At 65.2% G+C, this 56,874-nt stretch carries 52 protein-coding genes, 2 tRNA genes and 1 pseudogene (2 of these 55 only partly in view); 33 read left to right on the top strand and 22 right to left on the bottom strand.

Annotation, left to right across the window (positions count from 1 at the left end):
- Positions 1–52: the 3' portion of an SseB family protein gene (locus RID11_RS18780; protein WP_350141803.1), read on the top strand. It extends 734 nt beyond the left edge of the window; only the last 52 of its 786 coding nucleotides appear in the window; the start codon falls outside the window, past its left edge; it ends in the stop codon at positions 50–52.
- Positions 53–64: 12 nt separating this feature from the next.
- Here the strand turns inward: RID11_RS18780 and RID11_RS18775 are convergent, their stop codons facing one another.
- The 10 genes from RID11_RS18775 to RID11_RS18730 all read right to left on the bottom strand — a co-directional run bounded on the left by RID11_RS18775 (position 65) and on the right by RID11_RS18730 (position 10,062).
- Positions 65–997, bottom strand: coding sequence for a 2-hydroxyacid dehydrogenase (locus RID11_RS18775; RefSeq protein WP_350141802.1), 933 nt, complete (start codon positions 995–997; stop codon positions 65–67).
- Between the two features lie 3 nt (positions 998–1,000).
- Positions 1,001–2,140, bottom strand: a complete 1,140-nt coding sequence (gene rodA, locus RID11_RS18770) for a rod shape-determining protein RodA (protein WP_350141800.1) — start codon at positions 2,138–2,140, stop codon at positions 1,001–1,003.
- Positions 2,137–4,080 carry a penicillin-binding protein 2 gene (mrdA, locus tag RID11_RS18765; RefSeq protein WP_350141799.1) on the bottom strand — a complete coding sequence of 648 codons (1,944 nt, stop codon included), beginning with the start codon at positions 4,078–4,080 and terminating at the stop codon, positions 2,137–2,139. Before mrdA ends, rodA begins: the two co-directional genes overlap by 4 nt.
- Positions 4,077–4,616 (bottom strand): rod shape-determining protein MreD, encoded by a 540-nt coding sequence (locus tag RID11_RS18760; RefSeq protein WP_350141798.1) that lies wholly within the window; start codon positions 4,614–4,616, stop codon positions 4,077–4,079. Before RID11_RS18760 ends, mrdA begins: the two co-directional genes overlap by 4 nt.
- On the bottom strand, positions 4,609–5,526 hold the full coding sequence (mreC, locus tag RID11_RS18755; RefSeq protein ID WP_350141797.1) for a rod shape-determining protein MreC: 918 nt from the start codon (positions 5,524–5,526) through the stop codon (positions 4,609–4,611). The genes RID11_RS18760 and mreC overlap by 8 nt, the downstream gene beginning before the upstream one ends.
- Before the next feature lie 33 nt (positions 5,527–5,559).
- Positions 5,560–6,606 carry a rod shape-determining protein gene (locus RID11_RS18750; RefSeq protein ID WP_050663361.1) on the bottom strand — a complete coding sequence of 349 codons (1,047 nt, stop codon included), beginning with the start codon at positions 6,604–6,606 and terminating at the stop codon, positions 5,560–5,562.
- A 141-nt stretch (positions 6,607–6,747) separates the two neighbouring features.
- Positions 6,748–8,049, bottom strand: coding sequence for a histidinol dehydrogenase (gene hisD / locus RID11_RS18745; RefSeq protein ID WP_350141796.1), 1,302 nt, complete (start codon positions 8,047–8,049; stop codon positions 6,748–6,750).
- 104 nt (positions 8,050–8,153) lie between these two features.
- Entirely contained in the window at positions 8,154–8,624 is a 471-nt protein-coding gene (locus RID11_RS18740; protein WP_350141795.1) for a DUF2948 family protein, read from the bottom strand.
- Positions 8,621–9,889 (bottom strand): UDP-N-acetylglucosamine 1-carboxyvinyltransferase, encoded by a 1,269-nt coding sequence (murA, locus tag RID11_RS18735; protein WP_350141794.1) that lies wholly within the window; start codon positions 9,887–9,889, stop codon positions 8,621–8,623. The genes RID11_RS18740 and murA overlap by 4 nt, the downstream gene beginning before the upstream one ends.
- 5 nt (positions 9,890–9,894) lie before the next feature.
- Positions 9,895–10,062, bottom strand: a complete 168-nt coding sequence (locus RID11_RS18730; protein WP_350141793.1) for a hypothetical protein — start codon at positions 10,060–10,062, stop codon at positions 9,895–9,897.
- A gap of 84 nt (positions 10,063–10,146) precedes the next feature.
- Between RID11_RS18730 and RID11_RS18725 the strand changes: the two genes are divergently transcribed.
- Positions 10,147–10,221 (top strand) — tRNA-Thr (locus RID11_RS18725).
- Between the two features lie 74 nt (positions 10,222–10,295).
- Complete coding sequence (locus RID11_RS18720) at positions 10,296–11,492, top strand: hydantoinase/carbamoylase family amidase (protein WP_350141792.1); 1,197 nt, start codon at positions 10,296–10,298, stop codon at positions 11,490–11,492.
- An 85-nt stretch (positions 11,493–11,577) separates the two neighbouring features.
- On the opposite strand, the gene RID11_RS18715 is transcribed toward RID11_RS18720, so the two are convergent.
- Both RID11_RS18715 and RID11_RS18710 read right to left on the bottom strand, forming a co-directional pair.
- Positions 11,578–12,294, bottom strand: coding sequence for a response regulator transcription factor (locus RID11_RS18715; protein WP_350141790.1), 717 nt, complete (start codon positions 12,292–12,294; stop codon positions 11,578–11,580).
- Positions 12,291–14,198, bottom strand: a complete 1,908-nt coding sequence (locus tag RID11_RS18710; RefSeq protein WP_350141789.1) for a hybrid sensor histidine kinase/response regulator — start codon at positions 14,196–14,198, stop codon at positions 12,291–12,293. Before RID11_RS18710 ends, RID11_RS18715 begins: the two co-directional genes overlap by 4 nt.
- A gap of 230 nt (positions 14,199–14,428) precedes the next feature.
- Between RID11_RS18710 and RID11_RS18705 the strand changes: the two genes are divergently transcribed.
- The 8 genes from RID11_RS18705 (at position 14,429) to RID11_RS18670 (ending at position 23,164) form a co-directional block, all read left to right on the top strand.
- Positions 14,429–16,372 (top strand): AMP-binding protein, encoded by a 1,944-nt coding sequence (locus tag RID11_RS18705; protein ID WP_350141864.1) that lies wholly within the window; start codon positions 14,429–14,431, stop codon positions 16,370–16,372.
- Positions 16,369–17,190, top strand: a complete 822-nt coding sequence (locus RID11_RS18700) for an ABC transporter ATP-binding protein (protein ID WP_350141788.1) — start codon at positions 16,369–16,371, stop codon at positions 17,188–17,190. The genes RID11_RS18705 and RID11_RS18700 overlap by 4 nt, the downstream gene beginning before the upstream one ends.
- 83 nt (positions 17,191–17,273) lie before the next feature.
- Complete coding sequence (locus RID11_RS18695; protein WP_350141787.1) at positions 17,274–18,263, top strand: branched-chain amino acid ABC transporter permease; 990 nt, start codon at positions 17,274–17,276, stop codon at positions 18,261–18,263.
- Between the two features lie 5 nt (positions 18,264–18,268).
- On the top strand, positions 18,269–18,523 hold the full coding sequence (locus RID11_RS18690) for a hypothetical protein (RefSeq protein WP_350141786.1): 255 nt from the start codon (positions 18,269–18,271) through the stop codon (positions 18,521–18,523).
- A gap of 1 nt (position 18,524) precedes the next feature.
- A complete protein-coding gene (locus tag RID11_RS18685) occupies positions 18,525–19,601 on the top strand; it encodes a branched-chain amino acid ABC transporter permease (protein WP_350141784.1) in 1,077 nt (358 codons plus the stop codon).
- A 78-nt stretch (positions 19,602–19,679) separates the two neighbouring features.
- Positions 19,680–20,966 carry an ABC transporter substrate-binding protein gene (locus RID11_RS18680; protein WP_350141783.1) on the top strand — a complete coding sequence of 429 codons (1,287 nt, stop codon included), beginning with the start codon at positions 19,680–19,682 and terminating at the stop codon, positions 20,964–20,966.
- A 110-nt stretch (positions 20,967–21,076) separates the two neighbouring features.
- On the top strand, positions 21,077–21,901 hold the full coding sequence (locus RID11_RS18675; protein WP_350141782.1) for an ABC transporter ATP-binding protein: 825 nt from the start codon (positions 21,077–21,079) through the stop codon (positions 21,899–21,901).
- A 42-nt stretch (positions 21,902–21,943) separates the two neighbouring features.
- A complete protein-coding gene (locus RID11_RS18670; RefSeq protein ID WP_350141781.1) occupies positions 21,944–23,164 on the top strand; it encodes a phenylacetate--CoA ligase family protein in 1,221 nt (406 codons plus the stop codon).
- A gap of 59 nt (positions 23,165–23,223) precedes the next feature.
- Here RID11_RS18670 and RID11_RS18665 read toward each other — a convergent pair whose 3' ends face one another.
- The 3 genes from RID11_RS18665 to RID11_RS18655 form a co-directional block, all read right to left on the bottom strand.
- Positions 23,224–24,468: an NAD(P)/FAD-dependent oxidoreductase gene (locus RID11_RS18665; RefSeq protein WP_350141780.1), complete on the bottom strand. Its 1,245-nt coding sequence runs from the start codon at positions 24,466–24,468 to the stop codon at positions 23,224–23,226.
- 159 nt (positions 24,469–24,627) lie between these two features.
- Positions 24,628–24,753, bottom strand: coding sequence for a type B 50S ribosomal protein L36 (gene ykgO / locus RID11_RS18660; protein WP_050663377.1), 126 nt, complete (start codon positions 24,751–24,753; stop codon positions 24,628–24,630).
- 78 nt (positions 24,754–24,831) lie between these two features.
- Positions 24,832–24,906 (bottom strand) — tRNA-Val (locus tag RID11_RS18655).
- A gap of 146 nt (positions 24,907–25,052) precedes the next feature.
- Here RID11_RS18655 and RID11_RS18650 point away from each other — a divergent pair.
- Entirely contained in the window at positions 25,053–25,916 is an 864-nt protein-coding gene (locus tag RID11_RS18650; protein WP_350141778.1) for an N-formylglutamate amidohydrolase, read from the top strand.
- Between the two features lie 248 nt (positions 25,917–26,164).
- On the opposite strand, the gene RID11_RS18645 is transcribed toward RID11_RS18650, so the two are convergent.
- Positions 26,165–27,418 (bottom strand): DNA polymerase IV, encoded by a 1,254-nt coding sequence (locus RID11_RS18645; protein ID WP_350141776.1) that lies wholly within the window; start codon positions 27,416–27,418, stop codon positions 26,165–26,167.
- Between the two features lie 105 nt (positions 27,419–27,523).
- Between RID11_RS18645 and ybgC the strand changes: the two genes are divergently transcribed.
- The 13 genes from ybgC to folD all read left to right on the top strand — a co-directional run bounded on the left by ybgC (position 27,524) and on the right by folD (position 40,592).
- A complete protein-coding gene (gene ybgC / locus RID11_RS18640) occupies positions 27,524–27,913 on the top strand; it encodes a tol-pal system-associated acyl-CoA thioesterase (RefSeq protein ID WP_350141775.1) in 390 nt (129 codons plus the stop codon).
- Between the two features lie 113 nt (positions 27,914–28,026).
- A complete protein-coding gene (gene tolQ / locus RID11_RS18635) occupies positions 28,027–28,722 on the top strand; it encodes a protein TolQ (RefSeq protein ID WP_350141774.1) in 696 nt (231 codons plus the stop codon).
- A 3-nt stretch (positions 28,723–28,725) separates the two neighbouring features.
- Positions 28,726–29,199 (top strand): protein TolR, encoded by a 474-nt coding sequence (tolR, locus tag RID11_RS18630; protein WP_350141772.1) that lies wholly within the window; start codon positions 28,726–28,728, stop codon positions 29,197–29,199.
- Positions 29,200–29,212: 13 nt separating this feature from the next.
- Positions 29,213–30,343, top strand: coding sequence for a cell envelope integrity protein TolA (gene tolA, locus RID11_RS18625; RefSeq protein WP_350141770.1), 1,131 nt, complete (start codon positions 29,213–29,215; stop codon positions 30,341–30,343).
- Positions 30,340–31,665 carry a Tol-Pal system beta propeller repeat protein TolB gene (tolB, locus tag RID11_RS18620; RefSeq protein WP_350141768.1) on the top strand — a complete coding sequence of 442 codons (1,326 nt, stop codon included), beginning with the start codon at positions 30,340–30,342 and terminating at the stop codon, positions 31,663–31,665. Before tolA ends, tolB begins: the two co-directional genes overlap by 4 nt.
- 79 nt (positions 31,666–31,744) lie before the next feature.
- Complete coding sequence (gene pal, locus RID11_RS18615) at positions 31,745–32,251, top strand: peptidoglycan-associated lipoprotein Pal (protein ID WP_350141766.1); 507 nt, start codon at positions 31,745–31,747, stop codon at positions 32,249–32,251.
- A 20-nt stretch (positions 32,252–32,271) separates the two neighbouring features.
- Positions 32,272–33,111, top strand: a complete 840-nt coding sequence (gene ybgF, locus RID11_RS18610) for a tol-pal system protein YbgF (protein ID WP_350141764.1) — start codon at positions 32,272–32,274, stop codon at positions 33,109–33,111.
- The gene (gene tilS / locus RID11_RS18605; RefSeq protein ID WP_350141762.1) at positions 33,108–34,361 is read left to right on the top strand and encodes a tRNA lysidine(34) synthetase TilS; all 1,254 of its coding nucleotides are present in this window, start codon (positions 33,108–33,110) and stop codon (positions 34,359–34,361) included. Before ybgF ends, tilS begins: the two co-directional genes overlap by 4 nt.
- Positions 34,362–34,438: 77 nt before the next feature.
- On the top strand, positions 34,439–36,361 hold the full coding sequence (gene ftsH, locus RID11_RS18600; protein ID WP_350141863.1) for an ATP-dependent zinc metalloprotease FtsH: 1,923 nt from the start codon (positions 34,439–34,441) through the stop codon (positions 36,359–36,361).
- 62 nt (positions 36,362–36,423) lie between these two features.
- Complete coding sequence (locus tag RID11_RS18595; RefSeq protein ID WP_502949366.1) at positions 36,424–37,143, top strand: methyltransferase domain-containing protein; 720 nt, start codon at positions 36,424–36,426, stop codon at positions 37,141–37,143.
- Positions 37,144–37,196: 53 nt separating this feature from the next.
- Positions 37,197–37,802 (top strand): MOSC domain-containing protein, encoded by a 606-nt coding sequence (locus RID11_RS18590; RefSeq protein ID WP_350141759.1) that lies wholly within the window; start codon positions 37,197–37,199, stop codon positions 37,800–37,802.
- Positions 37,803–37,956: 154 nt separating this feature from the next.
- On the top strand, positions 37,957–39,633 hold the full coding sequence (locus RID11_RS18585; protein ID WP_350141757.1) for a formate--tetrahydrofolate ligase: 1,677 nt from the start codon (positions 37,957–37,959) through the stop codon (positions 39,631–39,633).
- Between the two features lie 68 nt (positions 39,634–39,701).
- The gene (gene folD, locus RID11_RS18580) at positions 39,702–40,592 is read left to right on the top strand and encodes a bifunctional methylenetetrahydrofolate dehydrogenase/methenyltetrahydrofolate cyclohydrolase FolD (protein ID WP_350141755.1); all 891 of its coding nucleotides are present in this window, start codon (positions 39,702–39,704) and stop codon (positions 40,590–40,592) included.
- 367 nt (positions 40,593–40,959) lie between these two features.
- On the opposite strand, the gene RID11_RS18575 is transcribed toward folD, so the two are convergent.
- Both RID11_RS18575 and RID11_RS18570 read right to left on the bottom strand, forming a co-directional pair.
- Positions 40,960–43,725, bottom strand: coding sequence for a [protein-PII] uridylyltransferase (locus RID11_RS18575; protein WP_350141753.1), 2,766 nt, complete (start codon positions 43,723–43,725; stop codon positions 40,960–40,962).
- Positions 43,726–43,746: 21 nt separating this feature from the next.
- The gene (locus RID11_RS18570) at positions 43,747–44,922 is read right to left on the bottom strand and encodes a penicillin-binding protein activator (RefSeq protein ID WP_350141751.1); all 1,176 of its coding nucleotides are present in this window, start codon (positions 44,920–44,922) and stop codon (positions 43,747–43,749) included.
- Positions 44,923–45,008: 86 nt separating this feature from the next.
- Here RID11_RS18570 and rsmI point away from each other — a divergent pair, with 86 nt between their 5' ends.
- From rsmI to RID11_RS18550, 4 genes are read left to right on the top strand one after another with little or no spacing between them, the layout of a single operon-like run.
- On the top strand, positions 45,009–45,884 hold the full coding sequence (gene rsmI / locus RID11_RS18565; protein ID WP_350141749.1) for a 16S rRNA (cytidine(1402)-2'-O)-methyltransferase: 876 nt from the start codon (positions 45,009–45,011) through the stop codon (positions 45,882–45,884).
- Positions 45,881–46,294, top strand: coding sequence for a YraN family protein (locus RID11_RS18560; RefSeq protein WP_350141748.1), 414 nt, complete (start codon positions 45,881–45,883; stop codon positions 46,292–46,294). The genes rsmI and RID11_RS18560 overlap by 4 nt, the downstream gene beginning before the upstream one ends.
- A gap of 58 nt (positions 46,295–46,352) precedes the next feature.
- Entirely contained in the window at positions 46,353–47,288 is a 936-nt protein-coding gene (gene gshB, locus RID11_RS18555) for a glutathione synthase (RefSeq protein WP_350141746.1), read from the top strand.
- On the top strand, positions 47,285–48,163 hold the full coding sequence (locus RID11_RS18550) for an alpha/beta hydrolase fold domain-containing protein (protein ID WP_350141744.1): 879 nt from the start codon (positions 47,285–47,287) through the stop codon (positions 48,161–48,163). Before gshB ends, RID11_RS18550 begins: the two co-directional genes overlap by 4 nt.
- Here the strand turns inward: RID11_RS18550 and RID11_RS18545 are convergent.
- From RID11_RS18545 to fsa, 4 genes and pseudogenes are all read right to left on the bottom strand, one after another.
- Positions 48,150–49,665, bottom strand: a pseudogene (locus RID11_RS18545) (YifB family Mg chelatase-like AAA ATPase). The gene RID11_RS18550 and the pseudogene RID11_RS18545 sit on opposite strands and share 14 nt — an antisense overlap.
- 167 nt (positions 49,666–49,832) lie before the next feature.
- Positions 49,833–50,753 (bottom strand): tyrosine recombinase XerC, encoded by a 921-nt coding sequence (locus tag RID11_RS18540; RefSeq protein ID WP_350141743.1) that lies wholly within the window; start codon positions 50,751–50,753, stop codon positions 49,833–49,835.
- Positions 50,750–51,457, bottom strand: coding sequence for a DUF484 family protein (locus RID11_RS18535; RefSeq protein ID WP_350141742.1), 708 nt, complete (start codon positions 51,455–51,457; stop codon positions 50,750–50,752). The genes RID11_RS18540 and RID11_RS18535 overlap by 4 nt, the downstream gene beginning before the upstream one ends.
- A gap of 39 nt (positions 51,458–51,496) precedes the next feature.
- Entirely contained in the window at positions 51,497–52,150 is a 654-nt protein-coding gene (fsa, locus tag RID11_RS18530) for a fructose-6-phosphate aldolase (protein WP_350141741.1), read from the bottom strand.
- Positions 52,151–52,252: 102 nt separating this feature from the next.
- On the opposite strand from fsa, the gene RID11_RS18525 reads away from it, so the two are divergent.
- The 4 genes from RID11_RS18525 to RID11_RS18510 all read left to right on the top strand — a co-directional run.
- Positions 52,253–54,454 (top strand): primosomal protein N', encoded by a 2,202-nt coding sequence (locus RID11_RS18525; RefSeq protein WP_350141740.1) that lies wholly within the window; start codon positions 52,253–52,255, stop codon positions 54,452–54,454.
- A 112-nt stretch (positions 54,455–54,566) separates the two neighbouring features.
- A complete protein-coding gene (locus RID11_RS18520; RefSeq protein WP_350141739.1) occupies positions 54,567–54,761 on the top strand; it encodes a hypothetical protein in 195 nt (64 codons plus the stop codon).
- Between the two features lie 306 nt (positions 54,762–55,067).
- Entirely contained in the window at positions 55,068–55,562 is a 495-nt protein-coding gene (locus RID11_RS18515) for a bacterioferritin (RefSeq protein ID WP_350141738.1), read from the top strand.
- Between the two features lie 112 nt (positions 55,563–55,674).
- A protein-coding gene (locus tag RID11_RS18510; RefSeq protein ID WP_350141737.1) for an MFS transporter crosses the window boundary here: on the top strand, positions 55,675–56,874 show its 5' portion. The gene runs 33 nt beyond the window's last position; the window shows 1,200 of its 1,233 coding nt (coding positions 1–1,200); it begins with the start codon at positions 55,675–55,677; its stop codon lies beyond the right edge, outside the window.

The raw sequence follows: 56,874 nt of genomic DNA, 5'->3' as shown, positions 1-56,874 counted from the left end.
ACCGCGGGTCGCCCCCGGCTCGGATCCAGATAAACCGCCGATTCTGAGGTAGTTGGTGTGCGCCTCAGTAGCCGCTTTCGCGGTCCACGAGATGCAGGAACGGCTCGCCGCTCTCGCCCCGGCGGACATTCTCGGCGATCACCTGCGCTGCGGTTTCGGGGCGGGTTTCCGAGGCGATATGCGGGGTGACGGTGACCTTGGGATGCGCCCAGAACGGGTGATCGGCGGGCAGCGGCTCCACCCGGAAGACATCGAGCGTGGCATGGGCGACATGGCCCCGGTCCAGCGCGGCAAGCAGCGCGTCATCGTCGATCAGCGGACCGCGCCCGGGGTTCACGATCACCGCGCCCTCGGGCAGGCGCGCGAGGGTGTCGGCGTTCAGCAGGTTTTCGGTCTCATCGGTCAGCGGCAGTAGAAGTACGAGGATATCGGCGGCCTTGAGCGCCGCGTGCAGCCCGGCATCGCCCGACAGGCAGCTGACGCCGGGGATGTCCTTGGGCCGCCTGCTCCAGCCGGTGACGGCAAAGCCGAGGCGCACCAGCATCCGCGCGCAGGCCTCTCCCAAGGCACCCAGACCCAGCACGGTGACGCGGCGGTCGCTGGCCAGCGGCGGCGCGTCCGGGCGCCATTCGCCGTCTTGCCCGAGGATGTGCCGGTCCATGCCCAGGTGATGGCGCAGCACGTGGCCCGTGACCCATTCGACCATGCCCTGCGTCAGCCCGTGATCGACCATCCGCGCGAGGGGAATGCGCAATGTCGGATTGCCGACGATATTCTCGACCCCGGCCCAGAGATTGAGCACCGCCTTGGCGCGGGTGTAGGGGGTGAAGTCCTGCACCGTGCTGTCCGGGGCATAGATGATGTAATCCACGTTCTCGGGTGCGAGGTCGGTGGACAGGGTTGCATCAATCCCCTGCTCCGAGAGCGCCTTGGTCAGCGGTGCTTCATAGATCCGCCATTGAGCGGCGCGGGCAGCGAAGAGGATGTTGACGGGCATGGGTCACCTTGGTCTGTGAATGTTCGCGCTCTGGATCAAGCCGAAGCCGATCATCAGGACCAGCATGGCGGAACCGCCATAGCTGACCAGTGGAAGCGGCACGCCGACCACCGGCATCAGCCCCGTCACCATCGCCATGTTGACCGCGAAAAAAAGAAAGAACGTCATCGCCATACCAAGGATCAGGAGCGAGGAAAAACGGTCCTTGTTGGCCAGCGCCGCGGCGATGCAGAAGATCAGGATCAGCGCGTAAAGCCCAAGGATCGAGACCGCGCCGATAAAGCCGAATTCCTCGGCCAGGGTGACGAAGATGAAATCGGTGTGCTTTTCAGGCAGGAAATTGAGCCGCGATTGGGTCCCTTGCATGAAGCCGCGCCCGGTCCAGCCACCCGAGCCGAGGGCGATCTTGGACTGAGTGATGTGATAGCCTGCGCCGAGCGGGTCGGTCTCGGGGTTGAGAAAGGTGTCGATGCGACGGAACTGGTAATTTTCCAGCATCTGCCAATCGGTGCCGCGGCTTTGAAAGACGGTGAAGATCAGCCCGGCTGCGGCGAGGATCACGGTTGCGAAATAGATCCAGTGCACGCCTGCGACGAACATCATCACGCCGCCCGCCGCCAGCAGCAGGATCGAGGTGCCGAGGTCGGGCTGGCGCAGCACCAGCGCCACCGGCGTGAGGATCAGCGCCACCGGGATCAGTATCCAGATCGGCCGTGAGACGCGCGACATCGGCAGCCAGTCGTAATAGGCCGCCAGCACCATGACCAGCGCGATCTTCATCAGTTCCGAGGGTTGCAGGCGCATCACCCCGAGATCGAGCCAGCGTTGCGCGCCCTTGCCCTCGATCCCGACCAGCGCCACCGCGATCAGAAGCGCGAGCGAGCCGAGATACGCCACCAGCGACACGTTGCGCCAGAACCAGATCGGCACCATCGCCACGATGAGCATGACCACGAGACCGAGGGCAAAGCGTTTCATCTGCGGTTCCGCCCATGTCGAGAGCGAGCCGCCCGCGACCGAGTAGAGCATCAGGAACCCGACCGAGGCCACGGCCACCAGAAGTATCACGAGGGGCCAGTTCAGATAGAGGATCTTGCGTGGCCCGCTTGGCGTGGTCTTGACCGTATGTTCGAGATAGCTCATGCGCGATCTTTCTCATCGGCTTCGGGGCGCAGGCGTTGCTGGCGGAGTTCTTCTTGCTGCGTGCGGATGCGGGGGCGGTCGGCCGTTGGGTAGGCCTCGAGCGGGGGATCGCCGCCATAGAGTGCCTGCAGCGTGATGTCGCGGGCAATGGGTGCCGCCGCCGTCGAGCCACCGCCGCCATGTTCGACAATCACCGCCACCGCATATTTCGGCGCGTCATAAGGGGCATAATCCACGAAAAGGGCGTGGTCGCGCTGCGTTCGCGGCAGGGCGTTGTTGTTGAGCACGCCGGTCGCCCGCTCGCCCGAGGAGATGTTGCGCACCTGGCTGGTGCCGGTCTTGCCCGCCATGCGCATCGCGTCCTCGACGATGCGGCTGCGATAGGCGGTGCCGCGATTGCTGTTGCTGACCGCATACATGGCGCGCCGCACCTCGCGCAGGTTGTTCTCGTTGAGGCCCAGATCCTCGCCACGGCCTGAGGGCTGTTCGACCCCGTCGATGGATTTCACCAGCCGGGGCGTGATCTGCCGCGAGGTGGCCAGCCGCGCCGTCATAACCGCCAGTTGCATCGGCGAGGCCAGCACGAAGCCCTGGCCGATCGAGGCGTTGATGCTATCGCCCACCACCCAGGGCTGCCCGCGATTGGCCAGCTTCCACTGCCGCGTCGGAACAAGCCCCTGCGCCACCGAGGTCATCGGCAGATCGAACTGCACGCCAAGCCCGAGGCGTTCGGCCATCGCGGAAATTTTCTCGATCCCGGTGCGCAGGGCCAGTTCATAATAGTAGACGTCACAGCTTTCGCGCAGCGAGCGGTGGAAATCGACATTGCCATGGCCGCCGCGTTTCCAGCAGTGAAAGCGGCGGCCGCTGATTTCCTTGTGCCCGGGGCAATAGACCGTCTCGTTTATGTCGATCTGCCCATCTTCCAATGCGGCGAGCGCGGTGACCATCTTGAAGGTGGAGCCAGGTGGGTAAATCCCCTGCACCGCCTTGTTGGGCAGAGGACGATAGGGGTTTTCCAGCAGCGCGCGGTAATTGGCGACGGAAATACCGCGCACGAAAAGGTTGGGATCGTAGCTGGGCGAAGATGCGCTGACCAGCACGTCGCCGCTCTCGCAGTCGAGCACCACGGCTGCCGCGCTCTCGCCCTTGAGCCGGGCATGGGTATAGCCCTGCAATTCGTTGTCGAGGGTGATCTGGATATCGGCCCCGGGCTGGCCTTCCTGGCGGTCCAGTTCACGCATGATGCGCCCGGCGGCGTTTACCTCGACCCGGCGGCTGCCGGCGGTGCCGCGCAGCAGATCCTCGCGCTTGGCCTCCAGCCCGATCTTGCCGATCTGGAAACGGGGCAGGCGCAAGAGTGCCTCGGGGGCCTCGATCCGTTCGAGATCCTTGTCGCTGACCGCGCCGACATAGCCCACCACATGGGCATAGTCGTCGCGCAGCGGGTAGCGCCGCGAGAGGCCGACCTCGGGCATGACACCGGGCAGGGCGGGGGCGTTGACGGCGACCCGGCTGATCGCCTCCCAACTGACCCTGTCGGCCAGAGTGACGGGCGTGTCGCCGCGCAGGTCGCGCAGGTCGCGCCGCGCCTTTTCCAACTCGCCCGGGTCCAGTTCCACGAGGCGGGCGAGCCGTGCGATCACCGCGTCGACGTCGCCGGCCTGTTCGCGGACCATCGTGATCCTGTAGCTGGGGATATTCTCGGCGATGATCTGACCGGTGCGGTCAAAGATGCGTCCGCGCGCCGGTGGCAAGAGCTGGATGTTGATCCGGTTCTCATCGGCCAACAGGCGGAACTGATCGGCCTGTTCCAATTGCAGGTGCCGCATGCGCAGGGCAAGGGCGGTCATCACCCCGGCCTGCAGCCCGCCAATGACCAGCCCGCGCCGCGTGATGCGACGCTGGCTTTCGGCGGTATCGCGGGTGGGCCGTCTCATGCGCGGCCCGTCACTGTGTCGAGGTCACCCGGCGCACGTTTGCGCACACCGAAGAGTGCATGCGACAGCAGCGCCACCAGAGGGTAGGCCAGAAGCGTCGCAACCAGTTGCATCAGGCTGAGGCCCAGAGGGGCTTGATCGACCATCAGGATCGTCAGAATGAACCGGTAGGCCAGCGTCATCACGACAAGCGTACTGCTGACAGCGGCCCATTCGGCGGCGAAGGTCAGATCGCGCAGCGAGGCGGCACGGTTGCGCAGCGTCTCGAGCCCGAGCACGGTGATCGCGGCCCAGAGCCCCGGCGGGCGCTGCAATAGCAGGTCCATCCCGAGCGCGACGAGCGCCACCAGCAGCAACGGCACGTAATCGGGCCGCCGCACCGCCCAGGCAAAGGTCAGCGCCAGGAAGATGTTCGGCCCGGCCCAGCCCGGCGGCATCATGTCGAGCGGCAGCAGATGCACGAAGACCAAAACCCCGCCGAGCCCAAGATAGAGCGCGCGCATCATCCAGACCCGTGGCAGCACCGCATCAGCCATTGCTCGCCTCCGCCGCGATTGCGGGATCAAGCGGTTGCGCATCGGGCAGGGACGAGGGGGAAATGAGATCGCCGGGCGTCTCGATCTCTTCGGTTGCATAGCTGCGCAGCACGCGCAGGAATTCCAGCCGCTCGTAATCGGCGGCGATGCGCACGCGCATGCGCCCGCCAGGATCCTCGGCCAGTTGCCCGACCAGTAGACCGGCGGGAAAGACCCCGCCATCGCCCGAGGTCAGCACCCGGTCGCCGGGGCGCACCTGATCCGGGGTTTCGATGAAATCCACCAAAGGCGCGATGGAGTTGTCGCCGATGATCAGCGCGCGCTGCCCCGAGGGCTGGAGCGTCACGGGGATGCGGCTTGACGTATCGGTGAGCAGGATCACCCGCGCCGTATTGCGCCCCACGCCCGAGATCCGACCGACCAGACCCAGACCGTCCATCGCGGCCCAGCCATCCATGATCCCGTCGCGGGAGCCGACGTTGATCAGCACCGATTGCCGGAACGGAGATCCGCTATCGGCCATCACCACGCCGGTGACATAGGTCAGCCGCGGATCAAGCTGTACGTTGTTGAGATCGAGCAGGCGCGCGTTTTCCTGTTCCAGCTGGAGCGCCGCCTCTTTCCACGCCTTCATCTGCTGCAATTCGCGGCGCAGGTCCTGGTTTTGCTGATACATGCGCTGATAGCTCTGGAAATCTCGCACAATGTTCACCGCGCCCGTCACCGGGGCCATCGCCCAGTCGAAGGATGGCACGACCCGGTCCACCACCTGCGCGCGGAAACGCTCCACGCGCGGGCTGTCGATGCGCCAGAGCAGGAACAGACCGAGCAGGCACAGCAGCACCACGCCCAGAAGCAGACGCTTCAGCGGGCCGCTATAGTCTTCGCTCTGTCCGCGATCCTTGGCCACGGTGTCCCCCTTTTGCTCTAAAAGGTGGGCGGGTTAACTGTCGTAGTCAATCGCGTGGCGCAGTTGTTTCTCGAATTCGAGCGCCTTGCCCGTTCCGAGCGCCACGCAATTGAGGCTGTCATCTGCGATGGACACTGCCAGCCCGGTCTGTTCGCGCAGCGCCAGATCGAGATCGCCCAGAAGCGCGCCGCCACCCGTCAGCATCACGCCCCGGTCGACGATATCGGCAGCAAGGTCGGGCGGCGTCGCCTCGAGCGCGGTCATCACCGCTTCGCAGATCTGCTGCACCGGTTCGGCGAGCGCCTCGGCCACCTGCGCCTGACTGATTTCGGTCTCTTTCGGCACCCCGTTGAGCAGGTCGCGCCCGCGCACCTGAATGGAGGTGCCGCGCCCGTCATCGGGCATCCGCGCGGTGCCGATCGAGGTCTTGATGCGCTCCGCCGTGGCCTCGCCGACCAGCAGGTTCTGCTGACGACGCAGATAGCTGATGATCGCCTCGTCCATCCGGTCGCCGCCGACCCGAACCGAGCGCGCATAGACGATATCGCCAAGCGACAGCACCGCCACCTCGGTGGTGCCGCCGCCGATATCGACGACCATGTTGCCGGTGGGATCGGTGATCGGCATGCCCGCGCCGATCGCCGCCGCGATCGGTTCGGCGATCAGCCCGGCGCGGCGGGCACCGGCCGACAGCACCGACTGGCGGATTGCGCGTTTCTCGACCGGGGTCGCGCCATGCGGCACGCAGACGATGATCTTTGGCTTGGAGAAGGTCGAGCGCTTGTGCACCTTGCGGATGAAATGCTTGATCATCGCCTCGGCGGTGTCGAAATCGGCGATCACACCCTCGCGCATCGGGCGGATGGCCTCGATGCTGCCGGGCGTGCGGCCCAGCATCAGCTTGGCATCCTCGCCCACGGCAAGCACCTTCTTGACACCGTCCTTGATGTGGTAGGCCACCACCGAGGGTTCCGACAGGACGATGCCGCGTCCCTTGACATAGACCAGCGTGTTCGCGGTTCCCAGGTCGATCGCCATGTCCGATGAAAAGAGGCTGGGAATTCTGTCGAAGATTGCCATTTACGTAACTGTCCTGTCGCCCCAATGAAGATTTGCCCCGCGACTCGGGCGGTCGGGGGCCGGATTTCCTTATAGTTGGCGGCCTGCATGGGCGAAAGGGGCTGTTTCAACCCTGTAAGCACCAAACCGCCACCCCCGGTGTCACCCGTTAAGATGATCGAGCCGTGCGCGTACCGACAATCCGTGTGCCTCGAGGCTCTCGGATTTGGCCAGCGTCTCGGCGGCGGGGCCGATGGCGCGCAGGGCTTCGGGTGTCATCTTGGCCAGCGTGGTGCGTTTGAGGAAATCCATCACCGACAGGCCCGACGAGAACCGCGCCGAGCGCGCCGTGGGCAGCACGTGATTGGGCCCGCCCACGTAGTCGCCGATGGCCTCGGGCGTCCAGGCCCCGAGAAAGATCGCGCCGGCATGGGTGATCTGCTGGCTCAGCGCGTCCGGGTCGCTTACGCAAAGCTCCAGATGCTCGGGCGCGATGCGGTTGCTGAGCGCGGCGGCGCTGGCGAGGTCGGGCACTGTGATGATCGCGCCGAAATCGCGCCAGCTTGCGCCCGCGATGGCGCGACGCTCCAGCGTTTGCAGATGGCGTTCGATGGCCGCGCCCACGTCGCGCGCCAGCCCCGCATCGTCGGTGATCAGGATCGCCTGCGCGCTCTCGTCATGTTCCGCCTGGCTCAGCATGTCGAGCGCGATCCAGTCGGCATTCTGCCCCTTTTCGGCGATCACGAGGATCTCGGAGGGGCCTGCGATCATGTCGATCCCCACCTTGCCGAACACCCGCCGCTTGGCCGCCGCCACAAAGGCGTTGCCCGGGCCGGTGATCTTGTCCACCGGCGCGATGCTCTCGGTGCCATAGGCCAGCGCCGCCACCGCCTGCGCGCCGCCGATGCGGTAGATCTCGTCCACGCCCGCGATCTGTGCCGCGAGCAGAACCAGCGGATTGGCCTTGCCATCCGGTGTGGGCACCACGATGGCCAGCCGCTCCACTCCCGCCACCTTGGCCGGGATCGCGTTCATCAGCACAGAAGACGGGTAAGAGGCGAGGCCACCGGGCACATAAAGCCCCGCCGCGCCGACAGGCGTCCAGCGCCAGCCAAGCACGGCGCCGCTTTCCTCGGTCCAGCTTGCATCCTCGGGCAGTTGCCGTTCGTGATAATCCCTTACGCGGGCGGCGGCGAGTTCGAGTGCCTCGCGTTCGGCCTGCGGCACCTGCGCGACCAGAGCCGACAGTTCTTCGGGCGAAAAGCGCAAGGTCTCCGGCGTCAGCTCCAGCCGGTCGAACCTCGCGGTGAGCTCGATCACCGCCGCATCGCCCCGCGCGCGCACGTCCTTGATAATGGCGGCGACGGTGTCGTCCACGTCCGGGCTGTCTTCGCGCTTCATGCTCAGAAGGGCGGTGAACCGCGCCTCGAAATCGGGCGCTGTGGCGTCGAGCGTGAGGGGCATGGCGGATCCTTTCGGCAAGGCAGATAGCGGGCGGGTGAATGTGTCTCAAGCCCCGGGTTTCTTTATGGCAAAAATACTCAATATCCGAGGGTTGCAACCGGGTGTCAGCTGTCGTGGCGGGGCACCTTGCCCGACGGCGCGCGATAGGGTCGCGTGACGTCCTTGAGCGTGACCTCGAGCGCCTCGATCTCGAGCCGGATCGCACCATCACCAGCCAGCGTCAGCAGCAGATGGCCCGCGCCGTCGCCGGTCGGCTCGAAACTCACCGACAGCAGCGACAGGATCGTGTCCGCGTCATTCCGGTCGATGCCTTGGCTCGCGACGCGCAGCACGTTCTCGACCACCAGCACTGATTGCACCCGCTCGGGCGCGTGCCGCTCGCGGCCCTGATCCTCCCAGCGAAAGCGGTTGAGCAGCAGGCCAAAGCGCCGCTCGCCCGCGCGCCATGTCATTTCGGTGATCGGAAAGACCGCATCCTGCGCGAGGCTGGAGATCACCTGCAGATCATCGACATCGAACGCACCCAGATTGAGCGGTGTCTCGCGCCCGTCTTCGAATTTGGCGTCTTCGGTCATTGGCCGCTGATCCTTTCGATCTTCGCCCCGACATTGCCGAGTTTCTCCTCGACGCTCTCATAGCCGCGATCGAGATGATAGACCCGGTTGACCACCGTCTCGCCTTCGGCCGCCAAACCGGCGAGGATGAGCGAAACGCTGGCACGCAGGTCGGTCGCCATAACCGGCGCGCCCTTGAGATGTTCGACGCCGGTGACGGTCGCGGTGCCGCCCTGCACGTCGATCCGCGCCCCCATGCGCATCAGTTCCGGCGCATGCATGAAGCGGTTCTCGAAAATACGTTCCTCGAGCACCGAGGTGCCTTCGGCGGTGCACATCAGCGCCATCATCTGCGCCTGCAGGTCGGTGGGAAAGCCGGGGAAGGGTTCGGTGATCACATCGACGGCCCGCACGCGGCCGTTCTTGCGGCTGACCTTGAGGCCGTTTTCGGTCTCCTCGACCGAGACACCGGCGGCATCGAGCCGCTCGCAGAACGCCTGCACAAGGTCGATCCGCCCGCCGAGGCATTCGACCTCGCCGCCGCAGATTGCGGGCGCCAGCATGTAGGTGCCCAGTTCGATCCGGTCGGGCACCACCGGATGCGTCGCCCCGCCCAGACGGTCGACCCCTTGAATGGTGATGGTCGAGGTGCCCTCGCCCTCGATCTGCGCGCCCATGCGGCGCAGGCACTGTGCCAGGTCCACGATCTCGGGTTCGCGCGCGGCGTTCTTGAGCACGGTCGTGCCCTTGGCGAGCGTCGCCGCCATCAGCGCGTTTTCCGTGGCCCCGACCGAGACGATGGGAAATTCGAACGTGCCACCCTTCAGGCCGCCGGGGGCCTTGGCGTGGACATAGCCTTCGCGCAGGTCGAGTTCGGCGCCCATGGCCTCCAGCGCCTTGAGATGCAGATCGACGGGGCGCGCGCCGATGGCACAGCCGCCGGGCAGCGACACCACCGCATGCCCGTCGCGCGCCAGCATCGGGCCAAGGACCAGGATCGAGGCGCGCATCTTGCGCACGATGTCATAGTCCGCGACGTGATTGTCGAGCGCATGCGACGATAGCGCCAGCACCTTGCCGCCCTGCATCTGCGTCACTTCCGCCCCGAGCGATTGCAACAGCGTGCTCATCGTCTTGATATCCGACAGGCGGGGCGCGTTGGTCAGGGTCAGCGGCTCTTCGCTGAGCAGCGTGGCTGGCATCAGCGTGAGGCAGGCGTTCTTGGCCCCCGCGATCGGGATTTGCCCCTTGAGAGGGCCATTGCCCGTGACGACGATCGAATCCATCTGCTCTACCCTTTGTCCTTGTCACCGGTTTTCGGTTTGTCTGCCTCATCCGCACCGCGCGCGCGCATCTGCGCCTTACGCCGCGCGAGATTGGCCTTCAACGCCGATTTGAGCCTGTCCTCGCGGCTCTGCCCCTTTTTTGCGGGCTTGTCGGGTGTGGTTTTCCTGTTCATGCAGCCCGTCTTACAGGAGCCATCAAAAACCGTCCAGTTACCCCTTGCGCGAGGGGGCATTAGCGTCTAATCAGCGCGCCACGTGCTGCTGTAGCTCAGTGGTAGAGCGCACCCTTGGTAAGGGTGAGGTCGGGAGTTCAATCCTCCCCAGCAGCACCATTACCCCTTTCCTGAATCGCGTTGCACCTGCCCCGTGGGACTGTAGGCTGCCCCTGTCTGGAAGGGAGGACTACATGATCACCGTGAACCCCGAGAGATTTCTGGCCGATTTGCATCGGCTGCGCGAGTTCGGCGCGGCGGGGGTGGGCAAGGGCGTGGTGCGCCCGGCCTTCAGCGCGCCCGATATTGCCGCACGGGAATGGCTGGCCGATGAGATGCGGGCGGCGGGGCTGACCCCGCAGTTTGATCCGGTGGGCAGTCTCTTCGGGCTGGCCGAGGGTAAATCGCTGCTGATCGGCAGTCACAGCGACAGCCAGCCCGAGGGTGGCTGGCTCGACGGGGCACTTGGTGTCATCGCGGGGCTGGAGATTGCCCGCGCCAGCGTCGAAGCGGGCGGGCCGCCCGTTTCGGTCGTGTCGTTCCAGGACGAGGAGGGGCGCTTTGGCGTGACCACCGGCAGCGCGATCTGGTCGGGCAACCTGAGCCTTGAGGATGCCGACCGGCAGACCGACCGCGAGGGCGTGAGCTTTGCCGAGGCGCGCGCGGGCATGGCGCATCTGGCGGGCGAGTTCATTGATCCCGCGCGGTTCAGCGGCTTTCTGGAGATGCATATCGAGCAGGGCCCGTGGCTCGAACAGGCGGGCGAGGCGGTGGGAGTTGTCACCGATATCGTCGGTATTCGCGACATGCGGATCACGCTCGATGGCCAGCAGAACCACGCGGGCACCACGCCCATGCATCTGCGGCGCGACGCCTTTCAGGGCGTGTCGCGGTTCAACAGCCTGATCAACGAGCGGTTTCGCAATGTGGTGACGCCGCAGACGGTCTGGACCATCGGCCACGTGCGGCTGCATCCCGACGCGCATTCGATCGTGCCGGGGCAGGCGGTGTTTTCCATGCAGTGGCGTGACGGCGACGCGGACCGGTTGCGCCGGATGGAGGAGATCATTCGCGATACCGCCGCAGAGGTGGCGGAAGAGATGGGGCTTGGCCTGAGTTTCGGCGATATGCTGGGGCTGGAGCCGGTGCCGATGGATGGGAGTTTGCGCGCGGCGCTATGCGACAGCGCCGAGGCCGTGGCCCCGGGCCGCTGGCGGCAGATGCAGTCGGGCGCGCTGCACGATGCGACCAATGTCTCGCGGCTGATGCCTGCGGCGATGCTGTTTGTGCCCTCGATCGACGGGATCAGCCACGCCTTTGCCGAGGACACCGCCGAGGCCGATCTGGTGGCCGGGCTGGAGGTGCTGGCGGGGGCGGCGGCGCGGCTTTGATCATCTAGACCGCGCCGTCGTCCGGCTTGACCGGACGATCTTTCGACAAGAGATCCTCGGGTCGGGGCCCGAGGATGACAGCCCCTTATCCCCAGTCGACATCCCCCAGAAAGATATAGCCCGCGCCGTAGATCGTCTTGATCAGGCGGGGGTTCTTGGGGTCTTCGCGCAGCTTGGTGCGCAGGCGCGAGATACGCACGTCCATGGCGCGGTCGAAGCTTTCGCCTGCCGCGCCGCCAAGCGCCTCCTGCATCGCGTGCCGCGAGATCAGCCGCTTGGGGCGTTCGAGAAAGAGCCGCAGCACCTCGCCCTCGGCATGGGAAAAGGGGGTTTCCGTGCCGCTTTCGTCCTCGAGCACATAGCGGTCGAAATGCGCGATCCAGCCGTTGAAGCGCGCCACCTCGCCGGTCTGCGGGGCGGGTGTGCCGCGACGCAGGCGGGCGCGGATGCGGGCCACCACCTCGGCCGGATCGAACGGCTTTATGATGTAGTCGTCGGCCCCCAGTTCCAGCCCGGTCACCCGGTCCTGCACCTGCGCGCGGCCCGAGATGATGATCACCGTGGCGCCCTGTTCGAGCGCCAGCCGGTGCACGAGGGTCAGCCCGTCGCGGTCGGGTAGCGACAGGTCAACCAGGCAGACATCGGGATTGGCCTGCCGCAATGCGGCCTCGAATTCGGTGGCGCGGCCAAAGGCCATGGTGCGAAACCCGGCCTCGGTCAGCGCATCGGCCAGCATCGTCCGGATCGCCGGTTCGTCGTCGAGGATAGTCACCAGCGGGGCCGTTTCGGGGGGTGCGGTCATGGGCGGTCTCCGGCATTCAGCGCGGCGTCAAGCTGGGCTGCGGTGAAGGGTTTGCGCAGCACCGGCACGCGCCTGGCCGCAGCGCGGTGCAGGGGATCGTCGGGCGGCAGCGAGGTCATCAGGACAAGCGGGCAATCGGGCCCGCGTGGCACCGAGGCCAGATCGAGCCCGGTGCGGTCGCCTTCCAGCACGATATCCGAGAGCACGGCGGAAATCTCGGGCAGGTCGGCGATGAGCGTTGTCGCCTCCTCCACGCTGGTCGCCTCGATCACGCTATGGCCCGCGCCGCGCAACATGTCGCGCAGGGCGCTGCGCAGGTCGGGGCTGTCCTCGACCAGCAGCACGAGGCCGGGCGGGCGTGCGTCGCCTGCCGGACGCAGCGGCAGGCGCAGGGCCACGCGCCCGCCGGTGTCGGTATTGCCCAGGATGATGCGCCCGCCCGCCAGCTTGGTCATGTCATAGACCATCGACAGGCCCAGCCCCGAGCCCTCGCCGCCCTTGGTGGTGAAGAACGGATCAAGGGCGTGGTCCATTGCCTCGGGGCTGAAGCCGGGGCCGGTATCGTCGAGCATGAATTCCAGCCAGGTGTCCTGGATCGTACGTGCCGTCAGGGCGATCTGGCCGCTGCGGCCACAGGCATCGCGTGCATTCAGGATGAGATTAAGCAGCGAATCCTGCAGCATGCCTGCATCGAGCAGATAACGGGCCTCGGTCGTCTCGCGGGCGATCCGCAGGGTAACGCCCGAGGGCAGGGCAGAACGCGCCAGCGTCTCTAGATCGCCGAGGAAGGCCCCGAGATCGGTCGGCACCGGTTCATGCTCGCGCGGGCCGGTCATGTCGGCGATCCGGTTCAGGAGCCCGCCGCCGCGCCGGGCGGCGGCCAGCGTGGCGTCGATCAGCTCGCGCGCTTCTTGCGGCAGGCCCATCCGGCCAAGCCGCGACTGCATGCCCAGAATGATCGTCAGCAGATTCGAGAAATCATGCGCTAATCCGCTGGTCAGCTGCGCCGCCATCTCACGGCGCCTTGTCTGTTGCAGGGCGGCGCGGGTCTGGCTTTCCTCGGTGATGTCCATCGACAGGATATAGACGCCGCCGCTGGAATGATCGGGGGTGAGGGCGACGCGGATGCGGCGCGAGCTTGGTTCGTGGGTGAACTCGAACACCGACGCCTGCCCGGCATAGGCCTTGTCCAGTTCCGGGCCGATCACCGACCAGGGTTGCGGCCCCAGAACCTCGGCCGCGTGCACCCCGATCAGATCGGCGCGTGAGCCGGGCATGACCGAGGTGAGCCTCCGGTTGGAATAGGTGTAGCGGCGGTCGGGGCCGACATGCGCGATATGGGCGGGCATCATCTCGGCGGTCAGCCGCGTGCGCGCCTCGGCCTCGGAGATCTGGCGCTTGGCCTCTTCCAGCGCAGTGATCGTCGCCTCAAGCTCTCGGTTGGCGGCGGAGAGATCCTCGGAATAGCTGAGCAACTGATCCGACAACTCCTCCGATCGGGCGCGCAGCAGCGCCTCCTGCCGCTTGGTGCGGGTGATGTCGGTATAGACCGTGACCCAACCGCCCTGCGGCAGCGGCGTGCCCTCGACGCTGATCGTGCGGCCATTGGCGCGGGTGCGTTCCATGTAATGCGGCTCAAACGCGCGGGCGATCTCAACGCGGGTGGCGACGAACTCGTCGACATTGCCGACATCGCCATAATCGCCGCGTGTGGCCAGATAACGGATCGTGTCCGAGAAATCGGCCCCCGGCGTCACCAGCCAATCGGGCAGGGCGAACATTTCCTGAAAGCGCCGGTTGCAGACGGCCAGCCGCAGATCGCGGTCATAGATGGTGAGCGCCTGCTGAATGAGGTTCAGCCCGGCCATGGTCATGGCGTCACGGTCGGCGTGGTTGGGGCTCATTCATCTCTCCTCCTGATCCTTGGCTAGCACTGGATCCCGGGGGCGCAAAGGCTGTATATGCGCCTGTTACAATTCGTAAGGATTGCGAAATGTTCAGGAAAAAGTTGACGGCGAGCGTGTTTCCCGCACCCTTTGAGGAGAGGAGAATCGCCCCAAGGCGGTCGGAGGTCCGTTCAGGCGGACGATTGGGAGGATAAAATTTGGCACAGCCGTCACAGGCGACGGACGGGATGGATTCCGTTCCGGCGCTCTTGCAACGTAACGCCACGCGGTTTGGCGATGAACCCGCCTACCGCGAAAAGGAATACGGCATCTGGCAATGCTGGACCTGGGCCGAGGCCGAGAAGGAGATCGAGGCGCTTGCGCTCGGGCTTATCAATCTTGGCGTGAACGAGGGCGATTTCATCGCCATCATCGGGCGCAACCGGCCGCATTTCTACTGGTCGATGGTGGCCGCGCAATCGGTGGGGGCGATCCCGGTACCGCTCTATCAGGATGCCGCCGCCGACGAGATGGCCTATGTCATGGATCATTGCGGCGCGCGCTTTGCCATCGTCCAGGATCAGGAGCAGGTCGACAAGCTGATCGAGGTGCAGGAGGGGCTGCACCAGCTTGAACATATGATCTATGTGGACCCTCGGGGCCTGCGCAAATACGACCATCACAAGTTGCATCGCTATATCGACATCCAGGAACAAGGCCGCGCGGCCTATTACGAATGGATCGAGGACCTGAAGGCGCGGCGCGAAAAGCTGACCTATGACAGCGTCTGTGTGATGCTCTATACGTCGGGGACCACCGGCAAGCCCAAGGGCGTGGTGCTGAGCAATCGCAACATCATCGAGGCGTCAAAATCCTCGTCGGAGTTCGACAAGCTGACCCGCGACGAAGAGGTCCTGGCTTACCTGCCGATGGCATGGGTCGGCGATTTCATCTTTTCCATCGGGCAGGCCTATTGGTGCGGGTTCTGCGTCAATTGCCCCGAGAGCCCCGAGACCATGCAGACCGACCTGCGCGAGATCGGGCCGACCTATTATTTTGCGCCGCCGCGGGTGTTCGAGACGCAGTTGACCAATGTGATGATCCGGATGGAGGATGCGGGAAAGCTCAAGAAATGGCTATTCGATTACTTCATGGCGCATGCGCGTCGGGTCGGGCCGGCGATCCTTGATGGTAAGCCCGTGGGCGGGATGGACCGGTTGAAATACGCGCTTGGCAACCTGTTCATCTACGGCCCGCTCAAGGATACGCTTGGCCTTGGCCGGGTGCGGGTGGGCTATACGGCGGGCGAGGCGATCGGGCCGGAAATCTTCGATTTCTACCGCTCGCTCGGCATCAACCTCAAACAGCTTTACGGCCAGACCGAGGCCAGCGTGTTCATCACCCTGCAACCCGATGGCGAGGTGCGTTCCGACACTGTGGGCGTGCCCGCGCCGGGCGTGGAGATCCGCATCAGCGACACCGGCGAGGTGTTCTATCGCGGGCCGGGAACGTTCGAGTATTATTACAAGAACGAGGAAAGCACGAAAAAGACCAAGGATTCAGAGGGTTGGGTTGCCACCGGCGATGCGGGCTTTTTCGAGGACGGTTCGGGCCACCTGCGGATCATCGACCGCGCCAAGGATGTCGGCAAGATGGCCGACGGGCAGATGTTCGCGCCGAAATACGTCGAGAACAAGCTCAAGTTCTATCCCAACATCCTTGAGGCCGTGGTGTTCGGGCATCAGCGCGAGCAGTGCACTGCCTTCATCAATATCGACCTGACGGCGGTCGGCAACTGGGCGGAGCGCAACAATATCGGCTATGCCTCTTACCAGGAACTGGCCGGAAATCCGCGCGTGCTCGACATGATCCAGAGCCATGTGGAAGAGGTCAACCGCAGCCTCTCGGACGATCCGATGCTGTCGCATTGCCAGGTGCATCGCTTCCTTGTGCTGCACAAAGAGCTCGATGCCGACGACGGCGAGATGACCCGCACCCGCAAGGTGCGCCGGGGCGTGATTTCCGAGAAATTCGAGGATCTTCTGGGTGCGCTCTATGATGGCTCTCGTGAGATTTATACCACGACCGAGGTCACGTATGAGGATGGGCGCAAGGGCAGCATCAGCGCCACTCTCCAGATACGCGACGCGGCGGTGGTGCCGGTAGAGACAGCAAAGGTGGCGGCGGAATGAACGATATGACACCTGATGGATACACCACCGAGGACGGTCGCAAGATCGGCGGGGTGGTGATGGAAATGAGAAATATCACGCTGCGCTTTGGCGGGGTGGTGGCGATCCAGGATATCAGTTTCGACATTCGCGAGGGCGAGATCCGGGCGATTATCGGACCCAACGGGGCGGGCAAATCCTCGATGCTCAACGTGATCAGCGGGTTTTACCATCCGCAGGAGGGCGAGGTCTGGTACAAGGGGGCCAAGCGTCCGACGATGAAGCCCTATGAGGTCGCCCGGCAGGGCATCGCGCGCACCTTTCAGAATATCGCGCTGTTTGAGGGGATGACGGTGCTCGACAACGTGATGACGGGCCGCATCCGGCAGATGAACGCGGGGCTGCTGTCTCAGGCGATCTGGAAGGGAAAGGCCGAGCGGGAGGAAGTCGAGAACCGTGAAGTCGTTGAAAAGATGATAGATTTCCTTGAAATCCAGCATATCCGCAAGACCCCGGTGGGGCGGTTGCCTTACGGTCTCAAGAAGCGGGTGGAACTGGCGCGGGCGCTGGCCGCCGAGCCGTCGATCCTGCTGCTGGACGAGCCGATGGCGGGAATGAACGTCGAGGAGAAGGAGGACATGAGCCGCTTTATCCTTGATGTGAATGACGAATTCGGCACCACGATTGCCCTCATCGAGCATGACATGGGCGTGGTCATGGACCTCTCCGACCGGGTGGTCGTGATGGATTACGGCAAGAAGATCGGTGACGGATCGCCCGATGAGGTGCGGCAGAATCAGGCGGTGATCGACGCCTATCTGGGGGTGGCGCATGACTGATTATTCCACATCGGTAACATGTCGGTATTGCGTCGGTATTGCGTCGGTGTCGCAGGACAACACGAAAAACGGAGGCTTGCGCCATGCCTGAGCAGTTTATCTGGGGAATGGAAGTGTTCCTGAACGGGCTCATGGCCGGTGTTCTCTATGCGCTGGTGGCGCTTGGCTTCGTGCTGATCTTCAAGGCGTCGGGCATCTTCAATTTTGCGCAGGGCGTGCTCGCGCTCTTCGCGGCCTTGACGCTGGTCGGGATCATGGAGGGGCAGGTGCCGTTCAGTCACCTGATCAACGCGGTCTTTGGCACCGAGGTGCATCATTTCGGATGGACGGTGCCCGCGCTGGGCGCGATCCTGCTGACCATGGTGGTGATGGTGGCGCTGGCCTGGGCGGTCAATCAGTTCATCTTTCGCCATCTTGTCGGGCAGGAGCCGATCATCCTCTTCATGGCGACGATTGGTCTGGCCTATTTCCTCGAAGGCTTCGGGGACATGATGTGGGGATCTGACATCAAGAAGCTGGATGTCGGCCTGCCGCAGGGCATCAACAGCGTCATCGACGAGGTGACCTACAATATCTTCGGCTATGGCTTCTTCATCGACAATCTCGATCTGTGGGCGACGTTCGTGGCGGCGCTGCTGGTGATCGCGCTGGTGCTCTTCGCGCAGTTCTCCAAACATGGCCGGGCGATGCGGGCGGTGGCGGATGACCATCAGGCGGCGCTGTCGGTGGGGATCTCGCTCAAGTTCATCTGGGTGATGGTGTGGTCGCTGGCAGGCTTCGTGGCGCTGGTCGCTGGCATCATGTGGGGCACCAAATCGGGGGTGCAGTTCTCGCTCTCGCTGATCGCGCTCAAGGCGTTGCCGGTGCTGATGCTGGGCGGCTTTACCTCGATCCCCGGGGCGATTGTCGGCGGGCTGATCATCGGGGTCGGTGAAAAGCTGTTCGAGTTCCTGATTGGTGCGCCCTATCTGGGCGGCGCCACGGAAATCTGGTTCGCCTATGTGCTGGCGCTCATCTTCCTCGTGTTCCGGCCGCAGGGCCTGTTCGGCGAGAAGATCATCGAGAGGGTGTGAGGGTCATGCAGAAGCTGATTGCTATCGTCAACGTGATCGCCTGGGCCGGGTTCTGGTCATTCGGCTATCTCGCGCTTTCGGCGCAGGTCGATAATACCGGGCAGATGGTCATTGCCGCCGTTCTTGCGGCTATGGGCGGCGGGGTGGGCATGCTCGCCTATTTCTGGCTGGTGCGCCACACCGAGGCAACGGGCTATGCCAAGCCCGCTAACCGCGCGCAAAAGCGCGACGACGACGAGATTCATGGGGAGGTACTCTGAAATGTTTTACCGTGAGGCGGGGGATTTCAAGACCTCCTATACCGACGACAGCCAGACCTTTCCGATCAAGTTCGACCGCTATCGCTATTATGTGGTTCTGGTTGCGGCCTTCGCCGTGGTGCCCTTCGTCATCAACGACTATTGGGTGAACGCGGTCTTTCTGCCGTTCCTGATCTATGCCATCGCAGCGATCGGTCTCAATATCCTCGTGGGCTATTGCGGGCAGGTGTCGCTTGGCACCGGCGGGTTCATGGCGGTGGGGGCCTATGCGGTCTACAAGCTGATGACCGGCTTTCCCGAGGTGAGCATCTTCATCCATATCATCCTCGCAGGTGGAATCACGGCCGGGGTGGGGGTGCTCTTTGGGTTGCCATCGCTGCGGATCAAGGGGTTTTACCTGGCGGTGGCGACATTGGCGGCGCAGTTCTTTCTGGTCTGGCTCTTCAACCGCGTGCCGTGGTTCTACAACTACTCGGCCTCGGGGCAGATCAGCGCGCCCGAGCGCACCATGTTCGGTGTGCCGGTGACCGGCGCCGAAACGGCCCCCTGGGCGGCCTATCTCTTTTGCCTCGTCTTTGTTGTCGCCTCGGCGATCATCGCGCGCAATCTGACGCGCGGCATGGCGGGGCGCAAATGGATGGCCATTCGCGACATGGACATCGCCGCCGAGATCATCGGGGTGAACCCGCTCAAGGCCAAGCTGAGTGCCTTTGCCGTCTCGTCCTTCTTCGTGGGCATCGCGGGCGCGCTGTTCTTTGCCGTTTACCTCGGCGCGGTCGAGGTGGGCGAGGCGTTCGGCATCAACAAGTCGTTCCTCGTCCTCTTCATGGTGATCAGCGGCGGGCTAGGCTCGATCTTCGGCAGCTTTGCCGGGGCGGCGTTCCTGGTGCTGTTGCCGGTGCTCTTGAAGAACACGCTGGTGGGGGGGCTTGGCTGGCCCACCGATCTGGCGGCGCATCTGGAGTTCATGATCGTCGGGGCGCTGATCATCATCTTCCTGATCGCGGAGCCACACGGGCTGGCGCAACTGTGGCGCGTGGCCAAGGAGAAGCTGAGACTTTGGCCCTTCCCGCATTAGGGCGGGGTGACGGAATTGGGCGCGGGAGGCTGCGTTCAAGACGAGACATCGGATAAAAACCAAGGGAGGATAATACCGATGAGACAGAAACTGATGACGGCCGCAGCCGTCGCGATGATGGCGGCAAGCCCGGCGCTGGCCGAGCTGACCATCGTCGACACGAGCTATCGCACCGGGCCTTATGCCGCGAACGGCATTCCGTTCTCGGACGGGTATCAGGACTACTTTACCCTGCTCAACGAGCGTGATGGCGGTATCGGCGGCGAGATGATCAACCTCGTGGAATGCGAGACCGGTTACAACACCGAGAAGGGCGTGGAGTGCTACGAGGCCACCAAGAACGCGGGCGACGGCGCGCTGGTCTATCAGCCGCTCTCGACCGGTATCACCTATCAGCTGATCCCCAAGGCGACCGCCGATGGTATCCCGCTTCATACCATGGGATACGGGCGCACCTCGGCCAAGAATGGCGCGGTGTTCAAGTGGGTGTTCAACTATCCCGCCAACTACTGGGACGGGGCGAGCCACGCGATCACCCATGTCCTGAACGAGAATGGCGGCGATATCAGCGGGCGCAAGATCGCGCTGGTCTATCACAACTCGGCCTATGGCAAGGAGCCCATTCGCACGCTGGAAAACCTTGCCGAAAAGCATGGCTTTGAGCTGATGCTGCTGCCGGTCGACCATCCCGGTCAGGAGCAGAAATCGCAATGGCTGCAAATCCGTCGCGAGAAGCCTGACAACGTGATCATGTGGGGCTGGGGCGTGATGAACCAGGTCGCCATCCAGGAGGCCGTGAACATCCGCTTTCCGATGGATCAGTTCATCGGCATCTGGTGGTCGGGCTCTGAGAATGACGTGAAACCGGCGGGCGACCGGGCCGATGGCTACAAGGCGCTGACCTTCCACAACCTGGGCGACGATTACCCGGTTTATGCGGACATTCAGGAACATGTCGTGGGGACCGGCAATGCTGCGGGTGCGGGCGATCAGATCGGCAGCGTGCTCTATAACCGGGGCATGTATGCCGCGATGCTGGCCGCCGAGGCGATCAAGACCGCGCAGGAGATGCACGGCGTGAGTGCGGTCAATGCCGCCCAGATGCGTGACGGCATGGAGAACCTGGAGATGACCGAAGAGAAGATGGCGGCGCTGGGCCTGCCCAACTTCGGGCCGGAGTTCAAGGTGTCCTGTGAGAACCACGGGGGCAACGGCTTTGGTGCCGTGTCGCAATGGGATGCCGAGGCCGGTGAATTCACCCTGATCACTGACTATTACCAGTCGGATCAGGAGATCATCTCCAAGCTGGTGGCCGAGGATTCGGCGCAGTTTGCCGAAGAGAACGGGATCGAGCCGGGCTGCTGAGGTGATGTGACACTGTCCGGCCGCCGCACGGGGTGGCGGCCGGACGATTTGAGTATTTTTGGAAAGATGAAGGCGGGGCGGTCCCTGTCTGTCTGCGACGGAGAGCTTTGATGCTGGATGCGGGAAAGACCGATGAGACCCTTCTCGAGGTCAACAATATCGAGGTGATCTACAATCACGTGATCCTCGTGCTCAAGGGCGTGAGCCTGAGCGTGCCCAAGGGCGGGATCACAGCGCTTTTGGGTGGCAACGGGGCGGGCAAGACCACGACGCTGAAGGCGATCTCGAACCTGCTGAAATCCGAGCGCGGCGAGGTGACCAAGGGCACGATCCACTATCGCGGCGAGCGGGTGCAGGATCTGCTGACCTCGGATCTGGTGAAAAAGGGCGTGGTGCAGGTGATGGAGGGGCGGCATTGCTTCGAGCATCTGACCGTCGAGGAGAACCTGCTGACCGGGGCCTATACGCGGGGGGCCTCGCGCGGTGATATCGATGCCGATCTGAACATGGTTTATGACTATTTCCCACGCCTCAAGGAACGCCGCAAGTCACAGGCGGGCTATACCTCGGGCGGGGAGCAGCAGATGGTGGCGATCGGGCGCGCGCTGATGAGCCGCCCCGAGACGATCCTGCTGGACGAGCCGTCGATGGGGCTGGCCCCGCAGCTGGTGGAGCAGATTTTCAGCATCGTGAAATCGCTCAACGAACAGCAGGGCTATACCTTTTTGCTGGCTGAGCAGAACACCAACGTCGCGCTGCGGTTCGCGCATTACGGCTATATTCTGGAATCGGGCCGGGTGGTGATGGACGGCCCCGCCAAGGACCTGCGCGAGAACCCCGACGTCAAGGAATTCTACCTCGGCATGTCGGATGAGGGGCGCAAGAGCTTTCGCGATGTGCGCAGCTATCGCCGCCGCAAGCGCTGGCTGGCGTGAGCCTGTTCGCATTTCCCGAGACCCACGCCAGAGGATGATGGCATGACCGACTATTTCGACGCCCAAGAGACCCGCAGCGCGGCGGACCGCGCCGAGGCGCTGGCCCGCGACCTGCCTGCGCAGATCGCGCGGGCGCAAGGCTTGCCGGGTTATAATGGGGCCTTGGACGGGGTGGAGGCGCAGCGGATCACGGATGCGGCGGCGCTCTCGGCGCTGCCGGTGTTGCGCAAATCCGATCTGGGGCGGGCGCAGGGCGCGGCAGCGCCGTTTGGCGGGCTGACCGGGCTGCCTGCCGCAGGATTCGCCCATATTTTTCAGTCCCCCGGCCCGATCTATGAGCCGGGTGGCGTCAGCCATGACTGGTGGCGGATGGGCCGGTTTCTGCATGCCTGCGGCGTGGGGCAGGGTGATATCGTGCAGAATTGCTTTGGCTATCACCTGACGCCTGCGGGCATGATCTTTGAGAACGGCGCGCGGGCGGTGGGGGCGGCGGTGCTGCCTGCGGGCACCGGCCAGACCGAGTTGCAGGCGCGCGCCGCGCATGATGTCGGCGTCACCGCCTATGCGGGCACGCCCGATTACCTCAAGGTCATTCTCGACAAGGCCGAGGAGATGGGGCTGGCCCTCAAGATCACCAAGGCGGCGGTGGGGGGTGGTGCGCTCTTCCCGTCCTTGCGCGCGGAATATGCGGAGCGCGGGATTCAATGCCTGCAATGCTATGCCACCGCCGATCTGGGCAATATCGCCTATGAGAGTGCGGCGCAGGAGGGGATGATCGTGGATGAGGGCGTGATCGTCGAGATCGTGACCCCCGGCACCGGCAACCCGGTCGCCCCCGGAGAGGTGGGCGAGGTGGTGGTGACCACGCTCAACCCCGATTATCCGCTCATTCGCTTCGCCACCGGCGATCTGAGCGCGGTGATGGAAGGCGAAAGCCCCTGTGGCCGAACCAACATGCGCATCAAGGGCTGGATGGGCCGCGCCGATCAGACCACCAAGATCAAGGGCATGTTCGTGCGCCCCGAACAGGTGGCGGCTTTGGTCGCGCGGCATGACACGATTTCACGCGCCCGCGTCATTGCCAGCCGCGAGGGCGAGGCGGATGTGATGACCGTGCGGATCGAGGCCACCGGCGGCGAGGCCGATCATTATGCCGGGGCGGTGAGCGAGGTGCTCAAGCTCAAGGGCCGGATCGAGGTGGTGCCGCCGGGCAGCCTGCCCAATGACGGCAAGGTGATCGAGGATCTGCGCAGCTACGAGTGAGGGGTGCCGAAATCTTGAAAAGATTTCGGTCCGCGATCTTTTGAAGATCGCGGGTGCGCTTAGCTGAAGCGGTTGGCGTCGTAGGGGGCGAGGTCGATATTGGGGCGGCGTCCGGCGATCATGTCGGCGATGAGCCGCCCGGTCTTGGGCCCTGCTGTCAGACCGATATGCTGATGCCCGAAGGCGGCGTGCACGCCGGTGCCGCCAATCTCTCCAATCAGTGGCAGGCTGTCCGGGGTGGAGGGGCGAAAGCCCATCCATTCCTCGACGCTGTCATAGGTCAGACCCGGGAAGACCTGCGCCGAGACGCGGCGGATGAGATCGAGCGGCGCGCGCGACGGCCCCTTGGTGATGCCGCCCAGTTCCACCGTGCCTGCGCAGCGCAGCCCGTGGGCCATCGGGTTGACCGCGAATTTGCCGGTCGAGATCATCAGCGGGTGGCGTGGCATCTGCGAGGGGTTTTGGAAATGCAGGTGATAGCCGCGTTCTGCCTCGAGCGGCACCTTGAGGCCAAGCTTGCGCATCAGCGGTTTCGACCAGATGCCCGCCGCCAAAACGGCGGTATTGCAGGGCAGCGCGCCCTGATCCGTCACCACGCCGGTGATGCGCCCATCGGTGAGGGTGATGTCGCGGACCTCGGCGCGGCGGTAGTGGCCGCCCTCGGATTGCAGAACCCTAGCGAGATCGGCCATGTAGGCGAGCGGATCGCGGATATGACCGTGATCCCTGAGCAGGGCAAGGCACTGCGTGGCGGGCCCGAGCATCGGCTCGACCTCTTGCACTGCCGCCCCCTCGATCAGTTCGGGGATATGCCCGGCGGCGCGCTTCATCTCCCACCCGTAGCTGTCGGCCTCAAAAGCGGCGCGGCTGGGATAGGCATAGGCGAAATCGCTGGTGGCGAGCCATTTCTCGGCGGGGGTTCCGCGCACCAGCGCGCGGTGCTGATCGATGCTGTCGCCGACGATGGGGATCAGCCCCTCGACCATGCGGCGGGTGCCCTCGGGGGTGGCGTTGCGGGTGAATTGCCACAGCCACGGCAGCAGGCGCGGCAGGTAGGACCATTGCAGGAAAAGTGGCGAACGCGGGTTGCTGAGGTATTTGATCGCGGTGGGGATCAGATCGGGGGTGTTGACCGGCACGATGGCCCATTGTGCGAGCAGCCCGGCATTGCCTTGCGACGCCCCCGCGCCGGGATAGTCGCGATCCACCAGCGTGACCGCGTGGCCCGCGCGGCGCAGCCAGATGGCGGAGCTGAGGCCGCAGATGCCGGCCCCGATGACGATGATGTTCTGGGGGGTGGTCAACGGGCGGCCTCTGGCTGATGTGTCGCAGGATCGCCGCCACCTAAGCGCAGCGCGCGGCGCGCGGCAAGGGCATGTGGCGGGCGCGCCAAAGAAAAACCCCGCCCAAGTCGGGGGCGGGGTTTCGATTTCTGCCGGGTGCGGTTGCACCGGGTGCCGGGGTCAGCCCTGGCGGGCCTTGAACCGGGGCTGCGACTTGTTGATGACGTAGACGCGGCCTTTGCGGCGCACGACACGGCAATCGCGGTGCCGGTTCTTGAGCGAACGCAGCGAATTACGAACCTTCATGGTCGTCTCCTGTCTGTCGTGGCGCGGGCCAGCGCCTTGGGTTACGGGTGTTCCGCGGGGTGCGAAACAGTGAATTCATGGTGGGCGATACAAGGTTCGAACTTGTGACCCCTTCGATGTCAACGAAGTGCTCTACCGCTGAGCTAATCGCCCATGAATGCCAGTCAGACCTTGCGCCCCAACGAATAGGGGCGCGGAAGCCCGCGCCGGTTCGCTGGTCTATAAAAGGAGTCGGAGAGGGGATCAAGGGCTTTTAGATGCGCAATTTAGGTCTATTATGACTTTCAAGAGGAGCGCGCATGCCGAAGGCCGCCTATCACCTGACCCATCCCGAGCGGCGCACCACGTCGGTGGTGTTCGCCTCGCCGCATAGTGGGCGCGATTACCCCTGGACTTTCCTGCGGCGCACCACGCTGAACGAGCATTCGGTGCGCTCATCCGAGGATGCGTTTGTCGATCAGCTGTTTGATTGTGCGCCGCGTGCGGGCGCGCCGTTTATCCGGGCGGGTGCGCCGCGCGCCTATGTCGATCTCAACCGCAGCGCGGACGAGCTTGATCCGGCGCTGATCGAGGGGGTGAGCCGTCAGGGGCACAATCCGCGCGTGGCCTCGGGGCTGGGGGTGATTCCCCGGGTGGTGGCGAACGGGCAGGCGATCTATTCCGGCAAGCTGAGCATGGTCGAGGCGCGGCACCGGATCGAGACCTATTGGCGGCCTTATCACACGGCGTTGCAAGGGCAGCTTGATCAGGCGCATCTGATGTTCGGCGAGGCGATTCTGGTGGATTGCCATTCGATGCCGCATGAGGCGATGGATGCGGTTGCGCGGCGCGGTGTGCGCCGCCCCGAGATCGTTCTGGGTGACCGGTTCGGGGCTACCGCAGATGGCGCGGTGGTGGACCGGATCGAGGAGGTGTTCACCCGGGCCGGGCTGGTGGTGACGCGCAACTCGCCGTTTGCCGGGGCCTATATCACGCAGGCATATGGGCGTCCGTCGCGGGGGCGGCACGCGGTGCAGATCGAGATTGATCGCTCGCTTTACATGAATGAGCGGCTGATCCGGCCGAACGGGAATTTCGAGGCGTTCCGGCGGCTGATGCGCGACGTGGTGCGCGAGATCGCCGATATCGGGCGTTCGGACGCGGTGCCGCTGGCGGCGGAGTAAGGGGTGGCTTTTTGGCCTTGAGCCGACATTGCCGTGAGCCGCGCATCGTCGTGCCGCAGTGTGGCGATCCTACGCTAGTTTGGCAGTGCTTTATGCCAGCCAGCCCGAAAAACATCTAAGCGCAGAGCAGGTTGCAGCCAAATCGCCGCGCCGGGGGGCGGCACGGCGATGCGCGGCGGCCTTCGGCCGCGTTTCGCGCAGGGACATAACGGCCAAGGTCCGCCTCAGGCCAAACCCACCCACGTGCCCTACCGCAGTGCCCGTCCCTTGAGGATCGCATCCGGCCCGAATTTCGAGCGGATTGCGTCCGTGGCGCGTTCCGCCTCGGCGCGGCGGGCGGCTTGCGGGTCGAGCAGGTCGCCGGAGCGGTCGGCGCCGTCCTCTGGCACGAGATCGGACAGCCCGACGCCAATCAGCCGGTAGGCGGCACCCTGCGGCACCTGATCCATCAGCGCGCGCGCTGCACGGTAGAGCGTGTCGGCCATTTGCGTCGCGTCCCGCAGGCTCTGGCGGCGGGTCAGCAGCGAATGATCGGCGCGCTTGAGCTTGAGCGTGACGACACGGCCCGCGATGCCCTTGGCCTTGGCCCGGTCCGCCACCTTTTCCGACAGCCGCCACAGGTGCCCGTCGAGCAGGTCGAGGTCGGCGGTATCCTCGGAAAACGTGGTCTCGTTTGAGATCGACTTGACCGGCGCGTTGGCGGCGACGCGCCGACGATCCTGCCCGCGCGCGAGATGCCAGAGCCGGTCGCCCATCGACCCGAAGCGCGCGATCAGGTCGCGCTGTTCCCAGCGCAGCAGATCGGCGAAGGTATGGATTCCCGCGCCGTTCAGTGCCTTCAAGGTCGATTGACCGACGCCCCAGATCAGGCTGACGGGCTTGTCGCGCAGGAACTCGTCCGTTTCCCCTGCGCCGATCACCGAAAACCCATGCGGCTTGTCGAGATCCGAGGCGATCTTGGCGAGAAACTTGTTATGGCTGAGGCCGATGGAGCCGGTCACGCCCAACTCATCCCGCATCCGCCGGACGAGACGGGCAAGCATCACGGCAGGGGGCGCGCCATGCAGCCGCGCGGTGCCGGTGAGATCGAGAAACGCCTCGTCGAGCGAGAGCGGCTCGACCGCCGGGGTGAGGTCGAGCATCATCGCGCGGATGGCGCGCGACACGTCCGCATAGACCTCCATCCGGGGGCGGATGACCACTGCCTCGGGGCAGAGCCGCAGCGCCTGAAACATCGGCATGGCCGAGCGCACACCGCGTATGCGGGCGATGTAGCAGGCGGTCGAGACCACGCCGCGCCGCCCGCCGCCGATGATCAGCGGCTTGTCGGCGAGATCCGGGTTGTCGCGTTTCTCGACGCTGGCATAGAAGGCATCGCAATCCATATGCGCGATCGACAGGTCCCAGAGTTCGGGATGCGACGCGACGCGCGGGCTGCCGCAGGCGGGGCAGCGGCGGGCGTCGTCGAATCGGGTCAGGCAATCGCGGCAGAGGCTGGGCATGATGCGGGCAGATTATCTCAGTTTGAGCGGCTTGGCAGCCATTTGATGGTGCTTGTCTGTCGTGCAGGCGCGGCATAGGGTCCGCGCGACCAAGGAGTGCCCGCCATGACCCACCGTTTCCACGTCCGCGTCTATTACGAGGATACCGATATGGGCGGTATCGTCTACCACGCCAACTACCTCAAGTTCATCGAACGTGCGCGCAGTGCGTGGGTGCGTGATCTGGGGATAGATCAGAACGCGATGCGCGAGCGCGATGGGGTGATTTTCGCGGTGCGCCGGGTCGAGGCGGATTATCTGGGGCCTGCCAAATTCGACGATACGCTCGAGGTCGAGACGCGCACGGTGCAGGTCACCGGCGCGCGGCTGGTGATGGAACAGGTGGTCACGCGCGGTGCGACGCGGCTGTTTCAGGCGCTGGTGACGGTGGTCTGCGTGAATGAGGCGGGGCAGCCAGCGCGGCTTCCGGCGAATATCCGCCTGCAACTTCACTGATCGGTGCGATCACGCCTGTTTTGATGCGGATATGTTGGCTTTCCCTCTGGAAATAGGGTAAGTTCGCCCCCAATAAGGCGGGAAAACCGGCCAAACCTATAAAGAGCAGGCAGATGGAAGCAGAAACCCTGGCATTGGCACAGGAGATGGATTTCTCCATGTGGGCGTTGTTCGCGCGCTCCACCCTCGTTGTGAAACTCGTGATGTTGTTGCTGATCGTGGCCTCGTTCTGGGCCTGGTCGATCATCATCCAGAAACTGATCACCTATCGCAAGGCGCGGCGCGAGGCCGAGATCTTCGACCGGCGGTTCTGGTCGGGCGAGCCGCTCGATGGGCTGTTTGACGAGATCGGACCCGAGCCCGACGGGCATTTCGAGCGGATTTTCGCGGCGGGCATGATGGAATGGCGGCGCAGTCACCGCACCGATGGCGCGCTGATCGCCGGGGCGACGGCGCGGATCGACCGTAGCATGGACGTGGCGATTGCCAAGGAATCCGAGAGCCTGCAAAGCGGCTTGCAGGTGCTGGCGACGGTGGGCTCTACCGCGCCGTTCATCGGGCTCTTTGGCACGGTCTGGGGGATCATGCATTCCTTTATCAATATCGCCGAGCAGCAGAACACCAATCTGGCCGTGGTGGCACCGGGCATCGCCGAGGCGTTGCTGGCGACCGGTCTGGGCCTGCTCGCGGCGATTCCGGCGGTGATCTTCTACAACAAGCTGAGTGCCGATGCCGACCGCATCGTGGCCAGCTATGAGGCCTTTGCCGACGAGTTCGCCACCATCCTCAGCCGTCAGTTGGACAGCTAGGCCATGAGCGCGGGTGTCGTTCAGAAATCCGGCGATCAGGGACGGCGCAGGCGCGGGCGGGGCCGCTCGCGGCCGATGGCCGAGATCAATGTCACGCCGTTTGTCGACGTGATGCTGGTGCTGTTGATCATCTTCATGGTGGCGGCGCCCCTGATGGTGGTGGGCGTGCCGGTGCAACTGCCCGAGACCGCCGCCAATTCCCTGCCGAGCGAGGAAGAAGAGCCGCTGACCGTGACGGTTACGGCGGATGGCACGGTGATGATCCAGACCACCGAGGTGCCGCGCGGCGATCTGGTGGCGCGGCTGCGCGCGATTGCCACCGAGCGCGACGGCACGCGGGTGTTTCTGCGCGCGGATGGCGCGGTGCCCTATTCGGACGTGATGCAGGTGATGGGTGCGCTCAATCGCGGCGGTTTCGGCAATATCGGGCTGGTGACGGATGCTGGCGGGCCCGCGCTTGACGGGCAGGGCGGCTAGGGGCGCGACTGGTGTGAATACCGGGCAGATCATATCGGGGGCGGGTCATCTGGCATTGATCGGATGGGCCCTCATCGGGGGTGTGTTCCAATCCGCGCCGCCACCCTTCGAGGTGGTGCAGGCGACGGCCGTTTCCGAAGAGGAATTCGCAGCCATCATGGACCGCCAGAGCGCGCCCGATGCGGTGGCCGATGTCGATACCCCCGAGCCGCCCGCGCCGGGCGAGGCGGCACCGAGCCTGAGTTCCGAGGCCGATACGCCGCCCGAGGCGGCACAGCCGGATGCCAATGAGGCCTCGCCGCCCGATCCCGCGCCTGATGTGTCGCAGATCACGCCGCCCGCGCCCGCCGAGGTCGAGGATGCACCGCCCGTCATGGAGGTGCCGCAGGAGGATACGGCCGTGATGGTGCCCGAGGTCTCGCCCCGCCCGCAGCCGCGCCCCGCGCCGCGCGTCGCCCCCGAAGCGGTGGAGCGCCCCGAGCCGGATGTGCGCGTGGATGACGTGGCAAGCCCTGAGGTGACCCCCGATGAGGGCGCCGAGAGCGTTGAGGAACCGTCGGAGGCCACGGCCCCGGAAGAGGCCGCGACCGAAATCGTGACCGAGGCGGAGGAACCGGCGCAGGCCGCGCCCTCGGCCTCGGTGCGCCCGCGCTCGCGCCCCGCGCGCCCGGAGGCCGTGGCAGAAGCTACGCCGGAGGAAACACCGCAGCCCGAAGCGACACCGGAGCCCGAAACACCCGCCACGGATCAAGGTGCTGTCAACGACGCGCTTGCGGCGGCCTTGGGCGAAGCGCAGCAAAGCACCGAGGCCCCGAGTGGCCCGCCCCTGACGGGGGGCGAGAAGGACGCGCTGCGCGTCGCCGTGCAGCGCTGCTGGAACGTCGGCAGCCTGAGTTCAGAGGCACTGCGCACCACCGTTGTCGTGGGCGTGCAGATGGCCGAGAGCGGCAAGCCCGAGATCGGCTCGATTCGCATGCTGAGTGCCTCGGGCGGCGGCGATGCGGCGGCGAAACAGGCATTTGAGGCGGCCCGGCGGGCGATTATCCGCTGTGGTAATGACGGGTTCGACCTGCCGGTCGAGAAATACGATCACTGGCGTGATATCGAAATGACATTCAATCCGGAGAACATGAGGATCAAATGATGCGGTATATGATGAGCCTCCTTGCGGCGCTGATGATTTGGGCGCTGCCCGCGATTGCGCAGGATAGCGGCCCGCTTCGGATCGAGATCACCGAGGGTGTGATCGAGCCGATGCCCTACGCGGTGCCGGATTTCGTCGGAGAGAATGCGGCGGCCACCGAGATGGGGCGCAATCTGGCGCGGGTCATCGCGTCGGACCTGAGCGGCACGGGGCTGTTCCGGGAAATCCCGGCGGAGGCGCATATCAGCCGGATCACCAGCTTTGAGAGCCCGGTGCAATATGCCGACTGGCGCGCGGTCAAGGCGCAGGCGCTGATCACCGGCGCGGTGAGCGTCGAGGGGTCGGGGCGTCTGGTGGTGAAATTCCGCATCTACGATGTCTTTGCCGGGCAAGAGCTGGGCAACGGGCTGCAATTCGTCGGCACGCAGGATGGCTGGCGGCGGATCGCGCACAAGGTGGCCGATCAGGTCTATTCCCGGATCACCGGCGAGGGCGGGTATTTCGACAGCCGGGTGGTCTATGTGGCCGAGAGTGGCCCCAAGGATCAGCGCGCCAAGCGGCTGGCGATCATGGATTATGACGGCGCGAATGTGCAGTATCTGACGGACAGTTCCAGCCTTGTGCTTGCGCCGCGCTTTTCGCCCTCGGGTGATCGGGTGCTTTATACCAGCTACGAGACCGGCTTTCCGCGGATCTACGTGCTGGACGTGGCCAGCGTGGGCCGCCGCGTGCTGCCGACGATGGATGGCACGATGAGTTTCGCGCCGCGTTTCGCGCCGGACGGGCGCACGGTGGTCTATTCGCTGACGCAAGGCGGCAATACCGATCTCTACCAGATGGATATCGGCAGTGGCGAGAGTACGCGGCTGACCAATGCGCCCTCGATCGAGACCGCCCCCAGCTATAGCCCGGATGGCCGGCAGATCGTGTTCGAGAGTGACCGCTCGGGCACGCCGCAGATTTATATCATGCCCGCAGGTGGTGGCGAGGCGCGGCGGATCAGTTTCGGGCAGGGGCGCTATGGCACGCCGGTCTGGTCGCCGCGCGGTGATCTGATCGCCTTTACCAAGCAATCCAAGGGCCGGTTCCATATCGGCGTGATGCGCACCGATGGCAGCGAAGAGCGGCTGCTGACCGCGTCCTTCCTTGATGAGGGGCCGACATGGGCGCCGAACGGCCGGGTGATCATGTTCACCCGCGAGACCCAGGGCGCGCAGGGGCAGGCGCGGCTCTATTCGGTGGATATCTCGGGGCGCAACCTCAAGCAGGTGCAGACCAGTGGCGGGGCAAGTGATCCGTCCTGGGGGCCGCTTCAGAACTGACGATGCACGGCCCGCGTTTCCTTGGGGCGCGGGCTGTGGTAAACAAGACCCGAGGCCATGAAAACAAACGGGGCAAGAAATGACCTATCTGAGCAAGACACTGATTTTGTGTGCGGGGCTGGCGCTTGCCGCCTGTACCAATCCCGACCGGTTCGAGAACCAGAATACCGTCGATCTGAATGGCGGCGCGGGGCTTGCGGGCTCGGCGCAGGATCCGACATCGCCAGCCTATTTCCAAGAGACGATCGGCGACCGGGTTCTGTTCGCCGTCGATCAGTCGAGCCTGAGCGATGCCGCGCAGGCGACGCTGAACGGGCAGGCGAACTGGCTGGGGTCGAACCCCGATTACACCGCCGTGATCGAAGGCCATGCCGATGAGCAGGGTACGCGGGAATACAACCTCGCGCTTGGCGCGCGCCGGGCCAATGCGGTGCAGGAATACCTGATAAGCCGGGGCGTTGCGTCGAACCGCCTGAAGGTGGTGAGCTATGGCAAGGAGCGCCCGATCGAGATTTGCAGCGAGGAAAGCTGTTACACGCAGAACCGCCGCGCGGTGACGGTGCTTGCCGCCGGTCTGGGTAGCTGATCCGACGATTTGGGGGCCACATGCGCTATCTTGCCGTAACACTCGCCGCCACGCTGGCCCTTGCCCCGATGGGGGCGGGGGCGCAGAGCACCGAAACCCTTGCCGATATCCGGCAGGAGCTGTCGGTGCTGTTCGTCGAGTTGAAGAAACTGCGGCGCGAGTTGAGCACCACGGGCGGGGCGAGCCAGCCATCGGGTGGTGGCTCGATCCTCGACCGGGTGAATGCGATCGAGAGCGAGGTGCAGCGCCTGACCTCCAAGACCGAGGAGCTTGAGTTTCGCATCGACCGGGTGGTGACGGATGGCACCAACCGCGTCGGCGATCTGGAATTCCGGCTGTGCGAGTTGGAGCCCGACTGCGATATCTCGGGTCTTGAGACGGGCGATACCCTTGGCGGGGTGGAGCCTGACACGGGCGGTGGTGGCCGAGCGATTGCCCCGGTGCCGGATGAGGGCAGCGGTGACGGGCCGCAGCTTGCCGTGGGCGAGCGCGACGATTTCGAGCGCGCGCAAGCCGCGCTCGAGGCGGGTGATCATGCGGCGGCGGCGGAGCAGTTCGCGGCCTTTCAGCAGGCCTATCCCGGTGGGCCGCTGAGTGGGCAGGCCGGATTGCTGCGCGGTGAGGCGCTGGAGGCGGCGGGCCGCAAGAGCGATGCCGCGCGGGCCTATCTCGAGACGTTCAGTGCAGCCCCCGACGGTGATCAGGCCCCGGAGGCGCTGTTTCGTCTGGGTCGCTCGCTGGGGCAGCTTGGCCAGACCGACGAGGCCTGTGTGACACTTGGGCAGGTCGCGACGCGCTATCCTGATGCGGCGGCAGTCGAGGATGCGCAGGCGGAAATGACCCGGCTCGGCTGTTCGTGACGGCGGACGGGTCGGACATCCGTCACAGTCTCACGCGCCATTTTCACCCCGGCGTGCCGGGGGTGATCGGCGTGGCCGTGTCGGGCGGCAGCGATTCCCTTGCCTTGTTATACCTGCTGCATGACTGGCACTGCGACGGCGGCCCGGATGTGCGGGCGGCAACCGTCGATCACGGGCTGCGGGCCGAGGCGGCGGCGGAGGCGACAGAGGTCGCGCGCATCTGTGCCGGTCTGGGCATCGCCCATGACACGCTGACATGGCGGGGCCATGACGGCGCGGGCAACCTGGCCGACCGTGCCCGGCGCGCGCGCTATGCGCTGCTGACCGAGTGGGCGGGGGGGCATGGCATTGCGGATATCGCCGTGGGCCATACCGAGGATGATCTGGCCGAGACCTTTCTGATGCGGCTGGCGCGCGGGGCCGGGGTGGATGGGCTGGCGGCGATGCGGGATCGCTGGTCGCAGGCCGGTGTGACCTTTCACCGCCCTCTGCTCGGGCAGGGGCGCGAGGATCTCAGGGACTTGCTGCGCGCGCGCGGCGTGGCTTGGGTGGATGACCCCACCAACAGCGATGCGGCCTATGAGCGTGCGCGCACCCGTGCCGCGCTGGCTGCGCTGGCCCCGCTTGGCATCGACGCAGGGGCGCTGGCCGCCACGGCGCGGAAAATGGCCGGCGTGCGCACGGCGCTTTATCATCAGGCGCATCGGCTGGCGCAGGACGATGTGCGGATCGAGGCGGGCGATGTGGTGATCGCACGGACCGCCTTGCGGGACATGCCGGACGAGGCGGCGCGGCGCATCCTTCAGACCGCGCTGCGCTGGATCAACGGGGCGGAGTATCCGCCGCGCGGCCCGGCCATGACGCAGTTTCTGGCGGCGGCGCGGGGCGGGGAGGCGATGACCCTGCAGGGCTGTTACATGCAGGCGCAGGGCGAGATGCTGCGTATCGGACGGGAATATAACGCAGTGGCTGGGCAGCGCGTGCCGCAGGGGCAGGTCTGGGACGGGCGCTGGTGCATCGACGGGCCGGAGGTGGCGGAGGCCGAGGTCGCCGCACTTGGCCCCGAAGGACTGCGCGCCTGTCCCGATTGGCGCGCGGGCGGCCTGCCGCATGGCGCGGCGATGGCGAGCCCGGCGCTCTGGCGCGGCGACGAATTGCTGGCGGCCCCGCTTGCGGGATGGCCGAACGGCTATGGCACAAGGCTCATCCGCGACGGTGCGTCCTACTTCGACGCGTTATTATCTCATTGAACATGGGATTGTGATGTCTATTTAAGAACGGTGCACCCCGTGCTATGAGCGGGGAACCGAATTTTGGGAGAAAACTCTTGGGCAACGCAAGAAACATCGCCTTCTGGCTGGTCCTGTTCCTGTTGATCCTCGCGCTGTTCAACCTGTTCAGCGGCTCGGGCAACACGCTGCAAAGCCGTGCGGTGCCGTATTCCGAGTTTGTGGCAGCCGTTGATGACGGCGCGGTGAGCCAGGTCACGCTGGATGGCGAGACGGTGCGCTATCGCGGGGCCGATGGGCAGGATTACACCACGATCAAGCCGCAGGATGCCGAGATCACGCAACAGCTGATCGATCAGGGCGTGCCGGTCAAGGCCGAGAGCCAGGAGCAGTCCGGCTTTCAGACCTTCCTCGTGTCGCTGCTGCCCTTCCTGCTGCTGATCGGCGTGTGGATCTATTTCATGAACCGCATGCAGGGTGGTGGCAAAGGCGGGGCCATGGGCTTTGGCAAATCCAAGGCCAAGATGCTGACCGAAAAGCATGGCCGCGTGACGTTTGACGATGTGGCAGGCATCGACGAGGCCAAGGAAGAGCTGGAAGAGATCGTGGAATTCCTGCGTAACCCGCAGAAATTCTCGCGCCTTGGTGGCAAGATTCCCAAGGGTGCGCTGCTGGTGGGCCCTCCGGGCACCGGTAAGACGCTGCTGGCGCGCGCCATCGCGGGCGAGGCCGGTGTGCCGTTCTTCACCATCTCGGGCTCGGACTTTGTCGAGATGTTCGTCGGTGTCGGCGCAAGCCGTGTGCGTGACATGTTCGAGCAGGCCAAGAAGAACGCGCCCTGTATCGTTTTCATCGACGAGATCGACGCGGTCGGTCGTCACCGTGGCGCGGGCTATGGCGGCGGCAATGACGAGCGCGAGCAGACGCTCAACCAGTTGCTGGTCGAGATGGACGGGTTCGAGAGCAATGAAGGTGTGATCATCATCGCCGCGACGAACCGCAAGGACGTGCTTGACCCCGCATTGCTGCGCCCGGGCCGCTTTGACCGGCAGGTCACCGTGCCCAACCCCGACATCAAGGGCCGTGAGAAGATCCTCGGCGTGCATGCCCGCAAGACGCCGCTGGGCCCGGATGTGGAAATGCGCCTGATCGCGCGCGGCACGCCCGGTTTCTCGGGGGCCGATCTGGCCAACCTCGTGAACGAGGCCGCGCTGATGGCCGCGCGGGTGGGCCGCCGCTTTGTCACCATGGTCGATTTCGAGAATGCGAAAGACAAGGTGATGATGGGGGCCGAGCGCCGCTCGATGGTGCTGACCGACGATCAGAAGGAAAAGACCGCCTATCACGAGGCCGGGCACGCGGTGGTGGGGCTGGCCCTGCCGAAATGCGATCCGGTCTACAAGGCCACGATCATCCCGCGCGGTGGTGCGCTGGGCATGGTGGTCAGCCTGCCGGAGATCGACCGGCTGAACTGGCACAAGGCCGAATGCGAGCAGAAGCTGACCATGACCATGGCCGGCAAGGCGGCCGAAATCCTCAGATACGGCGAGGAGAACGTCTCGAACGGGCCGGCGGGCGACATTCAGCAGGCCAGCGGACTGGCCCGCGCGATGGTGATGCGCTGGGGCATGTCCGACAAGGTCGGCAATGTCGATTACGAGCAGGCGCATGAAGGCTACATGGGCAATGGTGCCGGTGGGTTCTCGATTTCCGCCCATACCAAGGAGCTGATCGAGGACGAGGTCAAGCGCATGATCGACACGGCCTATCAGGAGGCCAAGTCGATCCTCGAAGAACGCCGCGACGAATGGGAGCGGCTTGCCGAGGGGCTGCTGGAATACGAGACCCTGACCGGCGAGGAAATCAACCGCGTCATTCGCGGCGAGCCGCCCGAGGCGGGCGATGATGACGGGGGCGCGGCAGAGGCCGCAAAACCGTCGGTCACCGCCATTCCCAAGACCAAGCCCAAATCCTCGCCCGGGTCGGGTGATGGCGGGCTGGAGCCCGAGCCCTCGACGTGAGCGCGACGCTTGCAAAAGCAGACTGGAATCCCGGGGCCTATGCAAGGTTCCGGGATCAGCGTTTGCGCCCCGCTCTCGACCTGCTGAATGCGGTCGGGCAGATGGGGGCCGGGGATGTGGTCGATCTGGGCTGCGGCAACGGGGTGATGGCAGAGGCGCTGCGCGCGCGCGGCGCCGGGCGCGGGCTGACGGGGGTGGATGCCAGCCCCGCCATGCTGGAAAAGGCCCGCGCGAGCGGCGCCTATGATGCGCTGCAACAGGCCGATATCGCCGACTGGCACCCGCGTCAGGCCCCCGGTCTGATCTATTCCAACGCCGCGTTGCATTGGGTGGGCAACCACGAGAGCCTGATGCCGCGGCTTGCCGCGATGCTGAGCAAGGGCGGCACGCTGGCCGTGCAGATGCCGCATCAGAACAAGGCTCCGTCGCATCGCGTCTGGTTGACGCTGGCCGAAGAGCTTGTTCCCGGACGGGTCGAGAAGATGGGCACGCCCGGTGTCATGGCCCCGGTGAAATACGAGGAATTGCTGGCACCCCTGGGGCAGTTCCGCCTGTGGGAAACCGATTATTACCAGCGCCTGACCGCCGAGCCGGGCAGCCACCCGGTGCGCCGCTATACCGAGAGCACCTATGCGCGCCCGGTGCTGGCGATGCTGGAGCCCGAGGAGAAGGCCGACATCATCCGCCGCTACGAGGAGGTGATGCACACCGCCTATCCGGTGCGCGCCGATGGCACGGTGCTGTTCCCGTTCCGGCGGATGTTCTTTACCCTCACGGTCTGAGCCTGTGGCCGCCGTTGTATGAGTATTTCTGGCAAGACGAAGCGGGGGCGGGCATGCCGGCATTGAAACCGACGGAGTATACCGGGCGGATCGCCTGGATCGGGCGGGTTGCGGATCGGGCGAGCAGCCTTGCGGCGGAGCCGTTGAGCGAGGTTTCCGTCAGCTATGCCGGGATCGCGGGGGAAGAGCATGCGGGGCTGACGCGCCCCTCGTGCAGCCGGGTGGTGGCGCAGTATCCCAAGGGCACGGAGATCCGCAATGTGCGGCAGTTTTCCGTGCTGTCGGTCGAAGAGCTTGCCGCGATTGCCGCCAAGATGGGCGTCGACCGGATTGATCCGGCTTGGGTAGGGGCCTCGCTGGTGGTCGAGGGTATTCCCGATTTCACCCATCTGCCGCCGTCGTCGCGGTTGCAGGGGCCGGATGGCGTGACGCTGGTGGTGGATATGGAAAACCGCCCCTGTCACCTGCCCGCCAAGGTGATCGACGCGCATCTGCCGGGGGTCGGCGGGCGGTTCAAGGCGGCGGCACAGGGGCGGCGCGGGGTGACCGCCTGGGTCGAGCGTGAGGGGGTGTTGCGGCTGGGCGAGATGCTGAGGCTGCATATTCCCGATCAGCCTGCCTGGAGCGAGTTGGCGCGGGTGCGGGGCGAGATGCTGTGATCCCGCATGGCCTGTTTCCGATCAGAAACCGGGCTGCGGCATGCCGCCGCAAGCGAGGCGGGATGTGTCGGATTCGCATGCTGCGGGATGCGGCAAACTGGATATAGGCGGGTCAGTGCCACACCTTGCCCTGCGCAAAGCAAAAGGACCGACCATGAGCTACAAATCCGACATCGAGATCGCCCGCGAGGCGCAAAAGCGCCCCATCCAGGAAATCGGCGAAAAGCTGGGCATTTCCAGCGATCACCTGCTGCCCTACGGCCATGACAAGGCCAAGGTGAGCCAGGAGTTCATCAACTCGGTTCAGGGCAACAAGAGCGGCAAGCTGATCCTGGTGACCGCAATCAACCCGACGCCCGCAGGCGAGGGCAAGACCACCACCACGGTCGGTCTGGGCGACGGTCTGAACCGGATCGGCAAGAAGGCCACGGTCTGCATCCGCGAGGCGAGCCTCGGGCCGAATTTCGGCATGAAGGGCGGGGCTGCGGGCGGCGGCTATGCGCAGGTTGTCCCGATGGAGGACATGAACCTGCATTTCACCGGCGATTTTCACGCCATCACCAGCGCGCACAGCCTGCTGTCGGCGATGATCGACAACCACATCTACTGGGGCAACGAGCAGAACATCGACACCCGCCGCGTCGTGTGGCGCCGCGTGGTCGACATGAACGACCGGTCGCTGCGGCAGATCACCTCGTCGCTGGGCGGGGTCTCGAACGGCTTTGCACGCGAAGACGGGTTCGACATCACCGTCGCCTCGGAAGTCATGGCAATCCTGTGCCTGTCCAAGAACCTCAAGGATCTCGAAGAGCGTCTGGGCGCGATGATCGTCGCCTATCGCCGCGACAAGAGCCCGGTGTTCTGCCGCGACATCAAGGCCGAAGGTGCGATGACCGTTTTGCTCAAGGACGCGATGCAGCCCAACCTCGTGCAGACGCTGGAGAATAATCCGGCCTTTGTCCACGGTGGCCCGTTCGCCAATATTGCGCATGGCTGCAACTCGGTCATTGCCACCACCACCGCGCTCAAGCTGAGCGACTACGTGGTGACGGAGGCCGGTTTCGGGGCTGACCTGGGGGCCGAGAAGTTCATGAACATCAAGTGCCGCAAGGCCGGTCTTGCGCCCGATTGCGTGGTGATCGTGGCCACGGTGCGCGCGATGAAGATGAATGGCGGTGTGGCCAAGGCTGATCTGGGGGCCGAGAACGTGGAGGCCGTCAAGGCGGGCTGTCCGAACCTTGGTCGCCATATCGAGAACGTCAAATCGTTTGGCGTGCCGGTGGTCGTGGCGATCAACCACTTCGTCACCGATACCGATGCTGAGGTGGCCGCCGTTCAGGAGTATGTGGCGAGCCACGGGGCCGAGGCGGTTCTGTCGCGGCACTGGGAGCTGGGCTCTGAAGGGTCCGAGCCGCTGGCGAAAAAGGTGGTCGAGGTGGCCGAAGCCGGGAATGCCAATTTCGCCCCGCTCTATGCTGACGAGATGTCGCTGTTCGAGAAGATCGAAACGGTCGCCAAGCGGATCTACCGCGCCGACGAGGTGCTGGCCGATCAGAAGATCCGTAACCAGTTGAAGGACTGGGAAGATCAGGGATATGGCAACCTGCCGGTCTGCATGGCCAAGACGCAGTACAGCTTTACCACCGATCCGAACCGGCGCGGCGCGCCCACGGGCCATTCGGTACCGGTGCGCGAGGTGCGGATTTCGGCCGGTGCGGGCTTTATCGTGGTGGTCTGCGGTGAGATCATGACCATGCCCGGCCTGCCCTCGAAACCGGCGGCCGAGTCGATCCGGCTCAATGACGGTGGTCAGATCGAAGGGCTGTTCTGAGCCAGAACGCGGCGGCCCGCCCGGTCTTGCGCCGGACGGGCCAATCCGTTGAAAAGAAGGGAAAAGACATGACGGCAGACATCATCGACGGCAAGGCCTTTGCAGCCACGATCCGCGAAAAGGTTGCGGGTCACGTGGCGCGGCTCAAGGATGAGCACGGGATCACGCCGGGCCTTGCGGTGGTGCTGGTGGGCGAGGACCCGGCGAGCCAGGTCTATGTGCGCTCGAAGGGCAAGCAGACGGTCGAGGTGGGGATGCACTCGGTCGAGCACAAGCTGGACGTGGATACCTCGGAGGCGGATCTGCTGGCGCTGATCGAGCAGTTGAACACTGACCCTGCCGTACATGGCATCCTGGTGCAGTTGCCGCTGCCGGATCACCTCGATTCCGATCTGGTGATCAACAGCATCGACCCGGCCAAGGATGTGGACGGCTTTCATATCTCCAATGTCGGCCTGCTCGGGACCGGGCAAAAGAGCATGGTGCCCTGCACGCCGCTCGGCTGCCTGATGATGCTGCGCGACAAGCTGGGCAATCTGAGCGGCATGGATGCCGTGGTGCTGGGCCGGTCGAACATCGTGGGCAAGCCGATGGCGCAGCTTTTGCTGGGTGATAGCTGCACCGTGACAATCGCGCATAGCCGCACCAAGGATCTGCCGGAGGTGGTCCGCCGCGCCGATATCGTGGTGGCCGCCGTGGGACGCCCCGAGATGGTGCCGGGTGACTGGATCAAGCCCGGCGCGACGGTGATCGACGTCGGCATCAACCGGATCGAACGCGATGGCAAGACCAAGCTGGTTGGCGACGTGGATTTCCCGTCGGTGCAGGCCGTTGCGGGCGCCGTGACGCCGGTGCCGGGGGGCGTGGGGCCGATGACCATCGCCTGCCTGCTGGCCAACACGGTGACCGCCTGTTGCCGGGCCAACGGGCTGGCGGAGCCGGAGGGGCTGACGGCCTGATTTCAGGATTGTCCTAGGGATTTGCGAAGGGCGGGGGGCGATGCTCTTCGCCCTTTTGTGTTCGTGGGGCGTTGGGCAGGTATTGGTCTGGAGCGGACCTTTGCCTTCAATGAGATGAGCCGCGCGGGCGACCGACCGCGGGTGGGCGCTTCAACCTTTGTGGAATGCACTTTATGGCAGCCAAATACTGCAACGATTGCGCGGAATTGTGACGTTGCAAAAGCGCCCGCCCTCGGGGGCGGTCGGGCGCTCGCGCGGCGGCGTGCAAGCACGCCTTGATTCCGCGCGGGGGCCAAAGTCTAACGGCAGCTAGAGGCCAAACACACCAACGTTTCGCGCGCCGTGTGGCCCGTCGAGGCGCACTCCCTCAGGTGGTGGCGCGTTCGACGCCTTCGGCGATGGCGGAGCGGAGTTTCTTTTCGAGTGAGGCGCGCTTGGTCGCCGAGTGGAATTTCAGGCCGAACATGTCCTTGACGTAGAAGGTATCGACCACCTGCTCGCCATAGGTGGCGATGACCGCCGAGGCGATATAGACGTTCGAGCCGGCCAGCGTGCGCGTGAGGTCATAGAGCAGGCCGGGGCGGTCGCGGGTATCGACCTCGATGATGGTGTAGACCTCGGAGCCGTCGTTATCGAAGGTGATATGCGTCGGCACGCGGAAGGCGCGTTCGCGTTTCTTGAGCTTGTCGCGGGATTTGATCGCCTCGCGGGGGACGACCTCGCCGCGCAGGGTCTTGAGGATCATCTGGCGCAGGCGGGGCAGGCGGTCGGCCTCGAACGGGTGGCCGTCGCCGTCCTGTATCCAGAAGGCGGCGGTGGCGAAACCGTCCTTGGAGGTATAGGTGCGGGCGTCCACGACGTTGGCGCCCACAAGGGCGAGCGCGCCGGCGAGGCGCGAGAAGATGCCCGGATGATCGGCCAGCGCGAAACAGGCGCGGGTGGCGTCGCGATCCTCGTCTATGGCCAGATCAATGGCGATATCGTCCTCGTGCAGCCCGCGTAGCAGCCGGGCAAAGACCACGTGGGCGGTGACGTGCAGACCCTGCCAGTAGGGCGGGTAATGGCGCGTCGTCTCATGCTTGAGATCGCGGGCGTCCCAATCGGTGAGCGCTTCGCGCAGGTTGCGCTTGGCATCGGCGCCGCGCTGTTCGCGGGTGATCGCCTCCATCCCGTCTTCGAGCACGCGGCGGGTCTGGCGGTAGAGGGCGCGCAGCAGCGAGGCCTTCCAGTTGTTCCAGGTGCCGGGGCCGACGCCGCGAATGTCGCAGACGGTGAGCAGGAGCAGCAGGTCGAGCCGCTCGCGGGTCTGAACCGCCTTGGCGAAGTCGCGCACGGTGCGCGGATCGGCGATGTCGCGTTTCTGGGCCATGTCGGACATCAGCAGGTGATAGCGCACCAGCCATTCGGCGGTGTCCACCTCCTTGGGTTTGAGCCCGAGGCGCGGCCCGACCTTGCGGGTGATGCGCGCGCCGAGGATCGAGTGATCCTCGTCCCGGCCCTTGCCGATATCGTGCATCAGCAGCGCCACGTAGAGCACCCGGCGGTTGACGCCCTCCTTGAGGATCGAGGACGAGACCGGCAACTCCTCGATCAGCTCGCGGCGTTCGATCTGGGCGAGGTGCGAGATGCATTGGATGATGTGTTCGTCCACCGTGTAGTGGTGATACATGTTGAACTGCATCATCGCGACGACGGGTTCGAATTCGGGGATGAAGGCCGAGAGGATGCCAAGCTCGTTCATTCGCCGCAGGGCGCGTTCGGGGTTGCCGTGTTTCAGCAGCAGGTCGAGAAAGAGTTTCGCCGCACGCGGGTCGTTGCGCATCTGTCCGTCGATGAGGTTCAGGTTGGCGGTGACCAGCAGCATCGCGTCGGGGTGGATGAGCAGCCCGGTGCGCAGACCTTCCTCGAAAAGACGCAAGAGGTTGAGCGGGTCGGAAAGGAACTCGGCCTCGTCCTTGATGGCGAGGCGGCCGTGGATTTCCTCATAGCCCGGTTTGAGCGTCTTGCGGCGTTTGAGCAGGCGTTGCAGGAGCGGTTCGGATTTGAGCTGCGAGGCTTCCAGCTTGGTCAGGAAGATGCGGGTCAGGTCGCCCACTGATGTCGCGTGGCGGAAATAATCCTGCATGAAGATCTCGACCCCGCGCCGCCCGGAACTGTCGGAGTAGCCCATGCGCGCGGCGACCTCGAGCTGCATGTCGAAGGTCAGCTGATCATTGGGCCGCCCCGAGATCAGGTGCAGGTGACAGCGCACCGCCCAGAGGAAATTCTCGGCGCGCAGGAAGGTGCTGAACTCGTCTCGGGTGAACATGCCAAGCGCCACAAGCTCGCTCACATCCTTGACGTGGTGCAGGTACTTGGCGATCCAGAACAGCGATAGCAGGTCGCGCAGCCCGCCCATGCCCTCCTTGACGTTGGGCTCGACCATGTACCGCTCGCCCTGTTTTTCATGGCGGGCGTCGCGTTCTTCGAGCTTGGCCTCGGTGAACTGGCGCTCACTGCCCTTGAAGAGGTCGTCGCGCAGGCGCTGGTTGAGTTTCGCCGCGAGGCTGTCATCGCCCGCCAGAAAACGGTTCTCCAGCAGCGCCGTGCGGATGGTGAAATCGTCGGACCCCAGGCGTAGGCAGTCGCGGATGGTGCGGCTGGCATGGCCCACCTTGAGGCGCAAATCCCACAGGATGTAGAGCATCGATTCGATCACGCTCTCGGCCCAGGGGGTGATCTTGTAGGGGGTCAGGAACAGCAGGTCGACATCCGATTGCGGGGCCATCTCTCCGCGCCCGTAGCCACCGACGGCAAAGACCGCGATGCGCTCGGATTCGGTGGGGTTGGGCAGCGGGTGCATGACCCGGGTGGCCAGATCGAGCGCGCTGAGGATGATGCAATCGGTGAGCCAGCAATAGGCGCGGGTGGCGGGGCGCGCGTCAAAGGGCCGGGCGGCGAAGGCCTCGGCGATGGCCGTGCGCCCGGCTTTCATGCGCTCCGACAGGATGCCGACCGCTGCCCGGCGCAGCGCCGTCATGTCGCCCGCGGCCTCGCCCACCGCGCGGGCCATCGCCGCGCTTGTGGCGGGTTCGTCGAAAATCTCCTGCGCCGGACAGATCAGATCGTCCGGGCGGGCCAGCGTGGTGATCATGTCAGGATCTGGACCTTTGCGTCAAAATCCGGCCCCGCCAAAGCTCTGGGGTGCGGGCGACAGGATCGTGACCGAGTTGTCGGTGATCGTCGCCACGGCAAGGCCACGCTCGTTGGTGCCGTCGGCGCGCAGGCGAAAGACGCCGTTGACGCCCTGGAACCCGGCGGATTGCGTCAGGCTGCCGCGCCCGAGATCCTGGCCTGCCTGCGCAAGGGCACCGATGGCGGCGATGCCGTCATAGGCCAGCCCCGCGATGGGATGCGGTGCGCGCCCGTTGGCGGCCTGGAAGCGGTTGGTGAACTGCGACGAGCGGTTCGGGTCGGGCAGGGCGAACCAGCCGCCCTGAACGCCCGGCAATTCCAGCGTTTGCGGTGGGGTGTCCCAGCGGCTGAGCCCGATATACTGCACCCGGTCGGGGCCGAGCCCGTTTTCCGGCAGCATCTGCGAGAAGAGCGGCAGGGCACCGGCGGTGTTGGCGGTGAGGAAGATCGCGTCGGCGGCATTGGTCTCGGCGGATTGCCGGATATTGGGCACCGCGTTCAGCACGCCTTGCTGCGAGAATTCATAGCCGACGCTGCCCGCCAGCGTTCCGCCATTGTCGCGCACCGCCTGTTCGATGGCCGCACGCCCCAACTGTCCTGCGAGATTGTCCGAATAGACCGCCATGATCCGCGATTTGCCCTGTCCCGTGGCATAGCGCGCGAGGCGATTGGCGGTGTTCTGGAAGGTCTGGCCCAGAATGAAGAGATTGCCGCCCGCGATGGTCGGGTTGTTGGAGAAGGCCAGCACGTTGATGTTGCGCGGCTCCATGGCGACGGCGACCGCGTTGGCGGATTCGGCGTGCAGCGGCCCGATGATGACGCGCGCGCCGTCAGAGGCGGCGTTGAGGGCGGCCTGCTGCGCCTGCTGTGCCTGCCCGGCGGTGCCGTAGACGCGCAGGTCGATCTCGACGTCGGACAGGTCCGATATGGCGAGCCGTGCAGCGCTTTCCAGATCGCGGGCGAGTTGGCTTTCCTGCGAATCGGAAGACCCGTGCGGCACCAACAGCGCCACCGGCACGGCCCCGCGCGTGGGCGTGCCGCCGCCGGTGCCGGGGTTGGTCAATGACACCGGATCACAGGCGGCAAGCCAGAGGATGGCGAGCCCCGCGAAGAGGTGGGTGAACGGCTTGCGGATGACGTTTAAAACGGCGAACATGTTACGGTCTCACTCCCTGTTGCGTTTTGCCTGAGGCCAGACGCGATTGTGGTTGATCATAACCGTCATATGGAGCGGGTCCAGTGATGAATCCCGACAAGCAGAAACTGGCCGCGGGGCTGTATCTTATTGCCACGCCGATCGGGGCGGCGCGTGATATCACGCTGCGCGCGCTCGACCTGCTGGCGGCGGCGGATGTGCTGGTGGCCGAGGATACGCGCAGCCTGCGGCGATTGATGGATATTCACGGGCTGAGCCTCGGGGATCGGCCGCTCTGGCCGTATCACGATCACAATGGCGCGCGCATGCGACCGCGAATCATGGCGGCGCTGGGTGAAGGAAAATCGGTGCTTTACGCGTCCGAGGCGGGCACGCCGATGGTCGCCGATCCGGGGTTCGATCTGGGGCGCGCGGCGGTGGCCGAGGGGTTCGATCTGATCTCCGCGCCGGGCCCGTCGGCGGTGATCACGGCGCTCACCTTGTCGGGTCTGCCCACCGACCGGTTCCTGTTTGCGGGGTTCCTGCCCAACACATCGGGCAAGCGCAAGACCGCGCTGGGCGAGGTGGCCGAAGTGCCCGCGACGCTGGTATTCTACGAATCCCCCAAGCGCGTGGCGGCCATGCTGCGCGATGCGGCCGAGGTTCTGGGCGCGGCACGCCCGGCGGCGCTCTGCCGCGAGATCACCAAGAAATTCGAGGAGGTGCGGCGCGGGACCTTGGCGGACCTGGCCGAGGGCTGTGCCGGGGCGGCGCCCAAGGGCGAGATCGTTGTCGTGGTGGGGCGCGGGGATTCAGGAAATATTAGTGAACTCGATTTAGACACGGTGTTGCGCGAGGCGTTGCAGGCGGGATCGGTGCGCGATGCCTCCGATCAGGTGGCGGCGCGGCTGCGCCTGCCACGGCGCAAGGTCTATCAGCGGGCGCTGGTGCTGGCGGCGGAGGATGGAGGAGGAGGGGAATGAGCCAGATGAGTTTCGATTTCGAGGCCCCGGTCGCAGAGGTCGCGCCGCGCCGGGATCGCGGTTTGCGGGCCTATCTGTCGGGCTGTGCGGCGGAGGATGCGGCGCTGCGGGCTTATGAGGCGCGCGGCGCGACGGTGCTGGAGCGGCGCTGGCGCGGAACGGGCGGTGAGATCGACCTGATCCTGCGTGAGCCCGAGACTTATGTGTTTTGCGAGGTGAAGAAGGCGGGAAGTTTCGACCGGGCGCTGGAACGCATTGGGCAAGGGCAGATGCAGCGGATTTTCACGGCGGCGTCGGAATATCTGGGCCACACGCCCGAAGGGCAGCTGGCCCCGGTGCGGTTTGACGTGGTTCTGGTCAACGGCATGGGCGATCTGCGACTGATGGAAAACGCCTTTGGGCATTTCTGAATTGCACCTCTGCGCGGCATGACGCATGTAAGTGGCGGATCGTAACAGGGGGCCGCCCATGAAAATCGCCTTTCAGATGGACCCGATCGGGCCGATCGACATCAATGCCGACAGCACGTTCCGCCTCGCCGAAGAGGCGCAGGCGCGGGGGTACGAACTGTTCTATTACCTGCCCGAGCGGCTGGCCTATGACGAGGGACGGATCACCGCACGGGGCTGGCCGCTGACGGTGCAGCGGGTTGCGGGGGATCATTTCAGCCTCGGCGCGGAACAGACTGTCGATCTGGGTGAGTTCGACGTGGTCTGGCGGCGGCAGGATCCGCCTTTTGACATGTTCTACATCACCACCACGCATCTGTTGCAGCGGCTGAGCCCCGGCACGCTGGTGGTCAATGATCCGTTCTGGGTGCGCAATTTTCCCGAGAAGCTGCTGATCCTCGATTTCCCGGACCTGATGCCGCCCACGACCATCGCGCGGGATATCGAGACGATCAAGGCGTTCCGGGCGCGCCATGGCGACGTCATCCTCAAGCCGCTCTACGGCAATGGCGGGGCGGGGGTGTTCCATCTGCCGGAGGCCGATCGGAACCTCGCAAGCCTGCACGAGATGTTCTCCGGGTTCAGCCGTGAGCCGCTGATCGTGCAGAAATATCTGCCTGCGGTGAGCAAGGGCGACAAGCGGGTGATCCTCGTTGATGGCGAGCCGATCGGGGCGATCAACCGGGTGCCTGCGCAGGGCGAGACGCGGTCCAACATGCATGTCGGCGGGCGCGCCGAGAAGGTCGAGATGACCGCCCGCGACCGCGAGATCTGCGACCGGATCGGGCCGCTCTTGCGCGAGAAGGGACAGGTCTTCGTCGGCATCGACGTGATCGGCGATTACCTGACCGAGATCAACGTGACCTCGCCCACCGGCTTGCAGGAATTGGAACGCTTTGACGCAACCAATGGCGCCGGGCTGATCTGGGACGCGATCGAGGCGCGGCGGGCATGAGCTGGCAACTGGCGCTTCTGAACCGGCATCTGCGCTGGTTCGAGAAGCCGGCGCTGGCACGGTTGCCGGTGGAGCGGCTGCGGCGGTCGTTCGAAATCAAGTCGAAGATTTATTTTCATGCGCCTCGGGGGAGTGCCAATCGGCGCGAGCGTCTGGCGGATGTGCCGGTTCAGTGGGCGCAGGCGCGCGATGCCGGGGGTGGCCCGGTGATTCTCTACCTGCATGGCGGGGCCTATGTGTTTGGCTCGTCCGACACGCATCGGGCGATGCTGGCAAAGCTCTCGGCGCTGACCGGGCTGCGGGCCTGTCTGCCGGATTATCGCCTTGCACCCGACCATGCCTTTCCGGCGCAGATCGAGGATGCGCTGGCCTGTTACCGGGCGCTGCGGGCCGAGCACGAGGTGATCATCGGCGGCGACAGCGCGGGCGGCGCATTGGCGTTGGCGCTGTTGCACGAGATACTGGCGCAGGAGATTGCGCCGCCGAAAGGGGTGTTTGCCCTGTCGCCGCTGGCCGACATGACATTCTCGGGCGCGTCGATCACCGAGAATGCCGCGCGCGACGTGGTGCTGTCGCCGGGGCGGATTGAGGAGATGCGCGCGATGTTTCTGGCGGGGCAGGCCCCGGAGGATCCGCGCGCCTCGCCGCTGCGGGGCGACTATGCCGGTGCGCCGCCGGTCTGGATGGCGGTGGGTGACACCGAAATCCTGCGCGATGATGCGTTGCGGATGCAGGGGGTGCTGGAGGCGCAGGGGGTGAGCAGCGTGCTGCATGTGGAACGCGATCACCCGCATGTCTGGCCGCTGTTTCACAATGTGCTGCCCGAGGCCAAGGCGACCTTGCGCGATCTGGCGGGGTGGATCAGCTCTCTTTGAGGGCGCCGATGCGAAAGCTGACGGCCTCGGCGACATGGGGGTGGCGTACCGCCTCGTCGCCGTCGAGATCGGCGATGGTGCGGGCCACGCGCAGCACCCGGTGATAGCCGCGCGCCGTGAGGCCAAAGCGGTCGGCCACACGGGTGAGCAGGGCGCGCCCCTCTGCGTCGGGCGTGGCGATCTCTTCCAAGGCCTCGCCTTCGGCATCGGCATTGAGGCGCATGTCGGGCCGGCCCTCGAAGCGGACCTGTTGCACCGCCCGCGCCGTCGCGACCCGCGCGGCCACCTGCGTGGATGTGTCGCCCGAGGCCGGCAGGTCGAGATCGGTGAAGGCCACGGGCGGCACCTCGACCCGCAGATCGAAGCGGTCCATCAGGGGGCCCGAGATGCGTCCCATGTAATCCTCGCCGCAGTTGGGGGCGCGCGAGCAGGCGCGGTTGGGGTCGCTGAGATACCCGCATTTGCAAGGGTTGGCGGCGGCGACCAGCATGAAGCGGCAGGGGTATTTCACATGCGCGTTGGCGCGGGCGATCATCACCTCGCCGGACTCGATCGGCTGACGCAGGGTTTCAAGCACGGTGCGCGGGAACTCTGGGAATTCGTCCATGAAGAGCACGCCGTTATGCGCAAGGCTGATCTCGCCCGGTGACGCCCGGCGCCCCCCCCCCGACGATGGCGGCCATCGAGGCGGTGTGATGCGGCTCTCGGAACGGGCGGCTGCGGTTGATCCCGCCTTCGGAGAGGAGCCCGGCGAGCGAGTGGATCATCGAGGTTTCCAGTGCCTCGGGGGCGGTGAGCGGCGGCAGGATGCCGGGCAGGCGGGCCGCGAGCATAGATTTGCCCGAGCCGGGTGTGCCCACCATCATCAGGTGATGGCGTCCGGCGGCCGCAATTTCGAGGCCGCGCTTGGCGCGTTCCTGACCCTTGACGTCGCGCAGGTCGCGGCCCTGTGCGGCCTCGACCACCTCGCCCGCCTCGGCCGGTTGCAGGGGCGACTGGCCGGTATAATGGCGCACCACGTCCGCGAGGCTGCCCGCGCCAATCACCTGTGCGGCCCCGACCCAGGCCGCCTCGGCCCCACAGGCGCGGGGGCAGAGCAGGATGCGGTTGTCTTCGGCGGCGGCCATGGCGGCGGGCAGTGCGCCGATGACGGGCACGAGCGTGCCGTCGAGTGACAATTCGCCAAGCGCGGTGGTGCCCTCGGCGGCGTCTGCTGGGATGATTTCGAGTGCTGCAAGCAGGGCGAGGGCAATGGGCAGGTCGAAATGGCTGCCTTCCTTGGGCAGGTCGGCGGGGGAGAGATTGACGGTGATGCGCTTGGAGGGCAGGGCGATGGCCATGGACGACAGCGCCGTGCGCACCCGGTCGCGGGCCTCGGACACCGCCTTGTCGGGCAGGCCGACGAGCGAAAAGGCCGGGACGCCCGGGGTGATGGCGCATTGCACCTCGACCGTGCGCGCCTCGACCCCCTCAAAGGCCACAGTGTAGGCGCGAGCGACCATGCGGGTCCTTTCCGGTTACGTCATGGTTAATGCGTAGCGCGGCAGGCCTTTAGGAAAGGTTAACGGGGCTGTGTTGGCTTGGGCCGGACATTTGCGTGAGCCGCGTATCGCGCAGGCGCTTCAATCCAAGGTCTGCTCAAGACCAACCCGTTTCAACCGTCCCGCCGCTACCCGCGACCCTGCGGGTGGGCGCGGGCATAGACCTCCATCAGGCGGGCGGTGTCGACTCCGGTATAGGCTTGCGTGGTCGAGAGCGAGGCGTGCCCCAACAGTTCCTGGATCGCGCGCAGGTCGCCGCCCGCGTTGAGCAGATGGGTGGCAAAGCTGTGGCGCATGGCGTGCGGCGTGGCGGTGGCGGGCAGGCCAAGCTGGGCGCGGGTGCGTTCCACCACCTTTTGCACCGCGCGGGGCCCGAGCGCGCCGCCGCGCGCGCCGAAGAAGAGCGGGCCGGTGCGGGTCATGTCATAGGGGCAGAGTTGCGCGTAGCGCGCCACCGCCGCGCGGGCGGGGGCAATCACCGGCACCAGCCGTTCTTTGTTGCCCTTGCCGATGATGCGGAGGGTGTCGCCCATCGGCAGCGCCGCGCCGGTCAGGCCAAGCGCCTCGGAGATGCGCAGGCCGCAGCCATAGAGCAGCGTGACTACCGCCTGATCGCGCGCTGCAATCCAGAGGGTGAGGGATTGCATCTCCAGCGTCTCGATCACGTCGCTTGCCGCCTCGGGCGAGAGCGGGCGGGGGAGTTTGCGCTGGAATTTGGGCGCTCGGATCGACAGGACGGCGGTCGGCTCGAAGCCCTCGCGCTCGGACAGCCAGCGATAGAAGCTCTTGACTGCCGAGAGCTTGCGCGCAAGCGAGCGGGGGCCGACGTCCTGCCCCCGGGTAAAGGCCATCCAGGCGCGCATGTCGGCGGTGGTGATCCGGGCGAGCGCGGCCAATCCTTGTGTCTGGCCGTGATGTTCGGTCATGAAGGCCAGAAAGCCCGTGACATCGCGGGCGTAGGCATCCAGCGTGTTGTCGGAGGCCCCCTTGAGCGCCTTCTGCCCCGCCAGCCAGCCCTGCAGGGCGTCGCGGGCGGCGGCCGAGATCATGACAGCCAGCGGCGCATCGTTCGCTCGAACACGCCTGCGAAGAAGGCCAGAAGGTCGGTGCCCTGCTGCGGGCTGAACTGATGCGGGTCTTCGGCCCCCATGACCAGCATGCCGGGCAGGCGGTCCGCCCCGAAATCCAGCAGCAGACAGGCCTCGGAGCGCACGAACCCGGCGTCGCGGCCATAGATCCGAATGTCGCCCTCTTCGATCTGGCGCAGCGTCACCTGCCGCGCGGGCACGTCGCGCCCGCCGGTGAGGTAGGATTTGATGAAGCCGGGTTCGGCCACCGAGAGCACATCGCCCAGACGATGCACCGCCGGATCGCTGTCGTTCTGCACCGATTCGAGCACGAGGCGCACGGAATCGACCCGCAGGATATGCGCCACCTCGCCGTCGAGATCGCGCAGGAAGGTCTCGAACTCCACCGGGTCGAGCATGCGCAGGATCGCGCGATGCACCTGATTGGTGCCCGCGAGATTTTCGTAGGCGGCGGCGATCACCGAGCGGTGGGTATCCTCGAGCCGGTCGAGCCGGGCCTCGAGCCGTTCCATCGCGATGCCGCGCAGATCGACGATATTGCCCCCCATGGCACGCTCGTTCGCGGCGATGAGGGCGCGCATAAGGTCTTGATCGTCAAGGATAACATCAGGCTGCGCGATGATCTTCTCGCGCAGCTGATCATTCATCTCGGGCTTGCTGCTCATTTGGGCCTCGAATTTTCTTTTGGGTGTTATAGCACGAGGTTACAGGATTTTCTGCCCTGTTTTTTCCCAATCGGCCATGAAGGCTTCGAGCCCCTTGTCGGTGAGGATGTGATTGGCCATTGCCTTGATCACGGCGGGCGGCGCGGTCATCACGTCGGCGCCGATCTGGGCGGACTGAAACGCATGGTTCACCGTGCGGATCGAGGCTGCGAGGATCTGTGTTTCAAACCCGTAATTGTCGTAGATCTGGCGGATATCCGCGATCAGGTCCATCCCGTCGAGATTGATATCGTCGAGCCGTCCGATGAAGGGCGAGATGAAGGTGGCCCCCGCCTTGGCCGCGAGGAGCGCCTGATTGGCGGAAAAGCACAGCGTCACATTGACCATGTTGCCCTCGCCCGAGAGCACCTTGCACGCCTTGAGCCCGTCCCATGTGAGCGGCACCTTGACGGCGATGTTGTCGGCGATCTGCGCGAGCTTGCGGCCCTCGGCGATCATCTCATCAGCCTTCAGCGCCACGACCTCGGCGCTGACCGGGCCATCGACCATGCCGGCGATTTCCTTGGTGACTTCGAGAATGTCGCGCCCGGATTTCAGGATCAGCGACGGGTTGGTGGTGACGCCATCGACCATGCCAAGCTCATTGAGTTCGGCGATCTGATCGGTTTCTGCGGTATCGACAAAGAATTTCATGGGCCTGCCCTCTCTGGCGGGTTGGGTTGTTTCAGCTTCGCGTTTACCGCATAGATCAACCTGCCGAAACCCCTCTTGACGCCCAAGGCAAGGAGCCGCCACGTGACTGAACAGCCGCCGGAGTTTCATCACGAAGGCGCGCTCGTGGCGGTGTTGACGGCGCAGCCGCTGGATGGCCCGCTGGATTACCGCGCGCCCGAGGGGGGATGCCTGCACGGGGCCTTTGTCGAGGTGCCGCTGGGGCCGCGCAAGGTGCTGGGCGTGGTCTGGGGCGCGGGGCGCGGGGGGTTCGATCTCAAGAAGGCCCGCAGTATCATCCGGGTGCTGGACGTGGCCCCGATGCGCGCCGAGATGCAGGAATTTCTGCGCCGTGCGGCAGAGTATACGCTGACGCCCCTGCCCGCGATGTTGCGGTTGGCGACGCGCGCGCCGGGGTTGAGCGATCCGCCGTCGATGCAGAAGATCTACCGGTTGGGCGAGGACGCGCCCGCGCGGATGACCGATGCCCGTGCGCGGGTGCTGGAGGTGCTGCACGCGCATGGCGGGCTGGGGTTCACGCTGCGCGAATTGAGCGACATGGCGGGCGTGACATCCTCGGTGGTCAAGGGGCTGGTGAAACAGGGCGCCGTGCGCGAGGAGGATACGCCGCGGGACCGGTCCTTTGCGCGGCTTGACCCCGACCTGCCTGCGAAAAGCCTCACCGACGATCAGGCGCAGGCCGCAGACCGGCTGCGCGACGGGGTGCGGTCGCAGGGCTATGGCACCACGTTGCTGCGCGGCGTCACCGGGTCGGGCAAGACCGAGGTCTATCTGGAGGCGGTGGCCGAAACGCTGCGGCAGGGCGGGCAGGCGCTGGTGCTCTTGCCCGAGATCGCGCTTACGGCGGAGTTTCTCACGCGGGTCGAGGCGCGGTTCGGGGCGCGCCCTGCCGAGTGGCATTCCGGCGTCACCATGACCGAGCGGCGGCGCACCTGGAAGATGGTCGGGCAGGGCGCGGCGCAGATGGTGGTGGGCGCGCGCTCGGCGCTGTTCCTGCCGTTTCAGAACCTGCGCCTGATCGTGGTCGATGAAGAGCATGACAGTTCCTACAAGCAGGAGGATGGCGTCCTTTACAATGCGCGCGACATGGCGGTGCTGCGGGCGTCGCTCTGTGATGCGCGGGTGGTGCTGGCCTCGGCCACGCCGAGCCTTGAGAGCTGGGCCAATGCCGAGGCCGGGAAATACGAGCGGCTGGATCTGGAGGCACGCTACGGGGCGGCGGTGATGCCGGAACTGGCGGCGATCGACATGCGGGCCGAGACGCTGCCGTCGAACCGGTGGGTGTCGCCCACGTTGCAGGCGGCCGTCAGTGCGCGCGTGGCGGCGGGCGAGCAGGCGCTGTTGTTTCTCAACCGGCGCGGCTATGCGCCGACCACGATCTGCCGGGCCTGCGGGCATCAGATCGGCTGTGAGCATTGTGATGCGCGAATGGTCGAACACCGTTTTCAGAAGCGCCTGATCTGCCATCAATGCGGCGAAAGCGCGCCGGTGCCGAGCACCTGCCCGTCCTGCGGGGCCGAGGACCGGCTGGCCGCCGTCGGCCCCGGGGTGGAGCGGCTGGCGGAGGAGGCGGCCGCGCTCTTTCCGCAGGCGCGGATCGCGGTGTTGTCGTCGGATCTCTTCGGCTCTGCCCGCGCGCTCAAGGAGCAGATCGTGGAGATCGCCCAAGGCGCCGCCGACATCATCATCGGCACGCAACTTGTTGCAAAGGGACATAATTTTCCGCTGCTGACGCTGGTCGGCGTGATCGATGCCGATCTGGGGTTGCAGGGGTCGGACCTGCGCGCCGCCGAACGGACGTTTCAACTGATGCGGCAGGTGGCCGGGCGCGCCGGGCGGGCCGAGCGGGCGGGGCGCGCGGTGTTGCAGACCTATCAGCCCGAGCACCCGGTGATCCGCGCGATCCTTGCAGGTGACGAGGAAGGCTTCTGGCGGGCCGAGGCCGGGGCGCGGCGCGAGGCCGGGGTGCCGCCCTATGGCCGGATGGCGGGGATCATCCTCAGCTCACCCGACATGCAGGCGGTGTTCGATCTGGGCTCAGAGTTGGCGCGGCGCGACGGGCCGATCCGGGCGGTGGGGGCGCAGGTGTTTGGCCCGGCCCCGGCCCCGATTGCGCGAATAAGAGGGCGGCACCGGGTGCGGCTGCTGGTCAAGGCACCCAAGGGCGTGGCGCTGCAACCCGCGCTGTCGGCATGGGTGGCGCAGTTGCGGCTGCCCCCGCAGGCGCGGCTGAGCGTGGATATAGATCCGCAGAGTTTTTATTGACGTCGAGAGCGCGAGTTTGTGCGAGAGGCAGGGTTACTCTGCCTCGACATGGGAATCCTTTGAAACGACATCACTCGTTGTTTTGGCATCGGGATACCATAGTGATGGCGTCATGGAACTCATGTCGATGCCCAGTGAAACCGCTGGAGTTGCGAAGAGTAAAACGAAAACGGCGATTGACGTGGCTTTCATTGTCTTGGCTCCTGTGTTGCAAGGTGAGACTGCGACCATGATGGCCGTTTCGCGTGATATCGCGTGTGAACAGGGTTACAGTTTGGCGGGTAATTTTTTAAACACTTGTTTTTAAATGAAAAGATTTAGGGCTTCTGCCGTGGGCATTCTCCGGTTGTTCATATTTGAGGTGGCGCGCACTTGAGACGAATTGGCCGACTGTGCCTCATTCCTTGGGGGCGGGCCCGGTTATCGGGTCTAGTGCCGTGTCTCCGTCATGTGACCTGATTTGATTGATCCTGAACCGCCGACCCAAAGTCGGTTGGAATGTCGGTCTCCGATCCTGGCGGCGAAGTGACGCCCCGGCGCTGGGACGCATTGCAAAGGCTGCATCCGTGCATAGGTGGCGTCAGGAACGCGCAATCGCGAGAAGGAGACGCACATGACCGACCGCAAGAAAAGCATCGAAAACCTGCAAACCGCCCTGTCGATGGAGTTGACGGCGGTGCATCAGTACCTGCTGCATGCCCATACGCTGGAGGATTGGGGCATCGACAAGCTGGCCGCGAAGATGCGCGAGGAGATGCACGAGGAACTGGGCCATGCAGGCGCCTTCATCGACCGGATCATGTTCCTCGGGGGCGTGCCGAAGCTGGAGGCCGCCAAGACGCCGCATAAGGCCGAAAGCCTCAAGGCGCTGTTTGAGGCCGACAAGACCGAGGAGGCCGGGGCGATCGAGTTCTATACCAAGGCCGCGCGGCAGGCCTTCGAGAGTGACGATATCGGCACGCGCGCCCTCTTCGAGCGGATCGTGCAGGACGAGGAGAGCCATTGGGAATGGCTCGACCTGCAGCTTGACCTGTTGCGCAAGTTGGGCGAGCCCGCCTTCATGACCAATTACATGAGTGGCACGAGCGCCGATCAGGGCGCGGGCTGAGCGCGGGGGGCGCGCTTTCTTGAAAAGAAAGCGGTCCGAAATCTTTTGAAGATTTCGGATGCCGGGGGTGTGGCCTCTCGCCAAAGTCGAAACTTGGGCGTAAGGAATGCGCATGAGTGCGCAATTCCCCCTCGGGCGTGCGCGGGAGTTGCCGATCTGGCGGCGTCCCGTCACGCTTTTGTTCCTGATGGCCGCCGCGATGCCGGTGGCCTTTGCCACGTGGTCGGCGCTGCTCAATAATTTCGTGATCGAGGTGGCGGCGTTCGACGGCTCGGACATTGGCTGGCTGCACACGGTGCGCGAGATCCCGGGGTTCTTTGCCGTGGGGGTGATCGCGCTCATTATCTTCATGCATGAGCAGGTTCTGGGGCTGGTCTCGCTCTTGCTGCTGGGAGTGGCCACGGCGCTGACCGCGCAGTTCCCGACGCTGGGCGGTATCCTGACGATCACCATGCTCAGTTCCATCGGCTTTCACTATTACGAGACGGTCAATCAGTCACTGCAACTGCAATGGCTGGACAAGTTGCGCGCGCCGCAGATGCTGGGCTGGCTGCTGGCGGCGGGATCGGGGGCCACTTTGGTCGCCTATGTGCTGATCGTGCTGACATGGCGGGCGTTCGATATCAGCTACAACACCGTTTACATGATCTCGGGCGGGTTCACCGCCTGTGTCGCGGTGTTCTGCCTGATCGCCTATCCGAAGTTCGAGGCCCCCAATCCGCAGGTCAAGAAGATGGTGCTGCGGCGGCGCTACTGGCTGTATTACGCGCTGCAATTCATGGCGGGCGCACGGCGGCAGATCTTCGTCGTGTTCGCGGGCTTCATGATGGTCGAGAAATTCGGCTTTGAGGTCCACGAGGTGACGGCGCTCTTTCTGATCAACCTAGTCGTCAACATGGTCGCGGCCCCGCTGATGGGGCGGGCGGTGTTCCGCTTTGGCGAGCGCAACACGCTGGTCTTTGAATATGTCGGGCTGGCGCTGGTGTTCCTGGCCTATGGCGGCATCTACTTCTTTGGCTGGGGCGTGGTGCTGGCGGCGACGCTCTATGTGGTGGATCATGTGCTGTTCTCACTGGCGCTGGCACTCAAGACCTATTTCCAGAAGATCGCCGATCCCGGGGACATCGCGCCGACCGCTGCCGTGGCGTTCACCATCAATCATATCGCGGCGGTGTTCCTGCCAGCCCTTCTGGGCTATCTGTGGCTGGTCTCGCCGGCGGCGGTGTTCATAGCGGCGGCGGGCATGGCCTGTGTTTCCTTAAGCCTTGCGCTGCTGATCCCACGCCACCCGGAGCCGGGCAACGAGACAGTA

Source organism: Roseovarius sp., from assembly GCF_040219995.1.
Lineage (GTDB): Bacteria > Pseudomonadota > Alphaproteobacteria > Rhodobacterales > Rhodobacteraceae > Roseovarius.
The sequence above is the reverse complement of the archived record's forward strand: the minus strand, read 5'-3'. Positions and strand labels throughout refer to the sequence as shown.

Bases quoted from the DNA above. Each gene is read 5' to 3' on its own strand.
- RID11_RS18775 (WP_350141802.1), bottom strand. From the start codon at position 997: ATGCCCGTCAACATCCTCTTCGCTGCCCGCGCCGCTCAATGGCGGATC.
- rodA (WP_350141800.1), bottom strand. From the start codon at position 2,140: ATGAGCTATCTCGAACATACGGTCAAGACCACGCCAAGCGGGCCACGC.
- mrdA (WP_350141799.1), bottom strand. From the start codon at position 4,080: ATGAGACGGCCCACCCGCGATACCGCCGAAAGCCAGCGTCGCATCACG.
- RID11_RS18760 (WP_350141798.1), bottom strand. From the start codon at position 4,616: ATGGCTGATGCGGTGCTGCCACGGGTCTGGATGATGCGCGCGCTCTAT.
- RID11_RS18750 (WP_050663361.1), bottom strand. From the start codon at position 6,606: ATGGCAATCTTCGACAGAATTCCCAGCCTCTTTTCATCGGACATGGCG.
- hisD (WP_350141796.1), bottom strand. From the start codon at position 8,049: ATGCCCCTCACGCTCGACGCCACAGCGCCCGATTTCGAGGCGCGGTTC.
- RID11_RS18740 (WP_350141795.1), bottom strand. From the start codon at position 8,624: ATGACCGAAGACGCCAAATTCGAAGACGGGCGCGAGACACCGCTCAAT.
- murA (WP_350141794.1), bottom strand. From the start codon at position 9,889: ATGGATTCGATCGTCGTCACGGGCAATGGCCCTCTCAAGGGGCAAATC.
- RID11_RS18730 (WP_350141793.1), bottom strand. From the start codon at position 10,062: ATGAACAGGAAAACCACACCCGACAAGCCCGCAAAAAAGGGGCAGAGC.
- RID11_RS18720 (WP_350141792.1), top strand. From the start codon at position 10,296: ATGATCACCGTGAACCCCGAGAGATTTCTGGCCGATTTGCATCGGCTG.
- RID11_RS18715 (WP_350141790.1), bottom strand. From the start codon at position 12,294: ATGACCGCACCCCCCGAAACGGCCCCGCTGGTGACTATCCTCGACGAC.
- RID11_RS18710 (WP_350141789.1), bottom strand. From the start codon at position 14,198: ATGAGCCCCAACCACGCCGACCGTGACGCCATGACCATGGCCGGGCTG.
- RID11_RS18705 (WP_350141864.1), top strand. From the start codon at position 14,429: ATGGATTCCGTTCCGGCGCTCTTGCAACGTAACGCCACGCGGTTTGGC.
- RID11_RS18700 (WP_350141788.1), top strand. From the start codon at position 16,369: ATGAACGATATGACACCTGATGGATACACCACCGAGGACGGTCGCAAG.
- RID11_RS18695 (WP_350141787.1), top strand. From the start codon at position 17,274: ATGCCTGAGCAGTTTATCTGGGGAATGGAAGTGTTCCTGAACGGGCTC.
- RID11_RS18690 (WP_350141786.1), top strand. From the start codon at position 18,269: ATGCAGAAGCTGATTGCTATCGTCAACGTGATCGCCTGGGCCGGGTTC.
- RID11_RS18685 (WP_350141784.1), top strand. From the start codon at position 18,525: ATGTTTTACCGTGAGGCGGGGGATTTCAAGACCTCCTATACCGACGAC.
- RID11_RS18680 (WP_350141783.1), top strand. From the start codon at position 19,680: ATGAGACAGAAACTGATGACGGCCGCAGCCGTCGCGATGATGGCGGCA.
- RID11_RS18675 (WP_350141782.1), top strand. From the start codon at position 21,077: ATGCTGGATGCGGGAAAGACCGATGAGACCCTTCTCGAGGTCAACAAT.
- RID11_RS18670 (WP_350141781.1), top strand. From the start codon at position 21,944: ATGACCGACTATTTCGACGCCCAAGAGACCCGCAGCGCGGCGGACCGC.
- ykgO (WP_050663377.1), bottom strand. From the start codon at position 24,753: ATGAAGGTTCGTAATTCGCTGCGTTCGCTCAAGAACCGGCACCGCGAT.
- RID11_RS18650 (WP_350141778.1), top strand. From the start codon at position 25,053: ATGCCGAAGGCCGCCTATCACCTGACCCATCCCGAGCGGCGCACCACG.
- RID11_RS18645 (WP_350141776.1), bottom strand. From the start codon at position 27,418: ATGCCCAGCCTCTGCCGCGATTGCCTGACCCGATTCGACGACGCCCGC.
- ybgC (WP_350141775.1), top strand. From the start codon at position 27,524: ATGACCCACCGTTTCCACGTCCGCGTCTATTACGAGGATACCGATATG.
- tolQ (WP_350141774.1), top strand. From the start codon at position 28,027: ATGGAAGCAGAAACCCTGGCATTGGCACAGGAGATGGATTTCTCCATG.
- tolR (WP_350141772.1), top strand. From the start codon at position 28,726: ATGAGCGCGGGTGTCGTTCAGAAATCCGGCGATCAGGGACGGCGCAGG.
- tolB (WP_350141768.1), top strand. From the start codon at position 30,340: ATGATGCGGTATATGATGAGCCTCCTTGCGGCGCTGATGATTTGGGCG.
- pal (WP_350141766.1), top strand. From the start codon at position 31,745: ATGACCTATCTGAGCAAGACACTGATTTTGTGTGCGGGGCTGGCGCTT.
- ybgF (WP_350141764.1), top strand. From the start codon at position 32,272: ATGCGCTATCTTGCCGTAACACTCGCCGCCACGCTGGCCCTTGCCCCG.
- RID11_RS18590 (WP_350141759.1), top strand. From the start codon at position 37,197: ATGCCGGCATTGAAACCGACGGAGTATACCGGGCGGATCGCCTGGATC.
- RID11_RS18585 (WP_350141757.1), top strand. From the start codon at position 37,957: ATGAGCTACAAATCCGACATCGAGATCGCCCGCGAGGCGCAAAAGCGC.
- folD (WP_350141755.1), top strand. From the start codon at position 39,702: ATGACGGCAGACATCATCGACGGCAAGGCCTTTGCAGCCACGATCCGC.
- RID11_RS18575 (WP_350141753.1), bottom strand. From the start codon at position 43,725: ATGATCACCACGCTGGCCCGCCCGGACGATCTGATCTGTCCGGCGCAG.
- RID11_RS18570 (WP_350141751.1), bottom strand. From the start codon at position 44,922: ATGTTCGCCGTTTTAAACGTCATCCGCAAGCCGTTCACCCACCTCTTC.
- rsmI (WP_350141749.1), top strand. From the start codon at position 45,009: ATGAATCCCGACAAGCAGAAACTGGCCGCGGGGCTGTATCTTATTGCC.
- RID11_RS18560 (WP_350141748.1), top strand. From the start codon at position 45,881: ATGAGCCAGATGAGTTTCGATTTCGAGGCCCCGGTCGCAGAGGTCGCG.
- gshB (WP_350141746.1), top strand. From the start codon at position 46,353: ATGAAAATCGCCTTTCAGATGGACCCGATCGGGCCGATCGACATCAAT.
- RID11_RS18550 (WP_350141744.1), top strand. From the start codon at position 47,285: ATGAGCTGGCAACTGGCGCTTCTGAACCGGCATCTGCGCTGGTTCGAG.
- RID11_RS18540 (WP_350141743.1), bottom strand. From the start codon at position 50,753: ATGATCTCGGCCGCCGCCCGCGACGCCCTGCAGGGCTGGCTGGCGGGG.
- RID11_RS18535 (WP_350141742.1), bottom strand. From the start codon at position 51,457: ATGAGCAGCAAGCCCGAGATGAATGATCAGCTGCGCGAGAAGATCATC.
- fsa (WP_350141741.1), bottom strand. From the start codon at position 52,150: ATGAAATTCTTTGTCGATACCGCAGAAACCGATCAGATCGCCGAACTC.
- RID11_RS18520 (WP_350141739.1), top strand. From the start codon at position 54,567: ATGGAACTCATGTCGATGCCCAGTGAAACCGCTGGAGTTGCGAAGAGT.
- RID11_RS18515 (WP_350141738.1), top strand. From the start codon at position 55,068: ATGACCGACCGCAAGAAAAGCATCGAAAACCTGCAAACCGCCCTGTCG.